Origin of the sequence: Corallococcus interemptor, from assembly GCF_003668875.1 — a bacterium.
Lineage (GTDB): Bacteria > Myxococcota > Myxococcia > Myxococcales > Myxococcaceae > Corallococcus > Corallococcus interemptor.
The window spans coordinates 1-41522 of sequence record NZ_RAWM01000076.1 but is presented as its reverse complement, the minus strand read 5'-3'; the positions used below and the strand labels follow the sequence as shown (position 1 = coordinate 41522).

General features: G+C 71.0%; 44 protein-coding genes and 1 pseudogene. 13 read left to right on the top strand and 32 right to left on the bottom strand.

Annotation, left to right across the window (positions count from 1 at the left end; translation table 11 throughout):
• A pseudogene (locus D7X96_RS24605) lies at positions 1-238 on the bottom strand (hypothetical protein); the annotation flags it as partial.
• Positions 239-344: 106 nt separating this feature from the next.
• On the opposite strand from D7X96_RS24605, the gene mazG reads away from it, so the two are divergent.
• Together mazG and rpsT are read left to right on the top strand one after the other, a co-directional pair.
• Positions 345-1529, top strand: coding sequence for a nucleoside triphosphate pyrophosphohydrolase (mazG, locus tag D7X96_RS24600; protein ID WP_121723460.1), 1185 nt, complete (start codon positions 345-347; stop codon positions 1527-1529).
• Positions 1530-1699: 170 nt separating this feature from the next.
• Positions 1700-1966 (top strand): 30S ribosomal protein S20, encoded by a 267-nt coding sequence (rpsT, locus tag D7X96_RS24595; RefSeq protein WP_120550834.1) that lies wholly within the window; start codon positions 1700-1702, stop codon positions 1964-1966.
• A 46-nt stretch (positions 1967-2012) separates the two neighbouring features.
• On the opposite strand, the gene lptE is transcribed toward rpsT, so the two are convergent.
• Genes lptE through leuS form a run of 3 tightly spaced genes read right to left on the bottom strand, consistent with a single transcriptional unit; the run spans position 2013 to position 5678 of the window.
• Positions 2013-2534, bottom strand: coding sequence for an LPS assembly lipoprotein LptE (gene lptE / locus D7X96_RS24590; protein WP_120550833.1), 522 nt, complete (start codon positions 2532-2534; stop codon positions 2013-2015).
• Between the two features lie 32 nt (positions 2535-2566).
• A complete protein-coding gene (locus D7X96_RS24585; protein WP_121723459.1) occupies positions 2567-3154 on the bottom strand; it encodes a hypothetical protein in 588 nt (195 codons plus the stop codon).
• A gap of 22 nt (positions 3155-3176) precedes the next feature.
• On the bottom strand, positions 3177-5678 hold the full coding sequence (gene leuS / locus D7X96_RS24580; RefSeq protein WP_121770859.1) for a leucine--tRNA ligase: 2502 nt from the start codon (positions 5676-5678) through the stop codon (positions 3177-3179).
• A 193-nt stretch (positions 5679-5871) separates the two neighbouring features.
• Between leuS and asnS the strand changes: the two genes are divergently transcribed.
• Entirely contained in the window at positions 5872-7272 is a 1401-nt protein-coding gene (gene asnS, locus D7X96_RS24575) for an asparagine--tRNA ligase (RefSeq protein ID WP_120550830.1), read from the top strand.
• 5 nt (positions 7273-7277) lie between these two features.
• Here the strand turns inward: asnS and D7X96_RS24570 are convergent, their stop codons facing one another.
• The 28 genes from D7X96_RS24570 to D7X96_RS24435 all read right to left on the bottom strand — a co-directional run bounded on the left by D7X96_RS24570 (position 7278) and on the right by D7X96_RS24435 (position 31451).
• Positions 7278-8171: an NAD(P)-dependent oxidoreductase gene (locus D7X96_RS24570; protein WP_121770858.1), complete on the bottom strand. Its 894-nt coding sequence runs from the start codon at positions 8169-8171 to the stop codon at positions 7278-7280.
• A gap of 25 nt (positions 8172-8196) precedes the next feature.
• A complete protein-coding gene (locus tag D7X96_RS24565) occupies positions 8197-9918 on the bottom strand; it encodes a putative ABC exporter domain-containing protein (protein WP_121723457.1) in 1722 nt (573 codons plus the stop codon).
• Positions 9915-10664 carry an ABC transporter ATP-binding protein gene (locus D7X96_RS24560; RefSeq protein ID WP_120550827.1) on the bottom strand — a complete coding sequence of 250 codons (750 nt, stop codon included), beginning with the start codon at positions 10662-10664 and terminating at the stop codon, positions 9915-9917. The genes D7X96_RS24565 and D7X96_RS24560 overlap by 4 nt, the downstream gene beginning before the upstream one ends.
• 27 nt (positions 10665-10691) lie before the next feature.
• Entirely contained in the window at positions 10692-11078 is a 387-nt protein-coding gene (locus D7X96_RS24555) for a response regulator (protein WP_120550826.1), read from the bottom strand.
• A 69-nt stretch (positions 11079-11147) separates the two neighbouring features.
• Positions 11148-12191: a chemotaxis-specific protein-glutamate methyltransferase CheB gene (cheB, locus tag D7X96_RS24550; RefSeq protein WP_121770857.1), complete on the bottom strand. Its 1044-nt coding sequence runs from the start codon at positions 12189-12191 to the stop codon at positions 11148-11150.
• Positions 12191-13063 (bottom strand): CheR family methyltransferase, encoded by an 873-nt coding sequence (locus D7X96_RS24545; RefSeq protein WP_208647368.1) that lies wholly within the window; start codon positions 13061-13063, stop codon positions 12191-12193. Before D7X96_RS24545 ends, cheB begins: the two co-directional genes overlap by 1 nt.
• 13 nt (positions 13064-13076) lie before the next feature.
• Positions 13077-15068 (bottom strand): HEAT repeat domain-containing protein, encoded by a 1992-nt coding sequence (locus D7X96_RS24540; RefSeq protein WP_121770856.1) that lies wholly within the window; start codon positions 15066-15068, stop codon positions 13077-13079.
• A gap of 158 nt (positions 15069-15226) precedes the next feature.
• On the bottom strand, positions 15227-15616 hold the full coding sequence (locus D7X96_RS24535; RefSeq protein WP_121723454.1) for a hypothetical protein: 390 nt from the start codon (positions 15614-15616) through the stop codon (positions 15227-15229).
• 46 nt (positions 15617-15662) lie between these two features.
• Positions 15663-16190 (bottom strand): chemotaxis protein CheW, encoded by a 528-nt coding sequence (locus D7X96_RS24530; RefSeq protein ID WP_120550822.1) that lies wholly within the window; start codon positions 16188-16190, stop codon positions 15663-15665.
• Positions 16187-16750: a chemotaxis protein CheW gene (locus D7X96_RS24525; protein ID WP_120550821.1), complete on the bottom strand. Its 564-nt coding sequence runs from the start codon at positions 16748-16750 to the stop codon at positions 16187-16189. The genes D7X96_RS24530 and D7X96_RS24525 overlap by 4 nt, the downstream gene beginning before the upstream one ends.
• Before the next feature lie 34 nt (positions 16751-16784).
• Entirely contained in the window at positions 16785-18980 is a 2196-nt protein-coding gene (locus D7X96_RS24520; protein ID WP_121770855.1) for a chemotaxis protein CheA, read from the bottom strand.
• Complete coding sequence (locus D7X96_RS24515) at positions 18977-19351, bottom strand: response regulator (protein ID WP_120550819.1); 375 nt, start codon at positions 19349-19351, stop codon at positions 18977-18979. Before D7X96_RS24515 ends, D7X96_RS24520 begins: the two co-directional genes overlap by 4 nt.
• A gap of 54 nt (positions 19352-19405) precedes the next feature.
• Positions 19406-19897 (bottom strand): M17 family peptidase N-terminal domain-containing protein, encoded by a 492-nt coding sequence (locus D7X96_RS24510; RefSeq protein ID WP_120550818.1) that lies wholly within the window; start codon positions 19895-19897, stop codon positions 19406-19408.
• On the bottom strand, positions 19894-20319 hold the full coding sequence (nusB, locus tag D7X96_RS24505) for a transcription antitermination factor NusB (protein ID WP_120550817.1): 426 nt from the start codon (positions 20317-20319) through the stop codon (positions 19894-19896). Before nusB ends, D7X96_RS24510 begins: the two co-directional genes overlap by 4 nt.
• A 5-nt stretch (positions 20320-20324) precedes the next feature.
• The gene (gene ribH / locus D7X96_RS24500) at positions 20325-20825 is read right to left on the bottom strand and encodes a 6,7-dimethyl-8-ribityllumazine synthase (RefSeq protein WP_120550816.1); all 501 of its coding nucleotides are present in this window, start codon (positions 20823-20825) and stop codon (positions 20325-20327) included.
• A 27-nt stretch (positions 20826-20852) separates the two neighbouring features.
• A complete protein-coding gene (locus tag D7X96_RS24495) occupies positions 20853-21518 on the bottom strand; it encodes a riboflavin synthase (protein WP_121770854.1) in 666 nt (221 codons plus the stop codon).
• Positions 21519-21560: 42 nt separating this feature from the next.
• Positions 21561-22724 (bottom strand): bifunctional diaminohydroxyphosphoribosylaminopyrimidine deaminase/5-amino-6-(5-phosphoribosylamino)uracil reductase RibD, encoded by a 1164-nt coding sequence (gene ribD / locus D7X96_RS24490; protein WP_120550814.1) that lies wholly within the window; start codon positions 22722-22724, stop codon positions 21561-21563.
• 10 nt (positions 22725-22734) lie between these two features.
• The gene (gene nrdR, locus D7X96_RS24485) at positions 22735-23238 is read right to left on the bottom strand and encodes a transcriptional regulator NrdR (protein WP_120550813.1); all 504 of its coding nucleotides are present in this window, start codon (positions 23236-23238) and stop codon (positions 22735-22737) included.
• 7 nt (positions 23239-23245) lie between these two features.
• Entirely contained in the window at positions 23246-24502 is a 1257-nt protein-coding gene (gene glyA / locus D7X96_RS24480; RefSeq protein WP_120550812.1) for a serine hydroxymethyltransferase, read from the bottom strand.
• Positions 24503-24562: 60 nt separating this feature from the next.
• Positions 24563-25009 (bottom strand): ribose 5-phosphate isomerase B, encoded by a 447-nt coding sequence (gene rpiB, locus D7X96_RS24475; protein ID WP_120550811.1) that lies wholly within the window; start codon positions 25007-25009, stop codon positions 24563-24565.
• 55 nt (positions 25010-25064) lie between these two features.
• Positions 25065-26321: a beta-ketoacyl-ACP synthase II gene (gene fabF / locus D7X96_RS24470; protein WP_120550810.1), complete on the bottom strand. Its 1257-nt coding sequence runs from the start codon at positions 26319-26321 to the stop codon at positions 25065-25067.
• An 88-nt stretch (positions 26322-26409) separates the two neighbouring features.
• Positions 26410-26658, bottom strand: coding sequence for an acyl carrier protein (gene acpP, locus D7X96_RS24465; RefSeq protein WP_014395452.1), 249 nt, complete (start codon positions 26656-26658; stop codon positions 26410-26412).
• A gap of 105 nt (positions 26659-26763) precedes the next feature.
• On the bottom strand, positions 26764-27513 hold the full coding sequence (fabG, locus tag D7X96_RS24460) for a 3-oxoacyl-[acyl-carrier-protein] reductase (protein WP_120550809.1): 750 nt from the start codon (positions 27511-27513) through the stop codon (positions 26764-26766).
• Positions 27510-28448, bottom strand: coding sequence for an ACP S-malonyltransferase (gene fabD / locus D7X96_RS24455; protein WP_120550808.1), 939 nt, complete (start codon positions 28446-28448; stop codon positions 27510-27512). The genes fabG and fabD overlap by 4 nt, the downstream gene beginning before the upstream one ends.
• A gap of 28 nt (positions 28449-28476) precedes the next feature.
• Positions 28477-29478 carry a beta-ketoacyl-ACP synthase III gene (locus D7X96_RS24450; RefSeq protein ID WP_120550836.1) on the bottom strand — a complete coding sequence of 334 codons (1002 nt, stop codon included), beginning with the start codon at positions 29476-29478 and terminating at the stop codon, positions 28477-28479.
• A 44-nt stretch (positions 29479-29522) separates the two neighbouring features.
• Positions 29523-30584 carry a phosphate acyltransferase PlsX gene (gene plsX, locus D7X96_RS24445; protein WP_121724594.1) on the bottom strand — a complete coding sequence of 354 codons (1062 nt, stop codon included), beginning with the start codon at positions 30582-30584 and terminating at the stop codon, positions 29523-29525.
• A 20-nt stretch (positions 30585-30604) separates the two neighbouring features.
• On the bottom strand, positions 30605-30793 hold the full coding sequence (gene rpmF, locus D7X96_RS24440) for a 50S ribosomal protein L32 (protein ID WP_014395447.1): 189 nt from the start codon (positions 30791-30793) through the stop codon (positions 30605-30607).
• A gap of 58 nt (positions 30794-30851) precedes the next feature.
• Complete coding sequence (locus D7X96_RS24435; protein ID WP_120550806.1) at positions 30852-31451, bottom strand: YceD family protein; 600 nt, start codon at positions 31449-31451, stop codon at positions 30852-30854.
• Between the two features lie 303 nt (positions 31452-31754).
• Between D7X96_RS24435 and D7X96_RS24430 the strand changes: the two genes are divergently transcribed.
• From D7X96_RS24430 to D7X96_RS24385, 10 genes are all read left to right on the top strand, one after another.
• On the top strand, positions 31755-32435 hold the full coding sequence (locus D7X96_RS24430; protein ID WP_120552823.1) for a winged helix-turn-helix domain-containing protein: 681 nt from the start codon (positions 31755-31757) through the stop codon (positions 32433-32435).
• Between the two features lie 7 nt (positions 32436-32442).
• On the top strand, positions 32443-33804 hold the full coding sequence (locus tag D7X96_RS24425; RefSeq protein WP_121770853.1) for a sensor histidine kinase: 1362 nt from the start codon (positions 32443-32445) through the stop codon (positions 33802-33804).
• A 13-nt stretch (positions 33805-33817) separates the two neighbouring features.
• A complete protein-coding gene (locus tag D7X96_RS24420) occupies positions 33818-34768 on the top strand; it encodes a metallophosphoesterase family protein (protein WP_120552825.1) in 951 nt (316 codons plus the stop codon).
• Between the two features lie 200 nt (positions 34769-34968).
• Positions 34969-36507 carry a S1C family serine protease gene (locus tag D7X96_RS24415; RefSeq protein ID WP_158626626.1) on the top strand — a complete coding sequence of 513 codons (1539 nt, stop codon included), beginning with the start codon at positions 34969-34971 and terminating at the stop codon, positions 36505-36507.
• 102 nt (positions 36508-36609) lie between these two features.
• Positions 36610-38376 (top strand): chloride channel protein, encoded by a 1767-nt coding sequence (locus D7X96_RS24410; protein WP_120552832.1) that lies wholly within the window; start codon positions 36610-36612, stop codon positions 38374-38376.
• Entirely contained in the window at positions 38377-38598 is a 222-nt protein-coding gene (locus tag D7X96_RS24405) for a hypothetical protein (protein WP_121770851.1), read from the top strand.
• A 96-nt stretch (positions 38599-38694) separates the two neighbouring features.
• Positions 38695-39558, top strand: coding sequence for a sulfite exporter TauE/SafE family protein (locus D7X96_RS24400; RefSeq protein ID WP_121724711.1), 864 nt, complete (start codon positions 38695-38697; stop codon positions 39556-39558).
• The gene (locus D7X96_RS24395) at positions 39555-39995 is read left to right on the top strand and encodes a DUF1634 domain-containing protein (RefSeq protein ID WP_121770850.1); all 441 of its coding nucleotides are present in this window, start codon (positions 39555-39557) and stop codon (positions 39993-39995) included. Before D7X96_RS24400 ends, D7X96_RS24395 begins: the two co-directional genes overlap by 4 nt.
• 65 nt (positions 39996-40060) lie before the next feature.
• On the top strand, positions 40061-40540 hold the full coding sequence (locus D7X96_RS24390; protein ID WP_120552830.1) for a SixA phosphatase family protein: 480 nt from the start codon (positions 40061-40063) through the stop codon (positions 40538-40540).
• A gap of 100 nt (positions 40541-40640) precedes the next feature.
• Positions 40641-41330 carry a response regulator gene (locus D7X96_RS24385; RefSeq protein ID WP_120552831.1) on the top strand — a complete coding sequence of 230 codons (690 nt, stop codon included), beginning with the start codon at positions 40641-40643 and terminating at the stop codon, positions 41328-41330.
• The last annotated feature ends 192 nt before the right edge of the window (positions 41331-41522 follow it).

Genomic DNA, 41522 nt, shown 5'->3' with positions numbered 1-41522 from the left:
GGGCGATGACGCGGCGCCGGTTGTCGGGGCGGGGCTCCTCCGGTTCGTCGGCCGGCTCGGAGTCGGAGCCGGGGTCCTCCACCGGATCATCCTCCGTGGCGCGGAAGGTGCTGGGGTCCGGCTCCGGCTCGATGACCTTCTCCTCGATGCGCAGGAGCGGCTCCTGCATCAACGCAGGGGCGCGCGCGGGGACAAGCAGCACGAGGCTGCAACACAGGCCGAGGAACGAGCGGAGCATCCGGGCGTCCGATGATAGGCGACAGGCGGGACGATCCGAAATCATGTGGTGCCCGCCGCCCGTGCTACAGGAGCCCGAGGCGGGGGGATTGCTCGGGAGTGAATGAATGGCGGCGCCTGGAGCGGAGCTGGAACGACTGGTGGAGATCATGCGGCGCCTCCGGGCCGAGGGCGGCTGCCCGTGGGACCGCGAGCAGGACCTGCGCTCGCTGCGCCCCTACCTGACCGAGGAGGCGTTCGAGGTCCTGGACGAGATGGACCGCGTGGCCGACGGCGGCCCCTGGCGCCCCCTGTGTGAAGAACTGGGAGACCTCCTCTTCCAGATTGTCTTCCACACGCAGCTGGCCGCGGAGCTGGGCGAGTTCACCATGGCGGACGTCTGCGCGGCCATCAGCGACAAGCTCACCAGCCGGCACCCACACGTCTTCGGGGATCAGCAGGTGAAGGGCGCCGAGCAGGTGCTGGCCAACTGGGCGCAGCTGAAGGCGGAGGAGCGCAAGAAGAAGACCGGGCGCGCGGGCTCGGTGCTGGACGGCGTGCCCACCCAGGCCCCGTCCCTGTTGCGCGCCGAGCGCCTCACGGAGAAGGCCAGCCGCATCGGCTTCGACTGGCCGGACCTGGCCGGGGTGCGGGGCAAGCTGGACGAGGAGCTGCGCGAGCTGGACGAGGCCATCGCCTCCGGAGGCCGGGACGCCATCGAGCACGAGCTGGGGGACGTGCTGTTCTCGCTGGCGAACCTCGCCCGCTTCGTGAAGACGCCGGCCGAGGACGCGCTGCGCATGGCCACGCGCCGCTTCGTGACCCGCTTCCAGTACATCGAGGCGAAGCTGAACGAGGAGCAGGTCCCCTTCGGCGGCGCCAGCCTGGAGCACATGGAGCGCCACTGGCAGGCCGCGAAGGCCGTGGAGAAGGCGCTGCCCCCACCGAGCCATGCGCCGCGCGCGTCCGTGGCCACCCTGCGCCTGGCCGTGCCGGACGTGGCGGCCCAGCGGGCCTTCTGGGACGGGGTGGCGGCCTGGCTGGGGTGGGCCCCCACCCGGTCGCCGGAGGGCACGGCGGCCTACACGGGTGCGGGCCTGGGGCTCGTCTTCACGCCGGGCGCCCAGGCGCTGGCCGGCTCCCCGGTGGCCCTGACGCTGGAGGCCCCCTCCCAGGCGGCCGTCGCCCGGCTCCAGGAGCTGTTCCGGGCGCACCACCCGGGGCGGCTGGTGGCGGGCGCCAGCGCCGAGACGGGCTTCCAGTTCGTGGATCCGGCCGGGCTGCGGTGGGAATACGCCGCCCCGCCGGCCTGATTCTTCCGCCATGGGCGCGGGTGGGGGCTCCGGAGGGCATTCCGGAGGCCTCCCGGGGGTTCCGACACCGGAAATCCTGATCGCGATCGCACGCGTGCCTTGACGCAACCGGGTCGTCGCAGTAAGGACGGCCCCTCTTTTCTTGTCTTGCCTTCCGCTGGAGCATTTCCTTGGCGAACACCAAGTCCGCAGAGAAGCGTTACCGCCAGTCCCTGAAGCGCCGCGCCCGGAACGTGAACGTCCGGACGACCGTGAAGGACGCCGTCAAGTCCGCCCGCGAGGCCATTGCCTCCAAGGACGGTTCGAAGACGACGGACGCGCTGAAGGCGGCTTCCAAGACCCTCAACAAGGCGGCCAGCAAGGGCGTCCTGCACAAGCGCACCGCCGCGCGCCGCATCTCCCGGCTGGCCAAGGCCGCCGCGAAGGCGAAGGCCTAGTCGTCCCGCAGCACCACCGCGTGTCGAGGACCGGGCTCCCCGGTCCTCACCAGGTGCTGGCCAGCCGATCGTATCCGTCGCGCATGAGCAGCTCCGCCAGGCGCGCCAGCGCGGCCTGACGGTTGGCCTCTGCTTCCAGGACGTTGCCACGTCCCTGGAGGTAGTCCTCGGTCCCCGACACCACCGTCTCCGACAGCAGCCGCCCCTCCTTCACGAGGCGCAGCCGCACCGTCGTGGAGATGCGGTAGTTGTTGGGGATGATGGTCGGGGATGACCAGATGCCGAGCACCGCCCCTTCAATCGTCGAGTCGCAGCCCGGCGCGGTGGCCAGCCGGCCCGCTTCAATCAGCTGGTTGCGCAGGTAGCGCGTGAAGAGGTTCTCCAGCGAGGGCTCCGGCGTCTCGTTGGTGAAGACGGGCGCGCACACCTGGCCCGTGCCCTCTGGCAGCGCGGAGCCCCACGGGCTGAAGCGGTAGCCGCACCCGGCGCCCAGCATCGCCACCGCCGCCACGCCCCAGCGGAACGCCTTCACCGCACCTGTCCGCACCACGTTCCCGGAGGGCCGCATGGGCGCGCACCCTACCCGGCCGCGATCCTCCGTCAAGCGTCGGAGCCGGCCACCGGTACGCCGCGCATGCGTCCTGCGTCCGCCAGCGTGGCGCGGGCCGCTTCGAGCCCTCGCTCCCGGGCGGAGCCCTTCAGCGCCATGCCCAGGGGCCACTGCATCCGCGTGCCATCATCCAGCTCCAGCGTGAGCCCGTGGTGGCGGTACAGCGCCGCGAGCCCCAGGCCGATGACGCCGGCCACGAGGGCCAGGAGCCGCACGGCCTGCGTGGGCGCCCAGAGGAGGCCCAGCGCGGTGAAGGCGAGCAGCCCCAGCGCTTCGAAATAGGGCCGCGTGCGCCACTCCAGCCGCCGCACGCGCGCCCAGGGCACGTCGAGCGTCGGGCCTCCGCCCGGGCGCCCCTGGAACGACAGCTGCTCGCCGTTCACGGCCAGGGCGCGCCGGTTGCCCAGCTCCAGCGCCAGCGGTGAGAAGCCCGGCGACGATGGCACGGGCGTCCCTGGAGAAGACCGGGACGGCAGGGGCGCCTCCGGCAGCTCCGCGTTGCAGAAGGCACAGCGGCGCCGGGCCGCCGACTGGGGGCGCCCGCAGGCGGAGCACATGACGAGCACTTCCGCGGGCACCGCCCCTCCCTCTTCCCGGCTGTCAGCCGACGACGAAGTTCACCAGCCGCTTGGGGACGAAGACGAACTTGCGCAGCGTCTTGCCCTCGAGCGCGGCCTTCACCTTGTCGTCCGCCTCCGCCGCCGCGCGCACCGCCGCCTCGTCCGCGTCCGCCGCCACGCGCACCTCCGCGCGCAGCTTGCCGTTCACCTGCACGGCGTACGGAATCACGTCGTCCACCACGAGCGCCGGGTCGAACTCCGGCCAGGCCTCCGTGACGGTGGACGCCTTCGCGCCGTAGGCCTCCGCCAGCTCGTCCGCGATGTGCGGCGCGAGGGGGGTGAGGATGCGCGCGAGCAGCCGCACCGCCTCGCCCATCGCGGCCTTCTCCGCGGGCGTCTCCGGCGTGCCCACCGCGTAGAGCGCGTTCACGCACTCCATGACGCCGGCGACGGCGGTGTTGAAGGAAAGGCGCTCGATGGCCTCCGTCACGCGCTTGACGCACTTGTGCGCCGCGCGGCGCGTCTCCAGCGCCTTGCCCTCGTAGGGGCCCGAGTACGTCGCGTCCGCGGCGACGGCGTGGTGCGTGGCGGCCAGCGTCCACACGCGCTTGAGGAAGCGGAACACGCCCTCCACCTGCTCGTGGGACCAGTCGAAGTCGCGCTCCGGCGGGCCCGCGAAGAGCACGTAGGTGCGCGCGGTGTCCGCGCCGTACTTCGCCACGATGGTGTTGGGCGCCACGCCGTTGCCGTAGCGCTTGCCCATCTTCCGGCCGTCCGCGCCGTTGACGATGCCCTGGGTGATGAGCCGCGTGACGGGCTCGTCCACCGGGGACAGCCCGAGGAGCTTCATCACCCGGGTCCAGAAGCGGAAGTAGAGCAGGTGCATCACGCCGTGCTCGGGGCCGCCGACGTAGATGTCCACCGGGAGCCAGTGCTTCGCCTCCTTCGGGTCGAAGGGCGCCGCGTCGTACTTCGGCGACAGGTAGCGCGCGAAGTACCAGCAGGAGTCGACGAAGGTGTCCATCGTCTCCGCCTCCCGGCGCGCGGGACCGCCGCACTTGGGGCAGGTCGTGTTGATGAAGGACGCGACCTTCGCGAGCGGCGGCTCGCCTCGGCCGGTGAGCACCGCCTGCGTGTCGATGTCCGGCAGCCGCACCGGGAGCTGATCCAACGGAACGGGGAGCCCCTTGTGCTCGGGGTCGCACTTCTCGCAGTAGACGATGGGGATGGGCGTGCCCCAGTAGCGCTGGCGGCTGAAGCCCCAGTCCCGCTGGCGGTACGTCACCGTGGCCTTGCCCTGCCCCTGCGCCTCCAGCTTCGCGGCCAGCTTCACCCGCACTTCGGCCGAAGGCATGCCGCTGAAGTCCCCGGAGTCCACGAGCACGCCGTCGTCCGTGTACGCCTTGTCGAGCGTCTCACCCGCGCCCAGCTTGTCGCCGGACACAGGCTGGATGACCACGCGCACGGGCAGCGAATACTTGCGCGCGAAGGCGAAGTCGCGCGCGTCGTGCGCCGGCACGCTCATCACCGCGCCGGTGCCGTAGTCGCTCACCACGAAGTTGGCGATCCAGATGGGCACCGGCTGGCCCGTCACCGGGTTGAGCGCGTGGCCGCCGGTGAAGATGCCCTCCTTCTCCGCGTCCTCGCCCAGGCGCTCCGTCTTGCTCTGGGCGGCCATCTTCTTCACGAACGCGTCCACGTCCGCGCGGCGGTCCGCCGTCGTCACCTGGGCCACGAGCTTGTGGTCCGGCGCGAGCACCACGTAGGTGCAGCCAAAGAGCGTGTCCACGCGGGTGGTGAAGACGCGCAGGGTGGCGTCATGCCCCTGGACGCGGAAGTCCACCTCCGCGCCGTCGGAGCGGCCAATCCAGTCGCGCTGACGAGTGGTGATGCTGTCCGGCCAGGCCTTGAGCGTGTCGAGCGCGTCGAGCAGGTCCTGCGAGTACTTCGTGATGCGGAACGCCCACTCGGGCATCTCCTTGTCCTGCACCTCGGAGCTGCAGCGCTCGCAGCGGCCGTCCTTCACCTGCTCGTTGGCGATGACGGTGTGGCAGCCGGTACACCAGTTCACCTTGCTGAAGCGGCGATAGACGAGCCCGCGCTCCAGCATCTGGAGGAAGAACCACTGGTTCCAGCGGTAGTACTCCGGCTGGCTGGTGTTGACCTCGCGCGTCCAGTCGTAGCTGTAGCCGAGCGTCTTGATCTCCGCCTTGAACGACTCGATGTTCTCGCGGGTGCGGATGGCCGGGTGGACTCCGTCCTTGATGGCCGCGTTCTCCGCCGGCAGGCCGAAGGCGTCCCAGCCCATGGGGTGCAGCACGTCGAAGCCGCGCATCTGGTAGTAGCGCGCGTAGACGTCCCCGATGAGGTAGTTGCGCACGTGCCCCATGTGCATCTGACCGCTGGGGTACGGCAGCATCTCCAGGACGTACTTCTTGGGGGCATCCGGGCGTCTGCCTGCCCGGAAGAGGCCCTCCTGCTCCCAACGGGTCTGCCACTTTCCTTCAATCGACTGCGGCTCGTAACGCTCGTTCATCGCCATGGCTTTTCAGACTCTTAGCGGGAGGTAGGACACGCGGGCAACAAGTCTTGGCGCGTCGGAAGCCTGGACGGCTGGCACCCCGGAGTCCCTGACCTGGCGGCCCGAGGGAAGGAGGGGGACGCTGACGGTGCTTGCCCTCGGGCCCGGGCACGACTAACTCGCCTTCCCGGTCTGGAGCATGAGGGAGAGCACCATGCAGGTCGTGAGTGTGAAGAAGGCCCTGTCGGGGGCCGTCGAAGCGGGCTCGAAGGTGGAGGTGCGCGGCTGGGTGCGGACGCGCCGCGACTCCAAGGCGGGCATCAGCTTCGTGAACGTGAGCGACGGGTCGGTCTTCGACCCCATCCAGGTCGTCGCGCCCAATTCGCTGCCCAATTACGACAAGGAAGTCCTGCACCTCACCGCGGGCGCCTCCGTCGTCTGCCGGGGCACGCTGGTGCAGTCCCAGGGCAAGGGGCAGGCGTTCGAAATCCAGGCGGACGAAGTGCAGGTGCTGGGCCTGGTGGACGACCCGGACACCTACCCCATCCAGCCGAAGCAGCACTCGCTGGAGTTCCTGCGGGAAGTGGCGCACCTGCGCGTGCGCACCAACACCTTCGGGGCCATCACCCGCGTGCGCAACGCGGCGGCGCAGGCGGTGCACCGCTTCTTCCACGGTGAGGGCTTCTGCTGGGTGAACACGCCCATCATCACCGCGAGCGACGCGGAGGGCGCCGGGCAGATGTTCCGCGTGTCCACGCTGGACGCGCACAACCCGCCGCGCGGCCAGGACGGCAAGATTGACTGGGGCAAGGACTTCTTCGGCAAGGAGGCCTACCTCACCGTGTCCGGGCAGCTGAACGTGGAGGCGTACTGCCTGGCCATGTCCAAGGTCTACACGTTCGGCCCCACGTTCCGCGCGGAGAACAGCAACACCACGCGCCACCTGGCCGAGTTCTGGATGATTGAACCGGAGATCGCCTTCGCGGACCTCAACGAGGACGCGGCGCTGGCGGAGCGGTTCCTCAAGTACGTGTTCAAGGCCGTGCTGGACGAGTGCGCGCCGGACATGAAGTTCTTCGAGGAGCGCCAGCAGAAGGGCGTCACGGAGCGGATGGAGAAGTTCATCGGCTCCAGCTTCGAGCGCATCGACTACACGGAGGCCGTCTCCATCCTCCAGAAGGCGAAGAAGAAGTTCGAGTACACGCCGGAGTGGGGCAAGGACCTCCAGACGGAGCACGAGCGCTACCTCACCGAGGAGCACGTGGGCCGGCCTGTCGTCGTGATGAACTACCCGGAGGCCATCAAGGCCTTCTACATGCGCATCAACGAGGACGGGAAGACCGTGGCCGCGATGGACGTGCTCGCCCCGGGCATCGGGGAGATCATCGGCGGCAGCCAGCGCGAGGAGCGCCTGGACGTGCTGGACGCGCGCATGAAGAAGTTCGGCCTCGATCCCGCGCACTACCAGTGGTACCGCGACCTGCGCCGCTACGGCACGGTGCCGCACGCGGGCTTCGGCCTGGGGTTCGAGCGGCTCATCGTCTACATGTGCGGCCTGCAGAACATCCGGGACGCCATCCCCTACCCGCGCGTCCCGGGCTCCGCGACGTTCTAGTCCGCTCAGCCCTGCTTCTTCTTGATGCCGGCGCGCTCCTGGGCGAGCGCGCCGAGCGCGGACCAGTCCTCGTCACCCCGGCCCTGGGCGACGCCGGTGAGGAAGTGGTCGCGCAGCAGGCTGGCCAGCGGGAGGGGCACTTCGGCGGCCCTCCCCGCTTCCAGCGCCAGGGACACGTCCTTGAGGCCCAGGCGCAGGGCGAAGCCAGCGGGCGTGTACTGGCCCTTCGCGATGGCGCCCGCGTAGTTCTCGAAGATGGGCGCCTTGGCGAAGACGGACTTGAAGACGTCCAGGAACGCGGCGCGCTCCACGCCGCACTTCTCCGCGAGCGCGAAGGACTCCGACAGGGCCTCCATCATCGACGCGATGAGGAAGTTGCCGGACAGCTTCACCGTGTTCGCGGCGGCGGGCCGCTCCCCCAATTCCGTGAGGCCGCGCCCCAGCGCCGTGAGCAGCGGACGCACCTTCTCCACCTGCGCCTTCGGGCCCGCGGCGACGACCCAGAGCTGCTTGCCCGCGGCGGCCTCGGGCCGGCCGAAGACGGGGGCGGAGACGTAGCCCTGGCCCGCGTCCGCGTGCGCCTTCGTCAGGCGCTCCGACAGCGCGACGGAGATGGTGCTGGAGGAGACGTGGATGGCGTTCTTCGGCAGGGCGCTGAGGACGCCGTCCCTGCCCAGCACGGCCTCTTCCGCGGCGTGGTCATCCGCGAGCATGGAGAAGACGACCTCCGCGTCGCGGGCGGCCTCGGCGGGCGTCTTCGCCACGCGCGCGCCCTGCTGCTTCAGCGGATCCGCCTTGGACGCGGTGCGGTTCCAGACGACGAGCTCATGGCCCGCGCCGGCCAGGTTCGACGCCATTGGCGTGCCCATGTTCCCCAACCCGATGAAACCGACCTTCATGGCGGTGCTCCCCTCGTGCGCGCTTTCACGCTTCGTTCGACTGTTCTTCCGACACGTCCAGCCGCTCGAAGGCGCGGCCCAGGACGGCGACGCCCAGCGCCACCTCCGCGAAGAGTGCCCCCGCCGCCGCCAGCCCCGCGAGTGGAACCGCCCAGCGGCCCATGACAGTGAACAGCGGATAGCCCACGAGGAGGGCCACCACCGCCGCGGGCAACAGTCCCAGGAACGTCACCACCAGCGTGCCCACCAGCGTGAGCAGCCGCTGGCCCAGCGCCTCCACGCCGCGCGCCCGCTCCGAGTCCGCCGGAATCCACGCAGGCAACAGCACCACCGCCGCGTTCTGAACGAACAGCCCCGCCAGCCCCAGCGCCGGCAGGACGGGCATGAGGCCCAGCACCACCGGCGTGGACCACGGCGCGAGCGTCACGTCGTCCCGGCCCACGCCCAGCACCAGCGCCACGAGCAGCATCACCCACTGCGCCACGCCCAGCGTCAGCGCGGAGGCCGCCAGCTCCGCCCCCACCACCTGCCGGCCCGTGAGCGGCAGCGCACGCAACAGCTCCAGCTTCGGCAGGTCCATGCGCAGGTCGGTGCGGAACGCGCTCGGGCCAATCACGGCCATGGCCAGCGCGACCATCAGGGCCATGGGCCCCAGGAACTCACGGCTGTTGGAGAACAGCCGCGTGTCCCCCATCACCAGCGCGAACACGGCGCCCAGCACCCCGAAGGCCAGCAGCATCACCAGCCCGCTGCCCATGCGCCTGCGCGCGATGAGGTTCTTCCACAGGAGCGCCACCTCCGGACGCCCCCGGGCCTTCAACACGAAGGGCACCCGGCCCACGCGCAGCCTGCCGGAGCGCGCGGCCCGCTGCTCCCGCCGCCGCGTCCGCGCCTCCGCCCCGGCCACCGCCGAGTCCTCGAAGGGCACCTCCACCGCCAGCACCCACGCGTAATGCGCCACGAGCAGCGCCAGCGACGCGGGCAGGTAGCGCAGGAAGCCCTCCCAGCTTCGTGCCATCGCTGGAGCCACCAGCGCCCTGCCCGGCCACAACACCGCGCGCGGTCCAGGGGCGCTGAGCACTTCACGCAGCCACTCGCGCACGGCGAAGGGCGCGGAGAGGTTCTCCGGCATCGGGTGCTCTTGCAGCGTGGACAGGAGCGTGCCCATCACCGCGATGAACAGCGCGGCCACCACCGCCCAGCGCACCACGCTGCCCCAGCGGCCCTGCGACACGAGCCACGCGCGCACGAAGGACGCCGCGGTGCCGTGCAGGTACAGCGTCCCCATGGCCAGCGACGCGCCCAGGAAGAAGAGCTCTGGCCTCGGGCTGGTGAAGCGCCCCACGAAGAGCGTCGCCGCCAGCGCCGCGAGCATCGCGCTCAGGAGGCCTCGCAGGAGCTTGTAGTGCAAGAGCGCCTTGCGCGTGACGGGCGCGGAGAAGAAGGTCTGCACCTCCGTCTGCGTGAAGGTCAGCGCGGGCCGGTCCGCGCCCAGCACCCACGCCGTCACCAGCGTGCCCAGCACCGACATCTCCAGCGAGAACTCCGCGAACAGCCTCGCGTTGGGGGACACCGCGCGGCCCGTGCCCTGGACGAAGACGCTGCGTCCCACCAGCGAGTACAGGTACGCGAGCCCCACCAGCGCGCCCAGCAGGTAGCGCGGGCGCTTCAGCCGCTGCACCTGGCGCACCACCCGGTTGCGCCACGTCCTCACCCAGAGGAACGCCACCGCGCCCGGAAAGCTCACGCCTGTTCCGACGCCGCGCTGGTGATGCGCACGAACAGCTCCTCCAGCGAGGCGCCGTCCCCGGCCGCGCCCGCCATCTGCTCGCGGATCTCCGGCAGCGAACCCAGCGCCACCGCGCGACCTCCGGCGATGACGAGCAGCCGGTGGCACAGCTCCTCCACCAGCGGCAGCAGGTGCGACGACAGCACCAGCGCCGTGCCCTCCTCCGCGCGGCGGCGCAGGGACGCCTTCATGCGGCGGATGCCCAGCGGATCCAACCCCGTCAGTGGTTCATCCAGGAGGATGAGCCGGGGCTGGTGCAGGAAGCCGCACGCGATGGACAGCTTCTGCTTCATGCCCCGCGACAGCTCGCCCGGCAGTGACTTCTCCCGGCCCGTGAGCTCCATCTCCTCCAGGAGCGCGCGGCCCCGCTCCTCCCAGTCCTCCACGCCGTAGAGGCGCGCGGTGAAGTTCAGGTGCTCCCAGACGGTGAGGTACTCGAAGAAGCGCGGCTCGTCCGGGAGGAAGGCCAGGTGGCGCTTCGCCTCCACTGGAGCTTCGGCCACGTCGAAGCCCGCCACGCGCACGCGCCCGGAGGACGGCGGGAGGATGCCGGCCAGGCACCGGAGCGTGGACGTCTTGCCCGCGCCGTTGGGGCCCACCAGGCCCAGCACCTCGCCCGGCGCCACCTGGAAGGACAGGCCTTTCACCGCCTGTACCGCGCCGTACGTCTTCTCCAGGCCCTCGACGTCCAGCGCCGGTTCCATGCGTGCCCTTGGGATGCCGCCGGAAGCTCAGCCGAGCTTCAGCAGCTCCTTCACGGTGTCCAGCACCACGCGGGCCTGCACGGGCTTCACCAGGTAGGCCGTGGCCCCCAGCGCCATGGCCCGCTCGCGGTCCGCGGCCGCGCTCTCCGTCGTCACGACGACGATGGGCACCGCCCGGTGTTCTTGCGTCTGGCGGATGTGGTGGATGAGCTTCAGCCCGTCCATCAACGGCATGTTGATGTCCGTCATCACCAGGTCGAAGCGGCCCTGCGTGGAGAGCTTCTTCAGCCCCTCCACGCCGTCCTGCGCCTCGATGCAGACCACGTCCGTCAGGCGCTGGAGCGCGTACATGATGCTGCGGCGCATGGCCTGCGAGTCATCCACCACCAGCGCACGGATCGGCTGCTGCGACATGCCCCTCAGCCTAGCACCCGCGCGCCGCCCGGCCCGGGATTGTGCGGCGGCTGTCATGCAGCCAGCGATTCACTGCCCGCCGGACTGCCGGCGGCGGCGCACCAGCGCGGCCAGCTCCGGGCCGATGTGGTCCAGCGCGAGCACCCGGCTCACCGCCCCGGTGGCGATGGCCTCCTTGGGCATGCCGTACACCACCGCCGTGTCCTCGGACTCGGCCCAGGTCTCGCCGCCCTCGCGGCGCACGGCGCGCACGCCCTGCGCTCCGTCCGCGCCCATGCCCGTCAGCACCACCGCCACCGCGCGAGGCCCCAGCACCTCCGCCGCGCTCTCGAAGAGCCGGTCCACCGACGGTGCGTACTTGTCCGCGGGCACCGGCGAGGGCGTGCGCAGCTCCAGGCGCCCGGTGCGGTCCGACAGGAGCAGGTGCCGCCCGCCCGGCGCGATGTAGACGTGGCCCGCCTTCACCACGTCGCCCTCGCACGCCTCCGTCACCGTGAAGGGGCCAATGCGATCCAACCGCTCCGCGAAGGCCCGCGTGAACTGCGAGGGCATGTGCTGGCCCACCAGCACGCTGACGGTGGGCTCCGCGGCCAGTCCCTCCAGCAGCCGCTGCACCGCGGGAGGCCCGCCCGTGGACGCGCCCACGGCGATGACCTGCGGCACCTCGCCTGAAAGAAGGGAGGCGCGCGGCGCGGCCCCGTGGCGTCCGCCGGACTTCACGTGGCGCGCGGCGAGCACCTTGTCGATGAGCTCGCGCTTCAGCTGCTCCAGCGCCGCGGGCGTGCCCTGGGGCGGCTTGGCGATGAAGTCGAACGCGCCCAGCTCCAGCGCCTTGAACACGTCCGACTTGTGCGCGTAGCTGGAGATGACGATGACGGGCGTGGGCGCCGCGCGCATGAGCAGGCGCAGGAAGGTGTGGCCACCCAGCCGGGGCATCTCCAGGTCCAGCGTCACCACGTCGGGCTTCAGGTCCAGGACCTTCTTCAGGCCCTCCTCGCCGTCCTGGGCCCAGTCCAGCACCATCACCTCCCCGGAGGACTCCAGGAGGGTGGTGAGCGTGCGGCGGTTGGTGGCCGAGTCGTCGATGACGAGCACCGTGAGCGGGCGTGCCATCAGCGGCCCTCCCCGCCCGGAAGCTCGGGCCGGCGGTAGACGAGGTCGCCCTTCAGGTGCACCAGTTCGAAGTCCGCGCCCAGGCTGAGCAGGTTCTCCGCGTGGCCCAAGAGCAGGTAGCCCCCGGGACAGAGCCGGTCGCGGATGACGCCCAGCACGCGGCGGCGCGCGGCCAGGTCGAAGTAGATCATCACGTTGCGGCAGAAGACGACGTCCGAGCGCGGCACCAGCTGGCTGCTCGCCACGTCCGACAGGTTGTGGTGGCCGAAGCTCACCCACGCCTTCACGTCGTCGCGCACGCGGACGCGGTTGACGCCCACGGGCACGAAGTAGCGCTCCAGCAGGTCCGGCGGCGTCGCGCGCAGGGCGCTGGGGCCGTACTCGGCGCGGCGGGCCACGGTCAGCACGCGGCGCGACAGGTCCGTGCCCAGCACCTCCACGTCCCAGTCGTCGAAGCGGCCGCTCTCCTTCAGGAGCATGGCCAGCGTGTACGCCTCTTCACCGGAGGAACACCCCGCGGACCACAGCCGCAGCCGCCGCGTGTGCGCGTTGCGCTTCTCCAGGATGGGGAGCAGCTCCTCGCAGAAGGCCCTGAGCTGCGCGGGCTCGCGGAAGAAGTAGGTCTCGTGCGTGGTGAGGGACTCCACCGCCGCTTCCAGCTCCGCGTTGCGCTGGGCGTCGTAGCGCAGGTAGCGGTGGTAGGAGCCGAAGTCCTGGATCCCCAGCGCCTCCAGGCGGGGCCACAGCCGGCGCTCCATCACGAACTTCATGTTCTCGTGGATGAGGATTCCGCAGTGCGCGTAGACGTGGTCGCGCAGCAGCCGGAACTCCTCCAGCGTCATCTCAGGGCGGCCCTCGTCGAAGCGTGGCATCCGGGTCCTCCCCTCAACGCCCCGACAGCCGGACGACTGCTTCCGCCAGCGCCACCTGCGCCACCGCGTCCTGCTCCAGCGTCATCGCGTGCTGGAGCGCGGGCAGGCACTCCGGCCGCCCCAGGCCGCCCAGCACACGCGCCGCCGCCGCCCGCACGTCCCAGCGCGGATGGCCCAACAGCGACACCGCCAGCGACGCCCCATCCGCCGAGGCCTCCGCCGACGCCAGCGCCGCCAGCGCTGCCTTCACCACCTCCGCGTCATGATGGCTGAGCGCGTCCCACAGCACGCCCGCGCCCACCGTGCCCAGGTTCGTCAGCGCGCGCACCGCCAGCATCGCGAGCCCGCTGTCGGCATGCCGTACCAGTGACTCCAGGTCGGGCGAGCGCTCCTTCGCGCCGGCCGCGCCCACGGCCTCCACCGCGGCCACGCGCACGCCCCGGTCCTCGTCCTTCAGCGCGAGCCCCAGGAACGCCGCGGCCTCCTTGCCGCCCTGCTGTCCCAAGGAGCGCACCGCGGCGATGCGCACCCGGGGGGACTCGTCCGCCAGCGCGCCGCGCGCCAGCTCCAGGCCGGCCTCGCCGTCCGCCCGGGCCGCCGCCTCCACCGCCGCCGCGCGCCAGGAGGCGTCCGCGTCGCGTGCAATCCGCCGCAGCACGGGCAGCACCCGCGCGCCGCCCAGCCGGCCCAGCGCCGCCACCGCCGCGGGGGTCGTGCGCTGCTCCACCGCCGCCTCCAGCGCGTTCAGCGCCGTCTGCGGATGCGTCACCGTCAGCTGCTCCAGCGCCCGCGCCGCCATGCTCGACAGCGACAGGTCGGCGAGCAGCGCCACCAGTGGAGCCACGGCCTCCGGCGACTGCGTGCGCCCCAGCGCCCGCACCACCACCGCGCGAAGGTCGTCCTCCGCCCACTCCAGCAGCGCGCACAGCTCCGGCACCGACGTCGAGTCCACCAGCAGAACCAGGGCCTCGGCCGCCACCGTGCGCGCGGGCAGGGACAGCGTGCCCATGCTCCCGAGCAGCAGGCGCCGCCCCTCCGCTCCCAGCTGGCCCAGCGTGAAGAGCACCTCGCGCAACAACCGGTCCTCGCGCGCCACCTCCGCCACCGCCACCGCGAGCGACGCCTCTCCCAGTGCCCCGGCGGCCACCAGCGCGCCCGCCCGCACCTGGACGTCGTCTCCGTCCAGGGCCTGCGCCACGTGCGCCGTCACGCCCGGGATGCCGGCCAGCACCGAGCGCGCCACCGCGTCCAGCTCTCCGCGCTCGTACGGCCCCAGCCCCGACGCCTGCGTCCCCAGCGCGACGAGCGCCGCCTCACGCACCGAGCGCACCGGCGACGCCAGGGCCCGGCAGATGCGCTCCGTGGCCTCGCCCGGGGAATAGAGGCCCAACAGCCGCAGGGCGCTGCGCTGCAGGCCAGAGTCCTCCACCAGCGCCATCACCCGCGCCAACGGCGGCGCGCGCTTGAGCGACGCGAGCCCTTCCAGCGCGGCCAGCCGCAACAGGGGCGTGGGCGCGTCCAGCAGCTCCTCCAACGCCCGCGCCGCGGCGTCTCCGCCCATGTGCCCCAGGGCCTCCGCGGCGGCCACGCGCACGTTGAGGTCTTCGTCGGAGAGCGCGCGCAGGAGCACGTCCTCCACCTCCGGGCGGCCCAGCTGGCCCAGGATGTCCGCGGCCAGCTTGCGCTGATCCGGATCCTCGTGCTCCAGCAACTGCACCAGCGGCGCTATCGCCACCGGCCCCAGGCCCGCCAGCGCCTCCGCCGCCGCGTTGCGCGCGCCCGTCTCGCCGCGCTCTCCCAGGACGGAGATGAGCCGCGCGGTGACGCCCGGCGCGTCCGGCACGCGGCGCAGGCCCTCCGCCGCCGCGTGGCGCACGCGCCAGCTCTCGTCATGCAGGCCGGTGGTGAAGGTCTCCAGCGCTCCGGGCGCGCGCGGATCCACCGCCTGCAGCGCCCGGTACCGAGCCTCCTCCTGCCCCGCGGGGGACCGCACCGTGTCGCTCATCGCCGTCCTCCGTTGGGCTCGCGTGCCTCGGGTTGTCCCCATCCTGCTTGAAGCCGCCGGGGGAGTCGCGTCCCACGAGGTTGCTCCCAGCACGGGAGGGCAGCCCGGCGGCGGATGGAAACGTTCACCTCCGCACCCTTCGCGACACGAGGGCTCGCTCAGGCCTCCTGGAGGTCCGCGTCCCAGCCCTCCTGGCCGAAGTACCAGAAGGAATAGATGCCCAGCACCGTGCCCAGCGGGAAGTTGGGCAGCGCGAGGATGGCGAGCAGCGTCGCCAGGCCCTTGGACACGGGCCTGCCGCGAATCAGCGCCACGCCCAGGGAGAGCCCCGCGATGGCCATCGCGAGGAGCACCAGCACGAACACCGACATCCCCAGGACCGCCGGGTTCTCCGCCACCGTCACGGGCGGCGTGGAGTGCCCGTGGGCGACGACGAGCGCCACCAGCCAGGTGGCATACGCCAGCCCTCCCGCGCCCAGCAGCACCAGCAGGTGCACGAACATGTAGAGCCAACCCAGCGACTTCCGATGCCCGCTCAGGTCTCGCATGTCGTCCTTCCCTAAATCCCCGGGTCGCACGACGAAAGCGGCGCGCTCATCCCGAGGACGGCGGACGGGCGTCGCGCTCCAGCTCCGCGCGCAAGAGCGCCTTCAGGTCCAGGAGCAGCCGCAGCCGCTCCGGCGGTCCGCACACGCCCACCACGAACGGCGTGCGGCCTCCGGACATGAGCGCCGGCGCGGGCTTGATGTCGCCGCGCCGCACGCGCAGCACCTCCGCCACGCGGTCCACCCGGGCCACCACGCGCCGCGTGCCCAGCCGGCACACGAGCAGCCGCGTGCGCCGCGTCTCCTGCAAGGGCTGGTTCAAGAGGCGCCGGTGCAGGTCGATGACGGGGAGCATCGCGCCGCGCAGGTGCAGCACGCCCTCCACGAAGGCGGGCGCATGCGGGATGGGAATCACGCGCTGGGGCGGGAGGATCTCCTCCACGCGCATGATGTCCAGCACGTACTCCTCGTTGCCCACGAAGAAGGCGCACAGCTGCACCTCCGCGTCGGCCGCGGTTGGCTCGCGCGTCACGTCGCCGCGCGGGCGGCGGGCCAGCAGGTTCACGGGGTCCGTCATGGGGCGAGCGCCTGCTCGGGATCCAACAGGATGTAGAGCTGCGAGCCCTTGCGCCCCAGCCCCGCCACGCAGTCGCGGTCTCCTCGCAGCCCCGCGGGCGACAGCTCCACCATGGACGGCTTGAGCCGCACCACCCCCGCCACCGAGTCCACCCACACGCCCGCGGGCCCGTCCTCCGTCTTGAGCACCAGGATGCGCGCGGCCCGGGGCGGCAGGCCCGCGTCCGGCCCCGCCACCACCGGCGGCGCGTCCGCCAGCCGCAGCCGCAGCTTCACGTCGTAGACGGGCAACAGCTCCCCGCGCAGGTTCATCACGCCCAACAGCTGCGGCTCCGCGCGCGGAATCTCCGTGAGCAGCGGCACCTTGCAGATCTCCCGCACCGCGAGGATGGGCACCGCGTAGCACTCCGACTCCAGGCGGAAGGCCAGGTATTCGACGGGCTCCTCCTCCAGGAGCGGCTGCGCCAGGCCGTCACTGCCCGCCGCGAAGTCCAGGAGGCCGCTGACGTCCTCGTCCGGGCGGTAGAAGAACGCGTCGAGCAGGGCTTCGAAACGGGACACGCGCCGGAGGATAGCAGCCCCCGGCGCGGACGCCTCAAGCGCGGCGCCGCTCCTGCGCGATGCCCTCTTCCAGGAGTTCCGCGACATCCAGCACCAGGACGGTGCGGCGGTTGCCCAGGTCGGTGGCGCCGGAGATGCCCTTCACCCCGCTCAGCCGGCCGCCCAGGGGCTTGGTGACGATGTCCTGCTGGCCGAAGAGCTCATCCACCGCGATGCCCAGCCGCTGCTGCGCCAGGCCCACCACGACGACGAAGTGGCGGTTCACCTCGCGCTCCGGCAGGTGGAACAGCCGGCTCAGCCGCAAAAAGGGCAGCGTCTGGCCGCGCAGATCCAGCACCTCGCGGCGCTCCACGGTGCGGATGTCGCGCGGCTGCACGGAGAGGATCTCCAGCACGCTGTTGAGCGGCACCGCGTAGGTGCGGCCGCTCACGCCCACCACCAGCGCGCGCACGATGGCCAGCGTCACCGGCAGCGTCAGGTGGAAGGCCGTGCCCTTCCCGCGCTCGCTCCACACGTCGATGATGCCGGAGAGGTTGCCCAGGTTGTTCTTCACCACGTCCAGGCCCACGCCCCGCCCGGACAGCGCGCTGACGCTGGAGCGGGTGGAGAAGCCCGGCAGGAAGATGAGGTTGAGCAGCTCCCGCCGCGTCATCTCACTCACCTGCGGCGGAGTGACGAGCCCCCGCGCCAGCGCCACCTCGCGCACGCGCACCTCGTCGATGCCCGAGCCGTCGTCGGACACGCTGATGACGACGTGGTTGCCCTTCTGCTCCGCGCGCAGGCGCACCACCGCGCGCCGGGGCTTGCCCGCGGACAGCCGCGACTCCGGCCCTTCCGCGCCATGGTCGATGGCGTTGCGGATGAGGTGCATCAGCGGATCGCTGAGCTCTTCCACGATGAGCTTGTCCAGCTCCACCTCGCCGCCGGAGCTGACGAAGTCGATCTCCTTCCCGGCCTCGCGGGCAATCTTGCGCACCAGCCGCGCCAGCTTGTCGAAGACCTGGCCCACCGGGACCATGCGCGCTTCGAGCAGCCCCTCCTGCAGCGCCTCCAGCTTGCGCTCCAGCTGCCGGGTCTCCCGAGACAGCTCCTGGCCGAAGAGCTTGGACAGCGCGACGGTGCCGTCCTGCCCCGACGTCTCCGCCAGCCGCTGGAGGTTGGCCTTGATGAGCAACAGCTCGCCCACCATGTTGATGAGCCCATCCAGCCGGCCAATGTCCACGCGCACCGTCTGCGTGAGCGAGCGCATGGACGTCTCTTCCGACTTGGGACGGCCCGCGGGGATGGGCGCGGACGCGGCGGCCTGAAGCCCCACCACCGTGGCCGGAGGCGTCACCGCCCGCATGCGCGGAGGGCTTCCCAAGGGGGGCGAGGACACGGTCGCGAGGCTCGTGGTCTCCACCAGCCCCTCGTCGTCGCCCTCCTCCTCTTCGTCAGCCCCCAGCGGCGGCAGCACCTCGGTGTCGGTGGCCTCGAGCGGCGGCCGGACGGACAGCGGCGCCAGCTCCGCGGGCGTGCCCTTGAGACCGGCCTCCAGCGCCCGCGCGTCCACCTTCGCGCCGAAGATGAGGTCGAACGCGATGCCGTTGGCGCCGCCCGGCCGCGACGAGGGCAGCGTGCTGATGACCTCGCCCAGGGGCTTGAGGCGCGCGTTCAGGTCCGCGAGTCCCTGGTCGAAATCCGTGAGGTCGAACGCCGCGCGCACCCGCCACAGGGACACGCCGCGCCGCACGTTCTCGCGCAGCCGGTGCTCCTCGTACTCGGTGAAGACGGCGCGCACCGTCCCGTCCAGCTCCAGCCGCTCCAGCGGATCCTCTTCCACGGCGGGCGGGGGCGACCCCAGCCGCGCCATGCGGTCCTCCATGGCGCGGGTGCGCTGGGTGAGCTCCTGGCCCTCCTCGCTCCGGGATGCCTCTCCGAGCAGGGCCTGGAACGTGTCCAGCGCGTCCACCAGCGTGTCCAGGACCTTGTCGTCCAGCGTCAGCCGGCCCAGGCGCAGGCGGTCCAGCAGGTCCTCCGCCGCGTGCGCCAGCTGGCTGATGCGCTCCTGGCCGAAGAGGCCGGACAGGCCCTTGAGCGAGTGCGCCGCGCGGAAGATGCCGTTGATGTGCTCCGGGTCCGCCTCCTGGCCGCGCGCCTCGTCCAGGGCCAGGAGGTCGCGCCCCAGCGCATCGAGGATTTCGGTGGCCTCGGCGACGAACTCCGCCAGCGCCTTGCCTCCGGGCGTCACAGCGGCTTCAGGAAGCGCCGCAGGAGCGCCTCCAGGTCCTCCGGCTGGAACGGCTTCACCAGGTAGCCCGCGGCGCCCAGCGCCATCCCCCTGGAGCGGTCCTGTTCACGCCCCTCGGTGGTGATGATGATGAGCGGCACGTCCCGGTAGTTGGGGTTCTTCTTGACGAAGTTGATGAGCTCCAGCCCGTTGATGTCGGGCATGTTGATGTCGGTGATGATGAGGTCGAAGCGCTGGCGCGGCAGCAGCTTCAGCGCCTCGAAGCCGCTGGAGGTGGCAATGGCCTCCACGCCATCCACGGCCTCCACGGTCGCGGCGATGTGCTCGCGCGACACCTTGGAGTCCTCGACGATCAACACCTTGAACTTCATCGCACGCGCCTCAAGGGCCAGATGCTAGCAGAACCCCCACCCGGACGCTGTGCGTCAGCCCTTCCTGGATGACAGCGACCCGACAAGCCCCTTGTCCGCGAGGAGGGACACCCGTCCCCCCTTGAACGCGGGCAGGAACTGCCGCTGGTAGGCCTCCGCCCGGGCGGAGTCACTCAAGGAGGACCCCTGGGGGACCTCCAAGGCCACCGACTCCACCTTCGCGCGGCTCAGGACCTTCGCCGCGCCCGCCAGCGCCTCGCCCAGCGCGGCCGCGTCCAGGCGCTTGCGGGAGCCCAGCCCCACCACGAAGATGCGCGGCACGGTCAGCTTCCCGTCCGACGGCAACAGGAGCCAGTCGTCCTTCACGCCGGTGAAGAAGCCACCCTGGAGCACGCGCGACAGGGCGCCGCACAGCCGCCAGTCCACGTAGCCGGCGGAGGACGGCAGGGGGCGGTCGTCCTCGGCCACGAAGAGGCAGAGGGCGTCCACCCCACTCAGCGCGTCCAGGCCCTCCAGGCCCACGTCCAGGGTCTGCGTCTGGCTCACGGCTTCCCGAGCGCCACCGCGACGCGGTCCAGGAGGCCGTTGACGAAGGCGCTCGACTCCTCGTTGCCGAAGTTCTTCCCCAGCTCCACCGCCTCGTTGATGGTCACCTTGCGGGGGATGTCCGGGCGGTACTTCAGCTCGAAGATGCCCAGGCGGAGCACGTTCCGGTCGATGCGGGACATGCGGTCCAGGCGCCAGTTGTGGCTGTGGCGTTCGATGAGCGCGTCAATCTCCTCGCGGTGGGCCTCCACGCCCTCCACGAGCTCCTTGGCGAACTTCACCGCGTCCGGCTCCGGCTTGCCGTCCTCCGCGGAGGCGGCCCATGCCGAGTCCAGGGCCTCCCGCGTGGTGGCGCCCTGGGTCATCTCCAATTGATAGAGCGCCTGCAGCGCCCGCTCCCGTGCCGTTCTGCGCGCGCCCATCGCGGTTATCCCTTCCGCTCCGCGCCCGGCATGCGAGCGAAGAGGTTGACCATCTCGATGCAGGCCAGCGCGGCCTCCGCGCCCTTGTTGCCCGCCTTCACGCCCGCGCGGTCAATGGCCTGCTCCACGGTATCGCACGTGAGGACGCCGAACGTCACCGAGGCCGGCTTGGGGCCCGCCGCCGCGCTGAACGCCACCGAACCAATGCCCTTGGCGCACTCGCCCGCCACGTAGTCGAAGTGGGGGGTGCCGCCGCGAATCACCGCGCCCAGGACGATGATGCCCGCGTACTGGCCGCTCTCCGACACGCGGCGGGTGACGCCCGGAAGCTCATAGGTGCCGGGGCAGCGGTACACGTCGATGGCGTCGTCCTTGACGCCATGGCGCACCAGCGTGTCCACGGCGCCCGACAGGAGCGCCTCCGTGATGAAGCTGTTGAACCGGGACACGCAGATGGCGAACCGGCCCTGGGGGGGGAGGAAATCCCCTTCGAAATAGCGAGGCATGGCGCGCTCCTTACACCACCCGAGCCCCTACCCGCGAGGGCTGAAACCCGCCGCCCGCACCACCGCCTCCGTCAGCCCCGTCCCCTGGGCGGCCGCCTCCGGGGCGCCCCGGAGGGCGTACAGCCGGGCCACGTACTTGCCAATGAGGTCGCCCTCCAGGTTCACCTGGGCCCCGGGCCCCTTGCCGTGCAGGGTGGTGCGCTGTTGCGTCTCCGGAATCAGCTGCACCCGGAAGGTGCTGGCATCCACCGCGTTCACCGTGAGGCTGATGCCGTCGATGGTGACGGAGCCCTTCTCGATGAAGCAGGGGGCCAGCTCCGGGGGCAGCCGGAACACCATCACCCACGAGCCGCCCTCGGCGAACGTCTCCAGCACTTCACTGACGGCGTCCACGTGGCCCGACACCAGGTGCCCGCCCAGCCGGTCCCCCAGCGCGAGCGCCCGCTCCAGGTTCACCCGGTCGCCCGCCTTCCGGGCGCCCAGGGTGGTGCGCCGCAGCGTCTCCGGGGCGGCCTGGACGCGGAAGGTGTCCCCGCCCTTCTCCACCACCGTGAGGCACGCGCCGTCCACGGCGATGGATTCCCCCAGGGCGAAGCCTTCCGCGCCCAGCGAGGTGCGAATCCAGAAGTCGGTCATCGCGCCAGAGGTGACGCGGGTGATGGTGCCAGTGTCCTGGATGAGGCCGGTGAACATGGCCAGGACTTATAACGGATGCCCCGGCGGGGCGCTGGCCCCTCAGAGCAGGGCGCGCAGGAGGACGTCGTCCCCCACCTTCTCCATCGTCAGGTCCTTCACGGCCAGGGCGTGGGCCATGTCCTTCACGCCCAGCTCCCCCGCCCAGGACAGCCCCCCGGCGCCCACCAGCTTGGGAGCGACGAACAGGGCGAGCGCATCCGCCAGGTGCTCGCGCAGCAGCGTGCCGTACAGGCCCGCGCCTCCCTCCACGAGCACGTGGTTCAAGCCCTCCTTCTTCACGCGCTTGAGCACGGCCTTCAGGTCCACGCGGTCCTGCTTCGCGCGCACGTTCCACACCTCCACGCCCTGGGCCAGGAAGCGGCGGGCGCGCCGGCCCTCCGGGTCCTCCAGCGTGGCGATGACGGTGCGCGCGGGGCTGCGCTGCGTGAAGACGGTGTGCCCCGGGGACAGCTTGAGGTGCGAGTCCACCACCACGCGCACCGGGTCCTTGCCCCCGCCGCCAGGCAGCCGCGTGGTGAGCTGCGGGTCGTCCATGCGCACGGTGTTGGCGCCCACGAGGATGGCGTCCACCTGGTCGCGCAGCCGGTGCACCCACGCGCGCGACGCCTCGCCCGTCACCCACTTCGAGTCGCCGGAAGGCGCGGCGATCTTCCCGTCCAGCGTCACCGCGGCCTTGAGCGTCACCCAGGGCAGGCCGGTGCGCATCATCTTGAAGAAGGGCCGGTTGAGCGCGTCCGCCTCGTCCTTGAGGACGTGCGTCACCACCGCCACGCCGCCGCGCTTGAGCCGGTTGAGCCCCTTGCCGCTGACGAGCGGGTTGGGGTCCGACGACGCGCTGAACACGCGCCGCACGCCGGCCTCCAGCACCGCCAGGCTGCACGGCGGGGTGCGCCCGTAGTGGTCGCACGGCTCCAGCGTCGTGTAGAGGTCCGCGCCGCGCGCCTTGGAGCCCGCGGCCTCCAGCGCCACGACCTCCGCGTGCGCCGTGCCGGCCTTCTTGTGGTGGCCGCGCGCGATGATGCGCCCGCCCTTCACCAGCACCGCGCCCACCACGGGGTTGGGGCTGGTGCGGCCCAGGCCCTTGGCGGCCTCTTCCAGGGCGATGCGCATGAAGAACTCGGCCACCGCGTGGTCGAAGTCCGCCGCGCGCTTGGAGCGGGGCGTCTTCACCGCCTGCAACCGTGACCGCGTGAGCAAGCGCATACCGCCCTTCCTAACCGTCCTTGGGCGGAGTCACAGGCGGCTTCGCCTTGCGCTCTCGCTCCTGGTCCTCGAGCAGATCCTTCAGCTCGTGCATGAACTCGGAGATGTCCCGGAAGCTGCGGTACACGGACGCGAAGCGCACGTAGGCCACCTCGTCCAGCTGCTGTAACCGCCGCATCACGTGCTCGCCAATGGATGAGGAGGCGACCTCCTTCTCCCCCATCCCCTGGAGCAGCCGCTCGATGTCCTCCACCGTCGCCTCCAGCTGCGCGGCGGACACCGGGCGCTTCTCACACGCCTTCTTCAGGCCGTTGAGCATCTTCTCGCGGTCGAAGGCCTCGCGCCGTCCGTCCTTCTTCACGATGAGCGGGTAGAGCTCCTCCACCCGCTCGTACGTGGTGAAGCGGCGCTTGCAGGCCAGGCACTCGCGGCGCCGCCGGATGACGGAGCCCTCGTGCGACTCCCGCGAGTCGATGACCTTGTTCTCCGGGTCCTGGCAGAAGGGGCAGCGCACGGGCGGATTACTTCAACCGCGAGGCGTACAGCGGGAAGCCCTGCGCCAGCTCCTTCACCTGCCCCTTGACCCGCGCGAGCGCGGCGTCGTCCTGCGCGGCGTCCAGCGCCTGCCCGATGAGCCGGCCCACCACCGCCATCTCCGCCTCGCGCATGCCGCGCGTGGTGATGGCCGGGGTGCCCACGCGCACGCCGGACGTCGTCGTGGGCTTCTCCGGGTCGAAGGGGATCATGTTCTTGTTGACCGTGATGCCCGCCTTGCCCAGCACGTCCTCGGCCACCTTGCCGGTGAGCTTCTTGGCGCGCAGGTCCACCAGCATCAGGTGGTTGTCCGTGCCGCCCGAGCACAGCCGCAGGCCCGCGCTCTTCAGCGCCTCCGCCAGCGCCTGCGCGTTGGCGACAATCTGCTTCTGGTACGTCTTGAACTCCGGCGACAGCGCCTCCTTGAAGGCCACCGCCTTGCCCGCGATGGCGTGCATCAGCGGGCCGCCCTGGATGCCGGGGAAGATCTGGCTGTTGATGGTCTTCGCGAAGGCCTCGCGCGACAGCACCATGCCGCCACGCGGACCGCGCAGCGTCTTGTGCGTCGTCGTGGTGACGATTTCCGCGAAGGGCACGGGCGACGGGTGCACGCCCGCGGCCACCAGGCCCGCGATGTGGGCCATGTCCACCAGCATGGCGGCGCCCACCTTGTCGGCGATCTCGCGGAACTTCGCGAAGTCGAGCGTGCGCGGGTATGCGCTCGCGCCCACCACCAGCACCTTGGGCTTGTGCTCCAGGGCCAGCGACTCCACCTGCGCGAAGTCGATGGTCTCCGTGTCGCGGGACAGGCCGTAGTGGACGACCTTGTAGAGCTTGCCGGAGAAGTTGAACGACGCGCCGTGGGTGAGGTGGCCGCCGGAGTTCAGGTCCAGCGACAGCATGGTGTCGCCCGGCTTCATCAGCGCCATGAAGGCGCCCATGTTGGCCTGGCTGCCGGAGTGCGCCTGCACGTTCACCGCGTCCGCGCCGAACAGCTCCTTCGCGCGCGCGATGGCCAGGTTCTCCGCCACGTCCACCACCTCGCAGCCGCCGTAGTAGCGCTTGCCGGGGTAGCCTTCCGCGTACTTGTTGGTGAGCACGGAGCCCACCGCCTCCAGCACCGCCGGGGAGACGAAGTTCTCCGAGGCGATGAGCTCCAGCCCCTCCTCCTGACGCTCCGTCTCGTGCCGGAGCACCTGGGCGATTTCAGGATCCACCTGGGACAGCGTGCGGGTGTTCTCCATGGGGGTTGCCTCCTGGCGTACGAACGAAGGGGACTGCGTAAGGGACGCCTGCCAAGCCCGTCAGCGCTGCTGGGCCTCGACGTCGCGAATCTTCTGGACGCGCTTCTCGTGGCGGCCGCCCTCGAAGGCGGTGGAGAGGAAGGCCTCCAGGATGCCGCGAGCGACACCCGCGCCCACCACGCGCTGGCCCAGGCACAACACGTTGGCGTCGTTGTGCGCGCGGGTCATCCGCGCCTCGAACTCAGACGTGCACAGGGCCGCCCGGATGCCCCGGTGCTTGTTGGCCACGATGCTCATTCCGATGCCGGTGCCGCACACCAGCACGCCCAGCGTGCCGGGCTCGGAAACCACCTGCTGCGCCACCCGCGAGGCGAAGTCCGGGTAGTCCACGGACTCGCGCGTCTGGGGGCCCAGGTCCTGGAACTCGGTGCCGCGCTCCTTCAGGAGCGCCACCAGCTCCTGGCGCAGCTCGATGCCCGCGTGGTCGGAGGCGAGGATGACTTTCACGGCCGGACTCCGTTGAAGCGGGGCCCGCGCCCCTGGGGCGGGGCCCCAAGGGCGGTCAGCTGAAGCGCTTGAACACCAGCACCGCGTTGGTGCCGCCGAAGCCGAACGAGTTGCTCATCACCGCGTCGACGCGGGCGTCACGCGCCGTGTTGGGCACGTAGTCCAGGTCGCAGTCGGGGTCCGGCGACGTCATGTTGATGGTGGGCGGCAGCACGTTCTTCGTGAGCACCTGCACGCTCACCACGGCCTCCGCGCCACCCGCCGCGCCGAGCATGTGGCCCGTCATGGACTTGGTGGACGACACCGCCAGCTTGCGCGCGTGGTCGCCGAACACGGCCTTCAGGGCCTTGGTCTCGTTGGCGTCGTTGAACGGCGTGGACGTGCCGTGGGCGTTGACGTAGCCCACCTGCTCCGGCCGCATGCCCGCGGACTCCAGCGCCAGGCGCATGCAGCGCGCCGCGCCCTCGCCCTCGGGGGCAGGCTGGGTGACGTGGTACGCGTCCGAGTTGGCGCCGTACCCCACCACCTCCGCCAGGATGTTGGCGCCGCGCTTCTTCGCGGCCTCCAGCTCCTCCAGCACGACAATGCCCGCGCCCTCGCCCATCACGAAGCCGTCGCGCTCCTTGTCGAAGGGACGGCTGGCGCGCGCCGGGTCGTCGTTGCGCGTGGACAGGGCCTTCATCACGGAGAAGCCGCCCATGCCCAGGGGCGTGATGGCCGCCTCCGCGCCGCCCGCGATGGCCGCGTCCGTCTCACCCAGGCGGATGGACTTCCAGGCCTCGCCGATGGCGTGCGCGCTGGTGGCGCACGCCGACACCGGGGACCAGTTGGGCCCCTTGCAGTTGTAGCGCATGGAGATGAGCCCAGGCGCCATGTTGATGATCATCTGGATGATGAAGAAGGGCGACAGGCGGTCGAACCCCTTCTCCAGCCCCTTGCGGTGCTGCTCCTCCAGGGAGGAGATGCCGCCGATGCCGGAGCCCACGATGACACCCACGCGCTCCGGGATGTAGCCATGGGGTGCGTCCGGGCCGATGGGCAGGCCCGACTCCTTCACCGCCATGTCGGCCGCGGCCATCGCGTACTGGGCGAACAGGTCCATCCGGCGCACTTCGCGCCTGTCGATGAACTGCTCGGGCTGGAAGTCCTTCACCTCGCCCGCGATGCGCGCGTCGAGCTTCCCCAGATCGAAACGGGTGATCGTGCTGATGCCGGACTGCCCGGCCAGCATCGCCTGCCAGTTCTTCTCGGTGCCGGTGCCCAGCGCAGAAATGATGCCGGTTCCGGTGATGACGACTCGACGGTTTGACACTGTTCTTCTCCGCTGACCGCGATGGGGCGCGGAAGCGCCGGTGAGGACGCTCCCCCAAGGCCCCTGGACTTCCGGGTGTCGCGACTGCCTACTTCTTGTGGGTCTTCACGTAGTTCACGGCGTCGCCGACGGTCTTGATGTTCTCCGCCTCGTCGTCGGGAATCTCGACCTCGAACTCCTCTTCCATCGCCATGACCAGCTCGACGATGTCGAGGCTGTCCGCGCCCAGGTCTTCGATGAAGGACGACTCGGGCTTGATCTCATCCTCACCCACACCGAGCTGGTCGGCGATGATGGACTTGATCTTGGTTTCCACGTCGGTTGCGGTGGTGGACATACGTACGGAACCCTCCAGCTCCAGATGGGGCCCGCCGTTGGAGTCGCGGGCCGTCTTCAAGGCGGGCGCGGTATATCCCACGCCCGGCGGCAATCCAACCTTGGCTTACATGTACATGCCGCCGTTGACCTTCAGGACCTCGCCGGTGATGTAGGACGCCGCATCACTCGCGAGGAACACCACGGCCCCGGCGACCTCCTCCGGGTTGCCCAGGCGGGCCAGCGCGATGCCGCCCACCATCTTCTGCCGCAGCTCGTCGTCCAGGTGGGATGTCATGTCCGTCCCAATGAAACCCGGGGACACCGCATTGACGCGGATGCTCCGGCTGGCCAGCTCCCTGGCCACGGACTTGGTCAGGCCGATAAGCCCCGCCTTGGCGGCCGAGTAGGCGGCCTGCCCCGGGTTGCCCATCTCCCCCACCACCGAGGTGATGTTCACGATGGCGCCGGAGCGCTGCTTCATCATGGGGCGGCTGGCGGCGCGGATGAGCGCGAAGGCGCCCCGGAGGTTGGTGTCCAGCTGCCGGTCCCAGTCCTCGTCCTTGACGCGCATCACCAGGCCGTCAATGGCCATGCCCGCGTTGTTCACCAGCACGTCCAGCCGGCCATGCGCCTTGACGACGCCGTCGATGGCGCCCGCGCACGCGGCGGTGTCCGCCAGGTCGAACTTCACGGCCTCCGCCTTCGCGCCCGCCTGCTGGAGCAGGGCCACCGTCTCCTGCGCGGCGGCCTCGTTGCCCACGTAGCTGATGACCACGGTGGAGGCGCCCGCCTTCGCGAAGGCCTGCGCGCACGCCCGGCCGATGCCGCGCGAGCCGCCCGTCACCAGCACCACCTTGTCCTTGAAGCCGCTCATGCTGCCCCCAGCGCGGCGAGCACCTTCTCCAGGGTCGCGGCGTTCTCGACGTTGAACGATTCGATGTCCTTGGTGATGCGCTTGATGAGCCCGCCCAGCACCTTGCCCGGCCCCAGCTCCACCACGTGCGTGACGCCGTTCGCCTTCAGCGCCTCCACGCACTCGATCCAGCGCACCGGCGCGCTCACCTGCTCCAGGAGCAGCGGCACGATGCGAGAGGCGTCCGAGTTGGGCTTCGCCTCCACGTTGCTCACCACCGGCACGGACGGCGCGCTGATGCGCACGCCGGCCAGCACCTCCGCCAGGCGAGGCTTCACGGGGTCCATCAGCGCGCAGTGGAACGGGGCGGAGACGGGCAGCGGCATCACGCGCTTGGCGCCGGCCTCCTTGCACTTCGCGCCCGCGCGCTCCACCGCGGCCGCGTGGCCCGCGATGACCGTCTGCTCGGGCGAGTTGTAGTTGGCCGGGGAGACGACCTGCCCTTCCGCCGCGGCGTCGCAGGCGGCCTTCACCGCGTCCGGGGTGAGGCCCAGGATGACGGCCATGCCGCCCGTGCCCACGGGCACCGCCTCCTGCATGAAGGTGCCGCGCGCGCGCACCGCCCGCGCCGCGTCCTGGAGGTCCATGGCGCCGGCGGCCACCAGCGCGGAGTACTCGCCCAGCGAGTGGCCCGCGACGAACGCCGGGGCCGGGCCGCGCTTCTGGAACACCGCGTGAACGGCGGCCGACACCGTGAGGATGGCCGGCTGCGTGTTGGCGGTGAGCTTCAGCGCCTCTTCCGGGCCCTCGAAGCAGGAGGTGGAGAGCTTCTCGTGCAGCGCGTCGTCCACGGCGTCGAAGACGGCCCGCGCTTCAGGGAACTGCTCGTAGAGGTCCTTGCCCATCCCCACGGCCTGACTGCCCTGCCCGGGAAACACGAACGCGACCTTCGCCATGTTGCGGTCCTTCCTTGTGTCGTCCTGCCTACCAGCGCACCACCGCGCTGCCCCACGCCATCCCCGCGCCAATGGCCATCATCGCGATGACGTCGCCGCGCTTGAGGCGGCCGGCGCGCTGCGCCTCGTCCAGCGACATGGGCAGCGAGGCGGAGGACGTGTTGCCGTACTTGTGGAGGTTGAGCCAGCATTTTTCCTTGGGAATCTCCAGCCGCTCCATCACCGCTTCCAGGATTCGCAGGTTCGCCTGATGGGCGATGACGTGGTCCACCTGCGTCGTGTCCATCCCGTGGGCCCCCAACGACGCCTGGGTGGATTCCACCAGCGCGCGCACCGCGAAGCGGAACACTTCCTTCCCGTTCATCTTGAGCTTGTGAAGATTTGCATCCACGTTGTCCGCGGTGACGGGGGTGCGGGAGCCACCGGCGGGGATGCAGAGCAGGTTCGCGAGGTCGCCGTCGGTGCGCAGGTGGGTGGAGAGGATGCCGCGCGGCGCCATGGCGTCCCCTTCCGCGTCCGGCTCCGCCCCCAGCACCAGCGCGCCCGCGCCGTCCCCGAAGAGGACGCAGGTGTTGCGGTCCGTCCAGTCCACCGCGCGGGTGAGCAGGTCCGCGCCCACGACGAGCGCGCGCTTCACCTGTCCGGTGCGCACGAACTGGTCCGCCACGCTCAGCGCGTACAGGCCCCCGGCGCACGCGGCGGAGACGTCGAAGGCGAAGGCGCGCTTCGCCCCCAGCTTCGCCTGCACCAGCGCGGCGCACGACGGCATGGGCATGTCCGCGGTGACGGTGCCCACGACGATGAGGTCCAGGTCGCCGGGCGCCACGCCCGCCATCTCCAGCGCGTTGCGCGCGGCCTGCACGGCCAGGTCGCTCGTCGCCTCATCCGGGGCGGCCTGCCTGCGCTCCTGGATGCCGGTGCGCTCGCGGATCCACGCGTCGCTCGTCTCCACCAGGCGCTCCAGGTCCTGGTTGGTCAGGACCTGCGCGGGAGCATAGGAACCGGTTCCGATGATGTGCGTGCGTGCCACGGGGCCTCCGAACTCGTCGGAGTCCAACGCGCGGCCGGCGCGCTCTAATCGGCCCCTGCGTCTCCGTCCGCCTTCCTTCCCCGCTGGTGGGGAGGAAGCCAGGCGGCGGCGTTGGCAATGCAGCGCGTCAGCTCTTCCTGCACGCCCGCGCGCACATGCTGCAGCGCGGTGACGAGCGCGTTGTGGATGGCGCGGGGGGAGGAGCGGCCGTGCGCGACGATGCCCACTCCCTGCAGGCCCAGGAGCGGCGCGCCGCCGTACTCGGCGTAGTCCATGACGCGGCGCAGCCCCGCCAGGGTGGGCTTGAGCAAGAGCGCGCCCAGCTTCTCCGGCAGGCCGCCGCGCTTCTCGATGGCGGAGCGCAGGAGGCCGGTGATGCCCATGCCCACGCCTTCGGAGGTTTTCAGGACGATGTTGCCGGTGAAGCCGTCCGTGACGACCACCTCCACGTCCCCGGAGAACAGGTCCTTGCCCTCCACGTAGCCCACGAACTCCAGGTCCGAGCGGCGCAGGAGGGCGCTGGCGTCCCGCGTGAGCTGCGTGCCCTTGGAGTCCTCCTCGCCGTTGGAGAGCACCGCCACCCGGGGGCGCTTCACGCCCAGGCGGGTGCGCGAGTAGGCCTCGCCGAGCACGGCGAACTGGGCCAGGTGCGAGGGGCGGCAGTCCACGTTGGCGCCCGCGTCCAGGAGCAGGCAGCGGCCTTCGCCCTTGAGGGCCGGGAACAGGGCCGCGATGGCCGGACGCTCCACGCCGGGGATCCGGCCGAGCGTCAACATGCCACCGGCCATCACCGCGCCGGAGTTACCCGCCGACACGAGGGCGGACGCCTCCCCTTGCCGGACGAGCTCGAAGCCCACCCGGAGCGAGGAGTCCCGCTTGCGCCGGAAGACGGCGGTCGCGGGGTCGTCCATCTCCACCACTTCGGACGCGTGGTGGAGGTGGATATTGGGGGGCGAGCCGGCGCGCTCCAGGACAGGGCGTACACGCGTGGCGTCCCCGACCAGCACGAGTTCGTGCCCGGGATACGCTCGCGCGAACAGCACGCCCCCGTCCACGACGGCGTCGGGGGCGTGGTCGCCACCCATCGCGTCGAGGACGAGCCGCACCGGCAGCCTTCCGCTTTCAACTACTCCGCGGCGGTCGCGATGACCTCACGGCCACCGTAGTTGCCACAGGCCGCGCAGGCGCGGTGCGGCATCACGGGCTCCTTGCACTTGGAGCACTTGATGACCTGCACGGGGGTCCGCAGGTTGTTGTTGCCGGCCCGACGACGGTCCCGGCGCATCTTCGACGTCCGCTTCTTGGGAACTCCCACGGCTCACCTCGGCATCGGACCCGTCCCCCCTCGCGACCTGCGAGGGGCATAGGGACCGTCAGTTCAGCTTGATGTTCTTCAGCGGCGACAGTCGAGGGTCCACGACCTTCGGCTCGCAGCCGCACTTCTTTTCATTGAGGTTCTGGCCGCACTGCGAGCAGAGCCCCTGGCAGTCTTCCCGACAGACCGCGCTCATCGGGAGCGCGAGCAATACCTGTTCCCGGACGATCGGATCCAGATCGATCGTCTTGCCATCGAAAACCTGCTCGTCCGTGCCGTCCAGTTCGAAGGTGCCCCCGGATTCACCCTGGGTGCGTTCCTTCTTCTCCATGACCTTCTCGTCGTCGTCCTTGAAGTCATCCCCCCGGGCCAGGGACTCCGGCACCAGGTTGATGGTGAAGGACACGGGCAGGTCCAGCTTCACGTCCGTGAGGCAGCGCTTGCAGGGCGCGCCCACATGGACGGTGAAGTTGCCGTTGAGCAGCACGCCGCCGCTGACCTTGCGCAGGGTGGCGTGGAGCGTGGACGGAGCGGTCGCCTGGAAGCCGGTTTCCGCACCGGACCCCTGGCCTTCCAGGGCCTCCTTGAGGAGCCCAGGAGCGATGGGCTCGTCGAGCGTCAGCCCCGCTTCTTTGATTTGTTCAATCTTTACGACCATCTACAAGGCTTCCCGGCAAAAGGGCGCGCAACATAGAGGGAGTCCCCCCGTCAGTCAACACGCCGGGTTGGGCTTGAGAGCCGCGTCGCGTGGATCCACTCAACACCGCCCTCGTCGCTTTCCTTCTGATGCGCATCCCCGCCCGGCGTTCGCGGGGCACCCGCCCCTGCCCCCAGCTCCCAGGCCCCCCGGTAGGAGGGCGGGCGGGCATGGAGCCTGGATGTCACATGGATGTGCCCGGCGGGCTGGAACGAATCTGTTACGGGACGCCACGCATTCCATCCCTTCGCGGGAGCATCCTTCATGGCGCGAATCCTCATCATCGAGGACGAGCAGGACCTGGCCGGACTCGTCGACTACAACCTCCGCGCGGCGGGCTTCGAGACGGACACGGCGAACACCGGCGCGGGAGGGCTTGCCCGGGCGCGGGCCCATCCTCCGGACCTGGTGCTGCTGGACCTGATGCTCCCGGACGTGGCGGGCGGTGAGGTGCTGCGCATGCTCAAGAGCGACCCGGAGCTGAAGAAGGCCGCGGTCGTCATCGTCAGCGCCAAGGGCCAGGAGGCGGACCGCATCCAGGGCCTGGAATTGGGCGCGGACGACTACGTGGTGAAGCCCTTCTCCGTGCGCGAGCTGCTCTTGCGCGTGAAGGCCGTGCTGCGCCGCGCGGACGCGGAGGAAGGCCCCGCCGCGCTGCTGGCCGCGGGCGACATCAGCCTGGACGCGTCGCGCCACCAGGTGCGGGTCAAGGGAGAGGAGATCATCCTCACCGCGCTGGAGTTCCGCCTGCTGCGCACGCTCCTGGAGCGCAGCGACCGCGTGCAGACGCGCGAGGTGCTGCTGTCCGACGTCTGGGGCATCCAGGCGGAAATCCACACGCGCACCGTGGACACGCACATCAAGCGCCTGCGCGAGAAGCTGGGCCCCGCGGGCGACATCATCGAGACCGTGCGCGGCGTGGGCTACAAGCTCAGCCCTCCGTGAGGCCGTCATGCCCCTGCGCTTCACGCTCCTGTCGCTGCTCGTTCCTCCCCTCCTGGTCTCGACGCTGCTCGTCGTCTTCGGGCACCCGGCGGGCGCGCTCGCCGCGGGGCTCGTCACGCTGGCGGGCGCCGCGCTCGCCTTGGGCACCAGCCGCGTGGCCATGGAGCGCCAGCTTCGCGCCCTGACCCAGAAGACGCAGTCGCTGGCGGCGGGCAGGGACGTGACGCCGCCCGCGGGCCTGGAGCGCACGGACGACCTGGCGCAGCTGGAAGACGCCATCGACACGCTGGACGACAAGCTGTCCATGCGCGCCGCCGCGCTCAACCAGGAGGCGCGCATCCTCACCGCCGTGCTGGACGGCATGGCGGAGGGGCTGTGGGTGACGGACGCGGAGGGCACCGTGGTGCGCCACAACGACGCGCTCGCGGAGATGCTGCGGCCCGCCCACGGCGCCATCGTGGGGCAGCGGCCGCTCGCGCTCATCCGCAACGAAACGCTCAACGACGCGGTGGCGCGCGCCTGTCATGAAGGCGCCTCCACGCGGCTGGAGCTGACGCTCGAGGGCTTGTACTCCCGCACGCTCGCCGTGCGAGTGACGCCCGTGGGGCGCGACCTGCCCGGCAGCGCCGCCGTCTTCCACGACGTCACGGAGCTGCGCCGCCTGGAGAAGGTGCGCAAGGACTTCGTGGCCAACGTCTCCCACGAGCTGCGCACGCCCATCACCGCCATCCGCGGCTACGCGGAGACGCTCCAGGGCGGCGCGCTCCAGGACACCCAGGTGGCCCCGAAGATGGTGGAGATCATCCACCGCCAGTCCGAGCGCCTCTCCGAGCTGGTGGAGGACCTGCTGGAGCTCTCCCGCCTGGAGGCGCGCGAGATGACCTTCCAGCGCACGGAGGTGTCCCTGGCCCTGGCCGTCTCCCGCGCCGCGGAAGGGGTGCGCCCCAAGGCCGAGGGCAAGAACCAGCAAATCGGATTGCACGTGCCGCCCGGACTGGTGGCGCTGGGGGATGGGCGGGCCATCGAGCAGGTGCTCCTCAACCTGCTCGACAACGCGGTGAAGTACACGCCCGCGGGCGGCCGGGTGGACGTGGACGGAGCGTACGAGGGCGGCCGGTGCGTCGTGCGCGTGCGCGACACAGGCGTGGGAATCGAGCCCAAGCATCTTTCCCGGATTTTCGAGCGATTCTACCGGGTGGACAAGGGTCGCAGCCGGGACATGGGGGGGACGGGACTGGGCCTTTCCATCGTGAAGCATCTGATGGGCGCGATGGATGGCGAGGTGAAGGTGGAGAGCCAGCCGAACGCGGGCAGTACCTTCGTCATTTTTCTACCCTCGGCGGCTGGCCCGACGGCGGCGACGGGCTAGGATGGGTGCGGCCATGCGGGTCGCCATCCTCGCGGACATTCACGGGAACCTTCCGGCCTGCGAGGCCGTGCTGGACGACATCACCAGGTCGGTGGCGCCGGATTACATCGTCGCGGCCGGAGACCTGGCCCTTCGCGGCGCGCACCCGCGTGAGACGGTGGAGCTGCTCTTCAGCAAGTGCCACGCGCTCATCATGGGCAACACGGACGCGTACCTCGCCGGCAACTACCTGGGCGGCGCGTACCGCGAGCGCGACCACTGGAAGACGGAGCTCTTGCGCTGGACGCGTGACCAGCTGGGCGACGCGCTGCTCCAGCAGCTGGGGCAGATGCCCTTCTCCCTGCGCTACACGCCGCGCAAGGGGCAGGACCTGTTCATCTGCCACGCGAACCCCCGCAACCTGGAGGAGTCGCTGGACCCCACGCTGGACGACCACGCGGTGCGCCGCTTCTTCACGCACCTGGACGCGGCCGCGTGCGCCTTCGGGCACCTGCACTTCCCCTACCGCCGGCGCGTGGGCCGGATGCTCATCGCGGACGTGGCCAGCGCCGGCATTCCCCGCGACGGCGACCTGCGCCCCGCCTACGGCGTCTTCACCTTCACGCCCAAGGGCTGGCGCGTGCAGATCCGCCGCGTGCGCTACCCGGTGCGCAAGGCCACCCAGGCCCTCACCGCGCGCCGCGTGCCCGGCGGGCCGCTGCTCATCCACAAGCTCGTGGAGGCGCGCTACCGCCACCACAACGCCCTGATGGAGGCCGCGCGGCGGCACTCGGGGCTGCCTCCGCCGGGGCCCGTGCTGCGTCCGCCTCCGGGGGCTGGAGGCGCGCGGCCCGCGCTCGCCGCGCCCTTCGAGAACAACCCTCCGCCAGAAGTCGATCCGTCCACGCTGCCGCTGGACCTGGACGGCACGGTGACGGGCGCCTCGCCGCTGCCGCCGGACGCGCTCAACGACCTGGACGGGTGAGGCTGGACGGGTGAGGCCCGCGCCCACCGGGTGCGTGCGCGTGGGGCAGGGCCGTCCGGGAATGGACACGCGCGCCGCCGCTTCTGACGGACAGCGGGCTTTTCGCACCGCGAAATCCGCTCGGCCTCCCGCGCGCACAGATGCACGTGGGCGCGCCGGTTCTTAGCAACAACCCCAGCGACGACAACGCGGGAGGGGCCATGGTCGGGTGGATGGTCGGACTGTCGGTGATGGCGGTGTCCCTCACCGCCACCGAAGCAGAGCCTCTGCCTTCCCCGCCCCCCGCGCCGTACTGCGAGGGCGAGTACGCGGACAGCTACGCCGCGCTGTCGCCCAAGGCGCGGGCCTTCGAGCAGGCGACGCAGAAGAAGTACACGTACTGCGTGCGCAGCACCGCCGTGTACGAGTGCCTGTCCTACGGCGCGGAGGGCAACGTGCGCCGCACGCGCACGCCGGTGTCCGCGCACGGCACCGCGTTCGCGTACAAGCAGCAGGCCGGGGAGACGCTGCTGCTCACCAACGAGCACGTGGTGGAGTGGCCGGACGTCACCAGCGACGCGCACCCGGTGGACGGCGTGCCCTCCGGCTGCAAGCGCGTGAAGGACGGCCTGAGCATCGTGGAGAACGAGGCGGACCACTACGACCGCGACGACGTCCCGCTGTCCAAGGCCGTGGTGGATCCGCAGCTGGACCTGGCCGTCATCAAGTCCAAGGCGCCGCTGACGGTGATGCCGTGGAAGGTGGGCAAGAGCGCCGCCGTGCGCGAGCGCGACGTGGTGGACGTGCGCGGCTTCCCACTGGGCGTCTTCAACGCCACCAACATGGGCAAGGTCATCTCCGCCTACGACCGCGACGAGTACAAGGAGTGGTACCACGACGACTTCGTCATCGACGCGCTCTTGTCACAGGGCAACTCAGGGTCGCCCGTGCTGGCCATCTCCTGCAAGACGGGCGAGTTCGAGCTGGTGGGCGTCTACCACGCGGGCTACTCGCGAGGCAGCGCGCTCAACGTGGTGGTGGGGATTGATCAGGCGCGCGACCTGATGACCAACCTGCGCCGCACGCCCAAGCGTCCGCAGGAGGGCACGACGCCGCTGGACGCGCTGGCCCGCGCCCGCGTGGCGAAGCGCGCGGAGGTGTCCGCCACGCCGTTCTTCCCCTTCGGCTCGCGCACCGCGGCGGTGTTCCCGCGCGCGGACGGAACCCTGCTCTTCGCGCTGTACGAACAGGACTTCCCGCGCCGCGTGCACCCGCTCATCGTGATGGAGGACCTGCCCGTGGCCTCCACGGACGAGGGCTTCGGGAAGGTGGGGCGCGTCTGGTTCGGCGGCGAGCGGGGACTCCTGGAGCGCCCGCGCGCGGAGCAGGACGCGGAGCTGCAACAGCAGCTGGCCCGGCTGCTGGACGCGATGCGCAGGGACGCGACGCTCGCGTTCTCGTACCAGGACTCGCTGCCGGGCTCGGATGAATCGCGGCAGACCTTCGACACTTCGGCGCGGCTGGGCAAGACGCTGGAGCGCACCATCGTCGCGCACCGGGACCTGAGCGACACCGCCGCGGAGCTGGCGGACCGCTTCGCGCCGGACGCCACCGAGCCCGCGACGCGGACGGAGTCCGTGCTCAAGAACCCGCCGCCCCCCGGCATCCACCTGGGCCTCACGGGTGAACCGGCAGGCCAGACGCGTCAGCCCGCGAAGAGCGCGCAGGGCAAGGAGGCCAGGACCCCGGCGGGCAGGTAACCCGTCTGGAGGACAGCCAGCCGGGCGGGGCTCTTCCGGAAAAGCGCGCATGTTCCCGGGAAGCCCCTTCCCGGCTCCGTACATTGGACAGGTGTGGAGGCCATGCCCGAACCCACATCCGGAGCCGTGCATCCCGACCTGAGGACGGGGGAACCCTCGCCCTGGCTGCGGCGGATCCTCCGGGGGCTGTTGGGTCAGGAGCGGCGCTTCTGGGTGCTGGTGGTGGGCGTGGGGCTCATCTCCGGGCTGGGCGCGGTGGCGCTGCTCGCCGTGCTTCGCTTCACCCAGCACCTGTTCTGGCAGAGCACCACGGAGCACTTCCTGGAGGGCGCGCTCGCGTCGCCGGGCTGGCGCCGGTTCCTGGTGCCGGTACTGGGCGGCGCGCTGGTGACGTGGGTGTCCCTGGTGGTGGGCCAGCCCCTGCGCGGCCACGGCACCGCGGGCATCATCGAATCCATCTGGGTGAAGTCCGGCCGGCTGCCCTTCCCTCGCGCGCTGTTGCGCGGCTTCGTGTCCATCATCGCGGTGGCGCTGGGCGCCCCCCTGGGCCGTGAAGGTGCGCTGCTCCAGACGGGCGCGGCCAGTGGCTCCGCGCTGTCCGGGTGGCTGCGGCTGGGCCCGGGCCAGGCGCGCGTGCTGGTGGCGTGCGGCGCCTCGGCGGGCATCGCGTCCGCGTACAACGTGCCCATTGGCGCGGCCCTCTTCGGGCTGGAGGTGCTGCTGGGCAGCTTCGCGCTGGAGCTCTTCGGTCCCATCGTCGTGTCGTGCGTGGTGGCGACGCTCGTGTCGCGCACGCTCATCGCGGACCACCCCAGCTACGTCATCCCCCACTACGCCCTCACCCATCCGCGCGAGCTGGTGCTGGCGCTGCTCCTGGGCGTGCTCGTGGGCGGGGCCTCCGCGCTCTACGTGCGGGGCATCAACCTCGCCTCGGACCTCCTGGACAAGCTGCCGTCGTGGCTCACGCCGTTCATGCCGCTGGTCGCGATGACGGTGGTGGGCCTCACCGCCATCGCGGGGCCGTACCTCATGGGCAACGGCTACGACTCCGTGAACATGGCGCTGCACGGGACGCTGCCCCTGGCGCTGCTGCTCATCCTGCCCCTGGCGAAGCTGGCGGTGACGTCGCTGTGCGCGGGCGCGGGGGTGCCGGGCGGGCTCTTCACCCCGTCCCTCTTCTTCGGCGCGCTGCTGGGGGGCGCGTTCGGGATGCTGGTGGAGCGGGCGATTCCAGGCGGCGCGGCGCCCAGCGGGGCCTACGCGCTCTTGGGCATGGGCGCGGTGCTGGCGGGCACCACGCACGCGTCCGTGTCCGCGGTGCTGATGATCTTCGAGATGACGGGCGACTACGACCTCATCCTCCCGCTGATGCTCGCCGCGGTGGTGGCCGCCGTCGTCAGCCGCCGGCTGGAGCCGGAGTCGCTCTACACGTCCGTGCTCGCGAAGCGCGACGTGCGCGTGCCGGCCTCCGTGCCGCACTGGCTGCGCGAGGAGGGCGTGCGCTCGCTCCTGTCTCCGGCCACGCAGCGCGTGCCCCCTTCCGCTCCCTTCAACGAGGTGGTGGTGCTGCTCCTGGAGCAGCCCCCGGGCGCGGACCTGTACGTCACCGACGCGGATGGGCGCCTGTTGGGCGTCATCACCCTGGACGCGCTCAAAGGCCACCTGCCGGACCACTCGCTGCTCCAGGCCACGGTGGCCGCGGACGTGATGGACACCGGTGTGCAGCCCATCACCCCGGACCTGTCCCTGGCGGAGGTGGCCGCGCGGTTCGGCCACACGGAGCTGGAGCGGCTTCCCGTGGTGGACGGACGCCGGCACCTGCTGGGTTCCCTCTCCAAGGGCGACCTGCTCAAGCGGGGGCGCTTCTAGATGGAGCTGGAGCCCCGCACGCGCGCGTGGAGCATCGTCGTGATGAGCCTGCTGTGCATCGTGCTCACATGGGTGCTGCTGCGCACACCGCCGCCCCCGGGCCTGCACCCGGAGTCAACGGAACCCACGGAAGAACCCACCCGGGGTAACCCCTACCGGGGATGGCCGTTGTTCCAGGGCTGGCCCATGCCGCAGCCCCCGGACGCGCCCCGCCAACGTTGAAGGGCCATCGGCACCCTGCCCTCTGGGGACGGTCCAGAGCGGGCAACCAGACGGGCTGAGCGTGAAGCGCTTGCATGCGCGAGGGCCAGGAGGAAGATGGCCGCCGTCTTGGACGCAACTCCCTTCAACTTCGTCGCCATCGTGCTGTGCGTCTCCATTGGGGCGGGCCTGCTGGGTTCGCTGCTGGGCCTGGGCGGCGGCCTCATCCTCATCCCCGTCCTCACGCTCGTGCTCAAGGTGGACATCCGCTACGCGGTGGGTGCCTCCATCGTGTCCGTCATCGCCACGTCCAGCGGCGCTGCTGCGGCGTACGTGCGTGACGGCCTGGCCAACCTGCGCGTGGCCATGTTCCTGGAGCTGGCCACCGTGGCGGGCGCCGTGTCGGGCGCGATGCTCGCGGGCATGGTGGGCGGCCGCGCGCTGTACTTCCTCTTCGGCGCGGTGATGGCCTATTCGGCGCTCGCGATGCTGCGCAAGCTGCGCGAGGACCGCAGCCCCCGCGCGGAGCCGCCGCCGGATGCCCTCGCGGACCGGCTGGGCCTGCACGGCAGCTACTACGACGTGTCCACCGGCGGTGAGGTGACGTACCGCGTGCACCGGCCTCTGGTGGGCCTGGGGCTCATGTACATCGCGGGCACGGTGAGCGGCCTGTTGGGCATCGGCTCCGGCGCGCTGAAGGTGCCGGCCATGGACCTGGCCATGGGGCTGCCCATCAAGGTCTCCACCGCCACCAGCAACTTCATGATTGGCGTCACGGCCGCGGCCAGCGCGGGCATCTACTTCGCGCGCGGCGACATCGATCCGTTCATCGCCGGCCCCGTGTGCGTGGGCGTCACGCTGGGCGCGTTCATGGGCTCGCGCTTCCTCACGAAGCTCAAGAGCGGCTCGCTGCGCATGCTCTTCGTGGCCGTCCTCTTGTGGGTGTCGTACGAGATGCTGTCCAAGGGAATCCGCGGATGAGCCCGGAACCCGGTGAACCTCCGTCTCCTCAAGAGACCACCGCCGTCACGCAGGAGGTGGTGCCGCTCACGCCGGAGCTGCTCATCAGCCAGCTCTTGCGTGGCGGTGTGCTGCTCAGCATGTCGCTCGTCACCTGCGGCATGGTGATGACGTTCTTCCGCCACCCGGACTACTTCTCGTCGCCGGACGCGCTCCAGCGCCTCACGGCTCCGGACGCCGCGCCGCACCAGCTGACGGACGTCTTCGAGGGCGTGATGGCCGTGCGCGGCCAGTCCTTCGTGATGGCGGGGCTGCTGGTGATGATCACCGTGCCCGTGCTGCGCGTGGCCCTGTCCCTGGGCATCTTCCGGGCGCAGAAGGACCGCACCTTCGCCGCCATCACCACGGGCGTGCTCGCGCTGCTCCTGCTCGCGTTCTTCCTGGGCGGCGTGGAGTAATCCACAGAGCAGTCCACCCGTTCGTCACATCCACGCGGGCGCGAATCGCACTACAACGCGCGCCCATGGCCGAACGCGACCTGCCCATTCTCCTCGTGCGCCACGCCGTGGCCGAGGACTCCCACGCCCTGGGCGACGAGGCCCGCGCCCTCACGCCCCAGGGCCGCGCCGCCTTCCGTCAGCACGCGAAGAAGCTCGCGCGCCTCACGCCGCTCATGGGCATCATCACCAGCCCCCTGGTGCGCGCGGTGCAGACCGCGGAGCTGCTCGCGGACGCGCTCGGCCTGTCCCACGTGGAGGTCCACCCCGCGCTCGTCCCCAGGAAGGGCGCGGCCCGCGACGTGCTCAAGCTGGCGCGCGACGTGGGCCCGGGCTGGGCGCTGGTGGGACACAACCCCTCCCTGGAGCGCGCCGCCGCGCTCGCGCTGGGCCATGCCCTGCCGGACAAGCTGCGCAAGGGCTGCGCCGTCGCCCTCAAGCCCGAGGGGCGCGCGTTCTCCCTGCAGTGGATGGCCGCGCCGGGCCGCTCCCTGCGGCGGCCCTGAGCTGGCGTCGCTGGCGTCGCGGGTGCGTGACGGACGTGACGCACTTGTTGCCGGCGCGTCACGCGGGCGCGAAGCGAGACGCGCACAGTACGTGCCCGCCATGTCCCACGTACTCATCGTCGACGACGAGCGCGATCTAGCGGAGCTCATCGACTTCAACCTGCGCGGCGCGGGCTTCACCACCCGCGTGGCCTTCACCGGGGAGGCGGCGCTCACCGCCGCGCGCGAGCAGCCCCCGGACGTGGTGCTGCTGGACCTGATGCTGCCGGACCTGTCCGGCATCGAGGTCTGCCGCCACCTGCGCGCCAACCCCCGCCTGCGTGACGTGCTCATCGTCATGCTCACCGCCAAGAGCGAGGAGGCGGACCGCATCCGCGGCTTCGAGGTCGGCGCGGACGACTACGTCGTCAAACCCTTCTCCGTGCGCGAGCTGGTGCTGCGGCTCAAGGCCATCCTCCGGCGCACGTCCACGCCCCAGGAGGGCAGCCCGCCCCTGGCCCTGGGCCCCCTGCGCCTGGACATCACCCAGCACCGCTTCTTCGTGGAGGAGAAGGAGACGCCCCTCACCGCGCTGGAGTTCCGCTTGCTGGAGTACCTCATGGCCCGGCTTGGCCGGGTGCAGACGCGCGAGCAATTGCTGGAGCAGGTCTGGGGCCTGTCCAGCGCGCTGGAGACGCGCACCATCGACACGCACGTGATGCGCCTGCGCGACAAGCTGGGCCCCGCGCGTGCCCTCTTGGAGACGGTGCGCGGCGTGGGCTACCGCATCGTGGACCCGGCGGCCGGGTAGGCGGGGAGGCGCCCTCTTTTTCCGTTACCCATTTGTCACGCAAGGGCCGTCAAACAGCCACATCCGCCCCATAGATCGTTGCGCGTTCTCGACACCCCCGAGACGCCCGCCGACCTTCTATGCGCCCACTCCTCGTCGCCCTCACCCTGTTGAGCTCCAGCGCCGCCATGGCCCAGGCCCCCTCCTCCCCGG

Excerpts from the sequence above, each read along its gene's own strand:
- cheB (WP_121770857.1), bottom strand. The coding sequence starts at position 12,191 with ATGGCACGCCCGCTCACGGTGCTCGTCATCGACGACTCGGCCACCAAC.
- D7X96_RS24425 (WP_121770853.1), top strand. The coding sequence starts at position 32,443 with ATGCCCCTGCGCTTCACGCTCCTGTCGCTGCTCGTTCCTCCCCTCCTG.
- D7X96_RS24560 (WP_120550827.1), bottom strand. The coding sequence starts at position 10,664 with ATGGAACCGGCGCTGGACGTCGAGGGCCTGGAGAAGACGTACGGCGCG.
- D7X96_RS24570 (WP_121770858.1), bottom strand. The coding sequence starts at position 8,171 with ATGAAGGTCGGTTTCATCGGGTTGGGGAACATGGGCACGCCAATGGCG.
- acpP (WP_014395452.1), bottom strand. The coding sequence starts at position 26,658 with ATGTCCACCACCGCAACCGACGTGGAAACCAAGATCAAGTCCATCATC.
- leuS (WP_121770859.1), bottom strand. The coding sequence starts at position 5,678 with ATGGCGATGAACGAGCGTTACGAGCCGCAGTCGATTGAAGGAAAGTGG.
- asnS (WP_120550830.1), top strand. The coding sequence starts at position 5,872 with ATGCAGGTCGTGAGTGTGAAGAAGGCCCTGTCGGGGGCCGTCGAAGCG.
- ribD (WP_120550814.1), bottom strand. The coding sequence starts at position 22,724 with ATGCGCTTGCTCACGCGGTCACGGTTGCAGGCGGTGAAGACGCCCCGC.
- D7X96_RS24415 (WP_158626626.1), top strand. The coding sequence starts at position 34,969 with ATGGTCGGGTGGATGGTCGGACTGTCGGTGATGGCGGTGTCCCTCACC.
- D7X96_RS24405 (WP_121770851.1), top strand. The coding sequence starts at position 38,377 with ATGGAGCTGGAGCCCCGCACGCGCGCGTGGAGCATCGTCGTGATGAGC.
- D7X96_RS24385 (WP_120552831.1), top strand. The coding sequence starts at position 40,641 with ATGTCCCACGTACTCATCGTCGACGACGAGCGCGATCTAGCGGAGCTC.
- ribH (WP_120550816.1), bottom strand. The coding sequence starts at position 20,825 with ATGCCTCGCTATTTCGAAGGGGATTTCCTCCCCCCCCAGGGCCGGTTC.
- glyA (WP_120550812.1), bottom strand. The coding sequence starts at position 24,502 with ATGGAGAACACCCGCACGCTGTCCCAGGTGGATCCTGAAATCGCCCAG.
- D7X96_RS24495 (WP_121770854.1), bottom strand. The coding sequence starts at position 21,518 with ATGTTCACCGGCCTCATCCAGGACACTGGCACCATCACCCGCGTCACC.
- D7X96_RS24390 (WP_120552830.1), top strand. The coding sequence starts at position 40,061 with ATGGCCGAACGCGACCTGCCCATTCTCCTCGTGCGCCACGCCGTGGCC.
- D7X96_RS24395 (WP_121770850.1), top strand. The coding sequence starts at position 39,555 with ATGAGCCCGGAACCCGGTGAACCTCCGTCTCCTCAAGAGACCACCGCC.
- D7X96_RS24435 (WP_120550806.1), bottom strand. The coding sequence starts at position 31,451 with ATGGTCGTAAAGATTGAACAAATCAAAGAAGCGGGGCTGACGCTCGAC.
- D7X96_RS24410 (WP_120552832.1), top strand. The coding sequence starts at position 36,610 with ATGCCCGAACCCACATCCGGAGCCGTGCATCCCGACCTGAGGACGGGG.
- D7X96_RS24430 (WP_120552823.1), top strand. The coding sequence starts at position 31,755 with ATGGCGCGAATCCTCATCATCGAGGACGAGCAGGACCTGGCCGGACTC.
- D7X96_RS24555 (WP_120550826.1), bottom strand. The coding sequence starts at position 11,078 with ATGTCGCAGCAGCCGATCCGTGCGCTGGTGGTGGATGACTCGCAGGCC.
- D7X96_RS24535 (WP_121723454.1), bottom strand. The coding sequence starts at position 15,616 with ATGCGAGACCTGAGCGGGCATCGGAAGTCGCTGGGTTGGCTCTACATG.
- D7X96_RS24545 (WP_208647368.1), bottom strand. The coding sequence starts at position 13,063 with ATGCCACGCTTCGACGAGGGCCGCCCTGAGATGACGCTGGAGGAGTTC.
- D7X96_RS24420 (WP_120552825.1), top strand. The coding sequence starts at position 33,818 with ATGCGGGTCGCCATCCTCGCGGACATTCACGGGAACCTTCCGGCCTGC.
- D7X96_RS24540 (WP_121770856.1), bottom strand. The coding sequence starts at position 15,068 with ATGAGCGACACGGTGCGGTCCCCCGCGGGGCAGGAGGAGGCTCGGTAC.
- lptE (WP_120550833.1), bottom strand. The coding sequence starts at position 2,534 with ATGCGGCCCTCCGGGAACGTGGTGCGGACAGGTGCGGTGAAGGCGTTC.
- D7X96_RS24530 (WP_120550822.1), bottom strand. The coding sequence starts at position 16,190 with ATGACGGACCCCGTGAACCTGCTGGCCCGCCGCCCGCGCGGCGACGTG.
- fabD (WP_120550808.1), bottom strand. The coding sequence starts at position 28,448 with ATGGCGAAGGTCGCGTTCGTGTTTCCCGGGCAGGGCAGTCAGGCCGTG.
- D7X96_RS24515 (WP_120550819.1), bottom strand. The coding sequence starts at position 19,351 with ATGAAGTTCAAGGTGTTGATCGTCGAGGACTCCAAGGTGTCGCGCGAG.
- mazG (WP_121723460.1), top strand. The coding sequence starts at position 345 with ATGGCGGCGCCTGGAGCGGAGCTGGAACGACTGGTGGAGATCATGCGG.
- fabG (WP_120550809.1), bottom strand. The coding sequence starts at position 27,513 with ATGAGCGGCTTCAAGGACAAGGTGGTGCTGGTGACGGGCGGCTCGCGC.
- nusB (WP_120550817.1), bottom strand. The coding sequence starts at position 20,319 with ATGGGCGCGCGCAGAACGGCACGGGAGCGGGCGCTGCAGGCGCTCTAT.
- D7X96_RS24400 (WP_121724711.1), top strand. The coding sequence starts at position 38,695 with ATGGCCGCCGTCTTGGACGCAACTCCCTTCAACTTCGTCGCCATCGTG.